Origin of the sequence: Rubellimicrobium rubrum (genome assembly GCF_006152115.1) — a bacterium.
Lineage (GTDB): Bacteria > Pseudomonadota > Alphaproteobacteria > Rhodobacterales > Rhodobacteraceae > Rubellimicrobium > Rubellimicrobium rubrum.
In genome coordinates this window covers 1-57,671 of record NZ_VDFU01000007.1, presented here as the reverse complement: position 1 = coordinate 57,671, position 57,671 = coordinate 1, and the positions used below count along the sequence as shown (strand labels likewise).

Genomic DNA, 57,671 nt, shown 5'->3' with positions numbered 1-57,671 from the left:
GTCGGGTGAACCCCTGCTCCGGGTCGGTGTTCTAGGCTGCGGCCCCATTGCACAAGCGGCGCATCTGGAGAGCGCAAACAAGGCCCGCAACGTGCGGCTTCACGCGATTTGCGATCTGGCTCCCGATCTGGTCGCCCGGATGGCTGCCATGCACACCCCTGACCGGACCTACCTGGACTACGATGCCATGCTGGCCGATCCCGAACTTGATGCGGTCGTCATAGCGACAGCCGACGCATTCCATGTGCCAGCCGCTGTGGCTGCCCTTCGCGCCGGCAAGCACGTCCTGTGCGAGAAACCGGTCGGCGTCGCCGTTGACGAAGTGGAAGAACTGGCCCAGGTCGTCCAAGTCAGCGGGCAGGTGCTTCAGATCGGTCACATGAAGCGGTTCGACGCCGGTCTTCAGAGCGCGCGGAACTTCATCCACGACGAGATGGGCGAACTGCTGGCGCTCAAGGCCTGGTACTGCGACTCGACGCACCGTTATGCCATGACCGATGCCGTCCAGCCGTTGATGGTGAGGAGCAGTGCGGCCAGGAAGCCAGCCCAAGACCCTAAGGCGGACCGCCGGCGCTACTACATGCTCGCGCATGGCTGCCACCTGTTGGACACGGCCCGCTTCTTCGGGGGTGAGATCGTCGAGGTCGAGGCCCGCTTGTCCGAGCGGTTCGGCGCATACTGCTGGTTCGTGGATGTCGCGTTCGCGAACGGGGCCCTGGGGCACCTAGATCTGACCGTGGCAGTTCGCATGGACTGGCACGAAGGTTTTCAGATCTACGGAGAGAATGGGTCCATCTTGGGAAAGACCTACAATCCCTGGTACTATAAGACCTCCGATGTCGACATCTTCCACGAGGCCACGGGGGCCACGACCCGGGTGCTCGGGGCCGACGGCCATTTCTACCGCCGCCAACTGGAGGCCTTTGCCGACACGATCCTCACCGGGGCAAACACGGGCGCCGCCACCATCAAGGACGGAGTCGCTTCGGTCCGTGGCATGGTAGCCATCGCCCGTTCGGCGGAAACAGGGCGGCCTGTTCGTCTGTCAGACGTCTCGGGTCCCGTCTGATGCGGGTCGGCATCTTCGCCAAGACCTTTCCGGGTGAGACGCCGCTCGCCGTTCTGTCGGCCGCGCAGGAGACAGGATACGACACGGTCCAGTATAACATGGCGTGTTCGGGCCTTGGCGCTCTTCCCTTGGTCGTCCCGCAGGCGGAACTGGAGGCGGTCCACCAGGCCGTGCTGGCCACCGGGGTCACGATCTCGGCAGTTTCCGCCACCTACAACATGATCCATCCCGATCAGGCGGTCCGGGCTGCGGGGCGCAACGCATTCTCCGCCATCGCCGGAGCTGCGCGTGCGATCGGCTGCCCGGTGATCACAGTATGCACCGGAAGTCGCGACCCGCTGGACCAGTGGCGGCACCACCCGGACAACGCCACGACCTCGGCATGGGACGACGCCATGGCGGAGATGAGTCTTCTGCTTCCGATCGCGGAGCGCCATGGTCTGACGATCGGGGTCGAGCCCGAAATGGCCAACGTCGTGAGTTCGGCCGCGCGGGCTCGCGAGATGCTGGATGTCCTGGATCACCCAGCCCTCGGGATCGTGCTCGATCCGGCGAACCTGTTCGAGACAGAAGCGGGCTTCCGTGGCGGAGCCGTCGTGGATGAAGCAATCGCCCTGTTGGCTGATCGCATCATCCTGGCCCACGCCAAGGATCGGCGCGCCGATGGCGGCTTTGCTGCGGTGGGCTCGGGGATCATCGACATGGCGCGCTTCGTCGCGCGGCTTCGCCAAGCGGGCTTCGTTGGCGCGCTGATCACGCACGGCCTGTCGGCTGACAAAGCCCCTCGCGTCGCCGCAACGCTTCGCGGCTATCTGGAGACTGCGGCCTGATGGCCGCGAGCTTCTTTCGCGACGGGCTGGACCTTGCCGTCCATGCTGTGGGCGGGGGGCGTCCGATGCTTTTCGAGCATGGCCTGTGCGGCGATGCCGATCAGACAGCTGCGGTGTTCCCGGACCGGTCTGGCTGGCAGGGTGTCACTGTGGAATGCCGGGGCCACGGCAGGTCTGGGCTGGGGCCGAGCGAAGCCGTTTCACTAGCCACCTTCGCCGATGATCTTGCAGGCTTCATCGAGGCCAGACTCCCCGCGCCGGTGGTAGTCGGCGGCATCTCCATGGGTGCTGCTCTGGCCCTGCGGCTAGCGATCAAGCGGCCCGAGCTTGTCAGCGGCCTAGTCCTTGCACGGCCCGCATGGCTTTACGACCCGGCCCCGCCCGACATGCAGCCCTACCGTCTCGTGGGCGGCCTGCTGGCCCGCCTCCCGCCAGACGAGGCGCTCGCGGAGTTCGAGGCCAGCGATACCGCTCGTCGTCTGGCGGCTGAAGCGCCCGACAATCTCGCATCGCTTCGCGGCTTCTTCCGACGCAAGCCCGCGGCCGCCACGGCGATTCTGCTCAACCGAATTGCTGCGGACGGGCCCGGAGTCACGGTGTCCGAGGTAGCGGCCGTGAGCGTGCCGACCCTGGTGATCGGCCATGGCCAGGATTCTGTCCATCCAATGTCGCACGCAGAGGCGCTGGCCGCGCAGATTCCCGGCGCGAGGCTCGGTGTGATCACTCCAAAAGCTACGAACCATGACCGCTACCGCGCTGAGTTCAGCGCCGCCCTTGACCACTTCCTGGAGGAGATCCCCGCATGAGCCGCGGCCGTGAACGTCTTCGAGCCATGCCTAGGGATCGTCTTCTGGCCGAGTTCTCCCTTTGGTCGGCCGACTTGGTCCATCTGGCGGACGAGATCGCCCGGGTGGACCAGTATGTCGACCTTTATCACATCGACGTTGCGGACGGGCATTTCTCGCCTGCGCTGCTCTACTTCCCCGATCTGGTCGCTGCAGTGCGGAAACGAACGGACAAGCCGCTTCATGTGCATCTGATGGTGGCCGACGCCATCCTGATGGAGCAGGTCGCTCAGTTTGCTGAAGCCGGCGCGGATCTCATCAGCGTCCACGCGGAGAATGCGAACGCAGTCGCCGCACTCGATCTTTTGGAGAACCGCGGGATGGCAACCGGGATCGTCCTGCAACTACATACCCCAGTAGAGGCGGCACGCGCCTTCGTGTCGCGCCTTGACGTCCTCACCCTGTTGGGCACTCGCATCGGCATCAAGGGGCAGGGACTCGACCCCGATGCCGAAAGCCGGCTGACCCACGGCCGCAGCCTGATCAGCGCTAGCGGCCATCCCGTGCTTCTGGCTGCAGATGGTGGCATCCGGGAGCATACGGTGCCCGGACTGCGCGCGGCGGGGGCGGACACGATCGTGATGGGCTCGCTGGCCTTCAACGACCCCGACCTGGCCGGACGCATCAGCTGGGTGCATGGTCTGGCTGCCCCAGCCACGCATGCCTGACCCGGTCGCCATCGGCATCGACCTGGGCGGCACTCAGGTGCGGGTCGCGCTTGTTCAGGGCGGGCGCGTGCTCGCCCGGGCAAGCGAGCCGACCGACGTGGCGGGTGGGCCGGAGGCCGTGTTGCGCCAGTTCGCGCGCCTCACGGAGAAGGTGACTGCCCGGGCCGATCCCCTGGACATCATCGGTGTCGGGGTCGCCTCCCCCGGTCCCCTAGACAGCGGGACTGGGACAATCATCGACATCCCGACCCTGCCGGGATGGAGCGGCTTTCCCCTGCGCGACATGCTGACGAAGCAGATGAGACTGCCCGTCGTCCTCGAGAACGATGGGATCGCTGCCGCCTTCGGTGAGTGGCGACATGGCGCAGGGCAGGGCCTCCGTCACCTGGTCTATGTCACCGTCAGCACCGGTATCGGGGGCGGGGTTATCATCGACGACCGAGTCCTCCGCGGCCGTCGCGGCATGGCTGGGCATGTGGGCCACATGCCTGTGGTGCTGGATGGACCTGTCTGCTCCTGTGGTGGCCAGGGATGCTTCGAGGCATTGGCTTCGGGCCGTGCATTGGGCCGCGCGGCCCGTGCGGGTGTTGCATCTTGCCCGGACAGCCGTCTGTCGGCAGAGCCACCAGACATCCTGTCTGCGCAACACGTGGTGGCTGCAGCCCGCCAGGGCGATGCGTTGGCTCTTCGCCTGCTCGATGACGAGGCGCGCTATCTCGGGCTCGGCTTCACGGGGCTGATCCACCTCTTCAGCCCCGAGGCCGTCATCATGGGCGGTGGTGTCTCGCAGGCCTTCGACCTCCTGTCGCCGGGCATTCATTCCGGCATTCAGGAGCGAGCCATGGCTGCATTCAGGAATGTCCGCGTCCTCAAGGCAGGGCTGGGCGAGAATTCGGGCCTGATCGGGGCGGCGGCCCTGGCCCTCGATATCGAAGGAGCGACCGCGTGACACAGTTTGCAGCAGCCGGGCCAAGTCCCATGACGACGGCGGAACGCCGAGGATACCAGCAGATCTGCGGGGACGACGGAGCAATGCTTGTGGTCGCCTGCGACCAGCGGGGCAGCATGCGCAAGCTGCTGGCCTCCACGCCCGAGGCCCAAAAGGCGATCTCTGACGAAGCGTTAGGCCGCGTGAAGATGGATGTGACCAGCCATCTTGCGCGCCAAGCCGGCTGCGTCCTTCTTGACCCGATCTGCGCCGTACCGGCCATCGTGGACCGTGGCGTGCTCCATCGCTCGACCGGCCTCTTGATCGGCCTCGATGCATCGGGATGGGACACCAGCCCTGAAGGCTATCGCATCTCGACCCTGGTGCCCGGAGTGACTGCCCGCCGTGTGCGTGAGTTGGGCGGCACGGGCGGAAAGATCATGATCTATCTCCGGGCCGATCAGCCCGAGGCCAATCGCGAGAACCTGCTGACCTTGCGGCGGGTCATCGCGGATTTCGCCTCCGAAGATCTGCTGCTCGTCGTCGAGTTCCTGACCTACGCCCTCCCGACAGAACGCCCCGAGGAGCATGTCGCGATGGTGCCGGCCCTGATCGAAGGAGGTACGCGTCTCTGTCTGGATGCCGGCGCCAAGGTTCTCAAGATACCCTATCCCGGCAATCGGGAGGCCTGTGCGGCCGTCACCGCGATGTCCGGCGATGTCCCTTGGGCGGTGCTGTCGGCCGGAGTGGATCACGCGACGTTCCTGGGCCAGGTCGAGGTCGCAATGGCGAACGGTGCTTCGGGGGTGATCGCAGGTCGATCCCTGTGGAAGGATTGCATCTCGCTCGACTCTGCCACTACCCGGCGCCGACTGACCGACGTGGCGGTGCCTCGGGTCAACGAGTTGCGGGCCGTGATCGCGCGGCATCGACCGGCTTGACCCGTGTCGGCTGATCCTGACCTCCCGGTCGCCATCGGGCTGGACATAGGTGGCACACATCTGCGCGCCGCTCGTGTCGACGCAGACGGCGTCATCCAGTCGGAGCTTTGGCGCCCTACGCGGCGCGGCTCGGAAGACGTGCTCGCGGACAGTCTTGAACTGATCGCTGAACTGCGGACAGCGCGAACGGCAGGGGTGGGGGTGGGCATACCCGGACAGGTCGATGCCCAGCGGCGCAACGTCTTATCGGGCGGGTATGTCGATCTTTCGGCTCTGCCGTTCGCCGGGCGAGTTCAGGAAGCGACCGGTCTGCCCGTGGCGATCGAGAACGACGCAGCCATGGCGCTGCTGGCAGAGAAGTCCATCGGTGCGGCCCAGACCTATGCCAATGTGGTGCTGCTGACGGTCGGAACTGGGATCGGCGGCGCGGTGCTCGAACAGGGCCAGCTGCTGCGGGGCAGGGGCACGGCCGGACAACTGGGGCACCTCGTGACCGACCCGGCTGGCCCTGTCTGTCTATGTGGTCGTCGCGGATGCCTCGAGACGTTCAGTTCGGGAAGCAGCCTCGCCCGGCATGTCGCCGAGGCCGGGCTTCCGCCGGGAACCCGCATCGAGGATCTGCTTGACCGCATGCCCGAGCCAGTCGCGACTGCTGTCGTGACGGCTTGGGCGGGTCCACTTCGGCAGGCCATCGACAGCCTTGTCGCCGCTCTCAATCCGGACCTCGTCCTCCTGGGCGGGGGCTTGGGACACCAAGCTGTGTCCGCGCTTCAGCGTTTGCCCGAGCCGGTTCGGTCCTGGTATGATGCCCCGATACGACCTGCCGCGCTGGGTCCCGAAGCCGGCGTAATCGGGGCGGGTCTGGCTGCGCTTCGTTTCACCCGCGCAGAACGCAAGATCGTCGTCCTGGTCAATGGAGTCCCCGCAAGCGGAAAGAGCACCGTGGCCCGTCAGCTTGGCGACGCCCTGGGCTGGCCGGTGCTGAGCCTCGACACGGTGAAGCAGCCGTTCCTCGATGCGCTGCCGCCGGGTGATCGATCGTTCAATCGTACCCTCGGCCGTGCGAGCTATCGGGCAATGTTCGACGTGATCCGGGACGCGCCGGCTGGATCGAGCTTCGTGCTGGACGCCTGGTTCGGGTTCCAGCCGGTCGAGCGCTTGGCCGAAGCCGTGAAAGCGGCAGGAGTGGACGGCTGCGCCGAGCTCTGGTGCGAGGCTCCGCCGGAGGAGATCGGACGCCGCTATGCCGAACGGGCAGAGCGTCGGGGCGCAGGGCATCCCGGGCTGGAGTACGTGCCCGAACTGATCGACCTCGCGCATCGTGCCGGTCCGACCGGGCTTCTCCCGATGCGGCGTCAGGACACCACGAAAGACTTGGACCTGCCGGCAGTTCTCTCCTGGGCGAGAGACGCGCTTCGAACACCGCTTCAGTTTTTTTCTTGATGTAACAAAACTTCTCGGCTGTCATCAAAGGGCCGCGAATCGGTAGCGCGCAGGGGCCGGCACAGAAACGGCAGGCGCGCTGAAACCTGGGAGGTTACTCGATGAAACGCCGTTCTCTACTGGGCGCTGCCGCCATGGCTGCGCTTGCCGCCGGAGTCTTGCCGCATGCCACGTTCGCGCAGGATCAGCCGCAATACACGATCGCCCTTGTTCCCGGCCTGACGACTGACGCCTTCTATATCACCATGCAGCGCGGCGCGCAGGCCGCGGCCGATGCCTTGGGCGTGGAACTGGTGTTCCAGGGCGCGGCGGATTTCAACCCGGTGACGCAGGTGCCGGTGCTGGACGCCGTGATCGCCCGGGGCCCCGACGCGATCCTGATAGCGCCGACGGACAAAACCCAACTCGTCGAGCCACTCCGCCGGGCCCATGACGCAGGCATCCCGGTCATCACCGTTGATACCTTCATCGGCACAGGCGTTTACCAGACCGGTTCGGGCGACGCCGACTTCCCGTTGTCCTACATCGCGTCGGACAACGTGCTGGGCGGACGCATGGCGGCGAGGGCCCTGGCCGAGGCCATCGGCGGCGAAGGCCAGGTTTACGTGTCGAACGTGAACCCCGGCATCTCCACGACGGACCAGCGCGAAGAAGGCTTTAAAGCCGAGATGGCCGAGAATTTTCCCAATGTCGAAGTGCTCGAGACCCAGTTCAACGAGAACGACGCCAACAACGCCGCTAGCCAGCTCCAGGCGGTCTTTGCCCGCAATCCGAATCTCAAGGGTGTCTTCGGGGCGAACCTCTTCTCGGCCCTCGGGGCGGCAAACGGCGTTCAGCAGGCGGGCCAGACGGGGAACGTCAGGGTGATTGCCTTCGACGCGCCTACCTCGATCGTGGATAACATCAACACCGGGCTGGTGGACGTGGCCATCGCCCAGCATCCGGCCGAGATCGGCTACTACGGCGTCGTTTCGGCCTACGCCCATCTCACAGGCCAGTCGATCCCGACCGCCATCGGTACTGGCTTCACAGTCATCAACAAGGACAACGTGAGCGACCCCGAGGTTGCTAAGTTCATCTATTCCGACTGAGCCCCACAGGGGTCCGTCCTTGAGGCGGGCCCCCCATCTGGCGGGATACGTCCATGACCTCAGACCCTTCGATCCAACGGACGACCCCGGTTCATGTCGCGCCCCCGGCCGACCACGCGGATGTCCGGCTCACTCTCCTGCAACGGATCGCCAACCTTCGCGCGTGGCTCTTCTTGGCCGGGCTGATCCTGGTGTTCGAGGCCTGGGCACGCATGTCCTACGGCGGCACCTTCATCATCAACGCCTACAACCTGCAGTCCATCGCGGTCTTCGCGGTGGCGCCGTTGCTTCTCGCGACAGGGCAGACGTTCGTCATCATCTCGGGCGGGATCGATCTGTCGATGGGCTTCATCATGGGGCTGGCAGCCGTGGTCTGCGCCCATGTGGTCGCCTGGGCCACCCCGCTCATGCCCCTTCCATTCGCGGTTCTTCTGGGATTCCTCGTGGGCATCCTGGTGGCCTGCGTCCCGGGCGCGGTGAACGGATTGCTGGTATCCCGCCTCAAGGTGCCGCCATTCATCGGGACCCTGGGCATGTTCGGCGTGGCGAGGGGCGTTGCGTTTCTTCTGGCGGGCGGGACAACCGTACCGGTCACCAATTCCTTTCTGACAGCCTTGGGCAACGGCCGGATTGCCGGCGTGCCATGGGTCGTGATCGTGACCGCCGTCTTCGTCATGGTGATGCATTATGTCTTAAGCCAGACTCGCTTTGGGCAGCACAATTACGCCGTGGGATCGAATCCGCAGGCTGCGCGTCGCGCCGGGATCGACATCAAGGGTCACTTGTTGCGCCTCTACATTCTGTCGGGGGCCTGCGCAGGCCTTGCAGGCGTGCTTTACACCGCACGATTCAGCGCTGGTGCCGCCCAGGCGGGCGAGCCCCTGCTGCTCGACTGCGTCGCGGCCGTCGTGATTGGCGGAGCGTCCCTGTTCGGCGGGTCGGGAACGATCCTCGGCACCGTCGCGGGCTCTTTCGTCATCGCGGTCATCCAGTACGGACTGGTCTTCGTCAACGTAAAGCCGTTCTGGCAGTTTATCTCGGTCGGTGTGGTGATCATCATCTCGGTTCTCATAGACCAGGCGCAGCGGTCCTTCGCAGGAGGGCGACAGAATGAATGACATGGCTCAGGCGCCTTCCGTCCCCTTGCTCGAGGTCCGGCATCTCTCCAAGAGCTTTGGTCCCGTCCAGGCGCTATCGGATCTGTCGATGGCCCTTCATCCCGGTGAGGTCGTGGCGCTGGCCGGCGACAATGGGGCGGGCAAGACGACTCTCATCAAGGCGATCTCGGGGGTCTACAAGCCAACCAGCGGCGACATCCTACTGGACGGGCAGCGGGTGACGTTCTCGTCCCCTCAGGAAGCCCGCGAGCGGGGAATCGAGACGATCTACCAGGATCTCGCGCTGGCCGACAATCTGTCCATCGGAGCCAACATCTTTCTTGGCCGCGAGCCGATGCGAAAGGCCATGGGCTTCCTCCCGGTGCTAGACCGCAGAAGGATGGCGGAGGCCGCGCGCGAGACGATGGCGCTTCTCGACTTCCACGTGAAGCGCATGGATGCACCGGTCTCGAACTTCTCGGGGGGGCAGCGACAGGCGGTTGCCATAGGCAGGGCCGTTTACTGGAACGCGCGCGTCCTCATCATGGATGAGCCGACGGCCGCCCTCGGCGTGCCCGAGCAGCGCAAGGTGATCTCCCTGATCCACCAACTCAAGGCTCAGGGTCGCGGCGTGGTCTTCATTTCACACAACCTGCAGGACATCTTCGCTGTGTCCGACCGGATCATCGTCCTGCGTCGTGGCGTGCGGGCCGGCGAGAGGCGGATCAGCGAAACCACGCATGAAGAGGTGGTGCGCCTGATGGTCGGCGGGTGACCCCAATAAATCCAGCTCCTTCGCCTGAATGAACGCAACCTGATCCGTGCCGATCACCCCAAGACCGATCGAAGGGACGGGATCGGACTTCGTCCGACGACCTCCAATCTACAAAGAATGCTAAACCACGCTTGATCTCGAAGGCGGTGTGCGCGGGTGTCATCAGCGAGGTGTGCTTCGCATCGACACGCTGCTGTTTGCCGTCCCTGGAACGTGGCTGCAACAAGGCGCCAGCCCTTCCGTCGACAAACTGTTTCCTCCTAAAACCCTGATTTCATTCAGCGCTGATTAGCGACTTTCCATCATCGTTGCTACTGAGCCGGCGAGCCCGCACAGCGCGACGTGCTTGGTTCTGGAGCGGGAACGCAATGAATCAGGACCATCCGATGTGCGAGCAGCCGCTAGTCCAATCGACCGGTGATGGAGGCGTGAGCGGCCGGAATCAGTGCCGATGTGCTGACTCCTTGCCAACCTGCTGCATGAAGACAGGCGTCGGGTCTGGTCGCGCTGGGTCCCTGCCACCCTGGCCGAGCGGAGTTAGGCATGCTCCGCAAAGGTCACCTCATTTCTCATAGGATTTCATGATGACTCGCTCCTCGGATCTCTTCGACGCGTCAGAGGACGTTTCGGAACGCTCACCGGCCGATACCCACTCATTCAAGCGAGAGACCGCGGTCAGATCGCGAACCGGCCTGTCGTCATGGAACGCGAACTGGTCGAACGATGCACTGCCGTTTCAGAACAGGGGTGAGTTCTCTGACTACGGAAGGAATGCTGGCTTCCCGGCCGGCTGGTGGCTGCTGCCGGGTCTCATCTTTGGCCTTTGCATTCTTGGCGGTGCCTTGCTCTGTCTGACCAAGGTCATCGGTTGGCTCCTGTCGTGAGGTTTTAGCCGTGGACGGTGGGCCGTGAACCATAAGTTCACCAGTGCATTGCCCAGCCGGAATGGCGTTCGCATCGCGCCTATCTCTCAGGGCGGCAATGCGCAGGAGCAGATCCCGATCACGGGACCGGTTTCCGCCTGCGGCAGCCCGTGCGGCACCGGCTGGTCCGTGAGCCAAGGCCAACTCTCTCGACCAAGGTTACTTGGTCGTCCAATCGACCACAGCATCATACTCGGGAACCAGCCGCTCCACTCTGCCGGCCGTGTCGTCTATGCTGAGGAGCCGGGCGATGCACGATCAGGAGGCGGTTGCTGGCTCTAGAGCCATCCCTTGCAGAAGGCTTTGGCCGGAATGGTCAGCAAGCCAGTTCTGCCAGCCAGCTTCGACCCACACTCGTGGTGATGAGATCCGAAGAGCAACGTTCTTCGGCTGTGACCAGTCGATTTTGGCTCGCTACCCCTCTTCTACGGCGCCCAATCGTACATAGCTGCTGGGTGTCGAACTGGGGGTTTACATGTTCAAAGGTATACTTCGGAGCATCGGCATCGGCGGCGCGAGCGTTGAGACCGTCCTGCACGCATCCGAAGCGGTCCCGGGCGGTGAGATCGCCGGAGAAATTCGCATCAGCGGCGGTGACCATAAACAGGACATCCGCGGTGTCGTCCTCGAGATCGTCACCCGCGCGCGTGTCGAGACACGAGGTGATGACAAGGTCTATGCCGAGATCAACTTGGGCGAGGCTAAACTCCAGCCTGGGCGCGTTGAGGCCGGGAGCAAGGTGAACCTGCCGTTCCGTATCCGCCTGCCCGCATCGTGCCCGATCACCATTGGTACCACGTCAACGGTCCTCAAGACACGCCTTGATGTGACCGGTGCCATCGATCCAAGGGACGCCGACGCGATCCGGGTCCTACCTACCCACGCCATGAACGCTGTCTTTGATGGGCTGGAGCGAGCCGGCTTTCACCTTGTGGAGACCGAGGTCGAGTACAATCCCCGCCGCTCCAACCCCTTCGTGCAGGAGTTCGACTTCCGGCCTGTGGGCAGAGGCGACTGGGACATCGAGGAGGTCGAGATCTCTTTCGATCCGGTGCCGGGTGGCATTGATGTCCTGCTCACCGTCGATAACCGGGGCGGCTTCTTCGTCCCTGGACACGAACGCACGGGACGGTTCCGTGTCCTTGACGCGCAAGCAGACCGCTTCGACCTTGCGACGGAGTTGCGCCAGACTATCAACTCGCTCCGGCGCGCGGGCAGGTTCTAGGCATCCGACATGAGGGTGCCCTGCGGTGATCAGGACGGGACCATTGGCAGCTTCATCTCTCGACGAGAGCGCTGACGTGGCGTCCCTGCCTGTTCGCCGAGATGAAATCGCATACCTCGAAAGCATCCAGTGGAGCACCGAAGTGAAAGCCTTGGCCTTCGTGGCAGCCCATGGTCTGAAGTCGGTCTGCCTGCCAAGGGGTCTCTATGCCCTCGGCCGTGATGGAGATTCCAAGATCCTGACCGAGCGTCGTGATAGCACGGAGGATGGGGGTGGTTCGGGCGTCGCCGTTCAGATCAGCCACGAAGCTTCGGTCGATCTTGATGTTGTCGATCTGAAACCGTCGAAGATAGCCAAGCGAAGAGTATCCGGTTCCGAAATCGTCTATGGAGATCCGCACTCCCATCTGGCGCAGGCTGGCGAGCATGGCACGGACGCTCTCGCTGTCCTGGAGGAGCGCTGCCTCCGTGATCTCAAGCCGAAGCCGGTCGGCAGGGAGATTGCTTTCGACCAAGGCGGTAGCCACAGCGTCAACAAGACCCTGCTCCTTGAACTGGCCAGCCGTAAGGTTGACCGAGATCGACAAGTCGCCTGGCCATTGGGCTGCAGTCGCACAGGCCTTCCGCAGAACCCAGCGATCGATGTCGATGATGGCTCCGGTCATCTCGGCAAGACCGATGAACTCTGCTGGCGAGGTCAGTCCCCTGCGGGGATGCTGCCACCGCAACAGGGCTTCGAACCCGGCAACAGCCGAAGTTTGTAGATTCATGATGGGCTGGAAGCGGAGGCGAAGCTCATCGCCGCTCAAGGCATTTCGCAGATCGGCTCTCAGTTCCTGGCTCTTGACCGCGTCGTCGTCCATTCCGGTCTCGAAGAAGCGGAAGCACCCGCGTCCCTCCGACTTAGCCCTGTAAAGGGCTATATCCGCCCGTTTCAGGAGGTCGTCTGCCTCGGCCTCGGCGCTGTTCGCCAAGGCGATGCCGACGCTGGCTCCGACGACGACATGCCGATCCTCGAATGGGTAGGGCTTGCTGAGAGCTTCAATGATGCGCTTCGCCAATGTGCCTATGTCGTCGGGATGTCTCGAACCGGAGTATACGACCGCGAACTCGTCGCCTCCAAAGCGCGCGATCACGTCGGTGTCCCGCAGGCATGTCCGCAGACGCGACGCTGCGAGGCGAAGCAGGTGATCTCCCGCTTGATGACCTAATGAGTCATTCACTGACTTGAACTCGTCGAGATCGAGGAACAGGAGCGCAGTCGGACACTCCGGCGACGTGGCAATGAGTGTTCGGTCCAGATGGCTTCTGAGAGCAGCTCGGTTGAGCAAGCCTGTCAGGCTGTCATGATGCGCCAAGTACTCGAGTTCGTGCAGGGACTGTCGTTTGCTGCTCACGTCTCGGAAGAACACCGACAAGCCGGCTGCAGAAGGATAGGCATGCACTTCGAGCCACGCGGCCAAGGGCTCACAGTATTCCTCAAAGCTCACCACCGTTCCGCCGCTTGCAGCCGTGCGCAGGCGATCCTCGAACACTGTGCCCACGAGCATGGGGGCAAGCTGCCACAGTCGCTGATCCAGGACTGGCCGGCCGGATAGCAGAAGGGCCCGCGCCCGCTCATTGATGAATCGGATCTCCCATTCGCGATCGAGGATCAGAACGCTATCCGTGGTGCTTTCCAGAACGTTGCGCAGCACTCTGGCGGTGGCTTCGGCATCCTCCTTTGCGCGCTCGAGCTCGACCTGGGCAACACGGCTGGCCGTGACATCGCGAGAGGTGCAGAGCAGGCGGGCCGGCTGACCATCGGGGCCAGGTATCGGCGAGAGGCAGACGTCCCACCAGCGCTGCACACCCTTGTGGGTCGGGCGAGAGCTTGTGAAGCGGACTGACCGCCCGCTCGCCGCCTGATCCACGGCCTCTCGGATCCGTGGCGCGTCGTTTAGTGGCCACAGGTCAGTCCAGTTTTGGTCGAGGAATGGTTCAACAGTGTCAATGTCCAGAAGCTTGCGACCTGGAGGGTTCATGTACTGAAAGAGACCGTCCAGACCGATGACTTCGACGCAGTCGGTGCTGCCGTGCAGAATACTGGCCGCGAAGGCTTCGCTGGCCCGGAGCGCGATGTCCGCCGTCTTTCGCTCGTGGATGTCCTCTAGCGTACCATACCAACAGAGGATTTCGCCTTCGTCGGTTCTTCGCGCCGAAGCCCGAGCCCTGAACCAACGATAGGTTCCATCGGCCAGCCGAAGGCGGTACTCGACATCATAGTCGTAGCCACGCCGCAAGGCCTCTTCCCAGAGGTGCACGGTCTGCTCGTAATCGTCGGGATGCAGGATGTGAACCCAGTTTGTTCCCTTGCTCTCTTCGACGGTCAGGCCGGTCAGCTCGACCCAGCGGGGGGAGATCTCAAGGCTGTTACCGTGGGCGTCCTCCATCCAGGGGATCTGTGGATTGAGATCGACGGCATGACGGTAATGATCTTCGCTCGCGCGGAGGGCGGCCTCCATCTCTCTCTGCTCGGTAATGTCCTGAATGGCCCCGAACGCCTTGGGGCTTTGATGCGGTCCGGACAACTTCTTGGCGCCGATCAACCGAAACGTTCTGATGCGTCCGTCGGATCTCTGCAGATCGAATTCGACTTGCCGACAAGAAATCCCGGCGGCCAACTCCTCGAATGTTACGGCAAGGGCCGGACGGTCCTTGGCAACAGCCATCTGGAGGAGTCCAGCGCAGGTGAGTTGTAGCGAGTGGCCCGCGTCGCCGAGCAACTCGTGCATGGTCTCCGAAAGTCGAAAGGTTCTGGTGTTTAGGCAGAGCTCCCAGTAGCCGACGTCGACGAACCGCTGCACTTGGGCCAGCAGAACCTCCCGTTCCGCAAGACGCTGCCGGTGCACCGTTACCGAGCGGATCACCTGCACGAGACCGAACCCGATCGGAGCCGCCACGAGTCCGGCCGTTACTGCGACAGCGAGGCCAACCTCGCGCAGGGTAAGGCCGACAAGCGCCGGAAAGGTCACATGGGCCAGCAGAACGGCTGCCACAATTGCCAAGGTGGTCACGGCCAGGGTCTGCAACAGGATGGCGCGGTCGAAGCGAATAGCTCGCAGCATGGTATCCACGCGGAGGGACGCGACCGCGAACGTGCGCGAACGAACTGACCGGGATGGCTGGACGGAAAACAATGACATGGAAGTGCTGACTGCTGTCCTGGCAAGGCCCGGTGTCGGTTCGACTGCGATGCTGCGCTAACGACCTTATGATCGATTTAACAGCCGCGGCGCCTAACAGAACCGTCGACAGCCCAGATGCCACAAAAGCTTGACGAATTTGGGGCAGGCCCATGGTATTGCCAGCAGATGTCGCCACAAAGACACCGACCAAGGCGGCTCGCTCCCTATGAGCTATCTCGACAAGAGGTGTTGAGGATCTGACCAGCCAAATGTTCGGTGTCAGGCTTTCTGACTGCTCGGCCAGGGCGCTGCCGCTCCGGCGTAGACATCCCAAGTCGACCTGCGACCCAGCGGAGGTCTCGACGGGGCAGCTGCCAAGTCCGTCGCAGGTGCAGCCATTTGCTCCCTTCTGAGCCATTCACAAGACGCGTGACCGGCTCAGGAGTGAGGCGAGAGTTCCAGGCGCTGCTGGCACCCTGAACGGCTGTGGGACCATCTGCCGACGTCCTTAGTGGCCTGCCACCGTCTTGCTAGGGGATGGCTTCCTCATCAGTAGCGCCGTGATGGCCAAACCGGCAAAGAGGACCGTTATGAGAAGGAAGATGTCGATGAACGACATCACTGCCGCTTGCCCTCTCAGTCGGCCCGCCATCTGCATCAGCGCGCCGGTCGTACCCTCGAGGCCGCGGCCCTCTAGATTGGCGGCCATGAGATCGAGCTGATGCACCGCTTCAGGGTTGGACCAATTCACCGCCTCGGAGAGCCTGGCATAATGAAGATCCTGACGGTCCGAGAGTACCGTGTTGATTACAGCCAGGCCAACCGCGCCCCCGAGATTTCGCATCAGGTTGTAAAGCCCAGAAGCCCCTTTGATCTTGGCGGGAGGCAAGGTGCCAAGAGCAAGATTGTTGATCGGCACCATGCAGATCATCAGCGACAAACCCCGGAGGATTTGAGGCCACAGCAGCTCGTGGAAGTCCCACTCGGCCGTGAGGCCGGTGAGCATCCACGTCGAGCTCGCAAAGCCCAGGAACCCAAGCAGAAGCATGATCCGAAGGTCCAGTCGCGTGGACAGAAATCCAGCGAGCGGCGCCGACACGGCCATGGCCAGACCCGACACGAACACCGTTTCGCCGATCATGAGGCTGTCATAGCCCCGGATGGTGGCCAGGAAGAGGGGGTAAAGGTAGGTCAGGCCGTATAGGCCGGCGCCCATGACAAAGCTGAAAAGCGACCCCACGGCGAAGTTGATGTTTCCGAATGCCGAAAGATCGACAAGGGGTTCATCCCGGTTGAAGGCCCGCCAGAAAGTTGCGACGCAACCGATCGCCATCACGACTGCCGTCATGGCCACGACATGGTCGGCGAACCAGTCGTTCGCTGGTCCTTCCTCGAGGACGTACTCCAGCCCACCCAGGAACGCAGCCAGCGCCAGAAGTCCCCACCAGTCAAATTTGCCCATCAAGGACCAGTTCGGCTTGTCGAAGTCGATCAAGGCAAGGGCCGCGATGGTGACAGCGATACCGAACGGGACGTTCACCAGAAACAGCCAGTGCCAGGAAAAAGTATGGCTCAAGTAGCCGCCCAATGTCGGTCCCACCGTTGGGGCGAGGGTGGCCACCAGCCCTACCATCGGCGACACCAGGCTGCGCTTCGATGGGGGGAAGATCGTGAAGGCAGCCGCGAACACCGAAGGGATCATTCCGCCCCCGAGGAAGCCCTGCAAGCCGCGCCAAATGATCATCTCCGTAATGGAAGACGAGGTGGCACAAAGGAAACTCGTAACGGTGAAGCCGGCCGCAGCCACGGAGAACAGAAGACGAGTGGACATGACCCGGGCCAGGAAACCCGACAGCGGGATCATGATCACTTCGGCTATGAGGTAGCTGGTCTGGACCCAGCTGATCTCTTCCGATGAAGCGCCGAGCCCCGCCTGGATGTCGGGGAGCGAGGCCGACACGATCTGGATGTCGAGGATCGCCATGAACATGCCGAACACCATGACCAGAAAGGCCAAGACGCGGCGCGGTGTCAGTTCAGGTTCAGGCTGCGGGACCGAGGTCGCCATGGCATCACTCCGACGTGCTTCTAGCCGTCAAAACTCCATCCGGCGCCGTACGGCGGTCCACTGCCACGATGGCCGATAGCCCCGCGCGAAGTTGTCCTGTCGCCAGCGCCTCGGCAGGCAAGTCGATGCGAACAGGAACGCGCTGGACCACCTTGGTGAAGTTGCCGGTGGCGTTGTCGGCCGGGAGCAAGGAGAAGACTGATCCTGTCGCCGGCGAGGTTGAGGCCACGATTCCCTCGAACTCCTGATCCGGAAGGGCGTCGAACGTGACGTGGACCGTTTCGCCCGGCACGATTCCCGGCATCTGCGTTTCTTTGTAATTTGCCTCGATGTAGAGGCCATCGTCGGGAACGAGCGCCGCGAGCCGAGAGCCGGATGTGACCAGATCGCCGACTTCCAGCGTCAGGTTCGCGACCGTGCCTGCGGCCGGCGCGCGCAGCACCGTCAGATCGAGATTGCGCTGAGCCTGCTCGACCGCGAGCTGCAACTCACGACGGGCCCCTTCGGCTTCGGCGCGCTGTGCCACGAGAACGTCCACCTGAGCTTCGGCGCTGGTGACGGCGGCTCGTGCCTGAGCCACGCCCGCCGTGGCGGTATCCAGGACTTCGCTGGCCTCGTCGAGTTGCGCTTGGGGTGCTACCCCTTGATCGGCCAAACGGCGAATGCGCTCTGAATTCGTTGTTGCGGTCCTCAGTTGAGCTTCGGCCGCGTCGCGTACCGCCTCGGCCTGCACGACAGCCGCGCGCGCGGCCTCAATCTGGGCATCGATGCGGACGAGTGTGTCGCCCCCCGTGGCGACACGGCTGCGAGCCGTCTCGAGCGCGATCCGGTAGTCGCCATCGTCCAATCGCACGAGCACGTCGCCCGCATTCACACGCTCATTCGCATTGACGAGGACTTGGGCAACGTACCCTTGGACTCGGCTGCTCACCAGCGTGATGTCGGCTTGGACATAGGCGTCCTCGGTCTCGATCAGGAACCGACCCTCCGTCCAGTAATCGTGGCCCTTCCATCCCGCGCCAGCTAGAACCGCCAGACCGACAAGGCCGAAGGCGAGCGCCTTGCGCCCCGGCGCCCGGGCGTCTGCTGATACTTGCGACTGTGGAATGTCTGGCACCGGACCCTCGCCCGTTGCTGACGCCGCGTCCGATGCGACGTTGGTGGCCAGCTTCACTGCTTGGCCAATGCGCTCATGGCGGGACATGGTGAAACCCTCGGTTGACAATGGACCAATGGAAGCTGAGTACGTCACACATGTGACCGAACCGTTCAGTTCGATGGGATTTAGCGCTCTCCGTAACCGCGTTCAAGGGCTTTATCGAACCGATTGGTTCGATTATAGTCGAGCCAAAGGAAAGGGGGGCCGGATGACCTCGCCAAGTGAGCTGACACGGGACGCCAGCAACGAACTCGCTCTGGAGGGTCCTGATGTCGGGGATGGTGGACAACCCCGCCGCCGGCATGCGGCCGGCGAGGATCCGGCCAAGCGCGATCAGATCCTTGCGGGCGCGCGGCAGGTGTTCCTTGAGCGTGGCTATGACGCCGCCAGCATCAACGACATCTGCCGTGCCGCCGGGGTGTCCAAAGGCACTATCTACGTCTATTTCGTCGGCAAGGAGGACCTCTTTGTCGCGTTGATCGAGCAGCAGCGCGATGAGCTGTTTGCCGAAGGCGACGTACTGCTGGAAAGCGACCTCCGGTTGGAAGACAAGCTTCGGACCTACGCCCGGCGACTGGCGTCGGCCATCTGCTCGGATGAGGTCATCCGGGCGCAGCGCATCATCATAGGGACTGCGGAGCGCATGCCCGACCTTGGCGCGCGGTTCTATGACAGCGGTGCCCGCCGCGTCCAGGACGGCATCACGCGATTGCTGGAGCGCGAGGTGGCAGCAGGCCATCTGTCGATTGCCGACGCGTCCTTGGCTGCCTCGCAGTTCATGGAGCTTGCCTCGGCTGGCCTCTGGCGACAGCGCCTGTTCGCCAAGCTCAAGCATCCGCCGACGCCTGAGGTGACCGACGCTAAAGCCGATGCGGCGGTGAGCATGTTCATGGCTGCTTACGCGGTGAAAGAGCGATAGAAAGAGCTACCGGTTCCGCAGAAAGCTGTCGGCAGGGCAAGGGTTCGTCGCCAGCTCGGATTTCAGTCCTTCTCCGGATTGAGCAGGTTACTCTCTGCACTCGGCCTGGATTATGCATTGTCCGCGGCGCTATTGGCGACTTTGCCTAGACCACGGCTCGGGAGGGACCCTCGGCATGAGGTGGTTCGGGTCCAGGGTCGCCAAAGGCTGCTGCTGACAAGCCGAAGCATCAACCGCGCCATCTCGCCAAGCCGCAGGTTCCATACAATCCGTAGCCGGCGCCGCCGGACCAGGATGTAACGCCGTGGACCCTACGCCTCCGAGAAGCGAACACCGCTCAGTGGTTGGCTGGTCACCACGCGCCAGACCGTCTCTTGCATCAGTTGGGCCGCGGCTGAACTGGCTGCCACGGCCGGTGTCCCGTCCGCTCGAACGAGCTGGGTCGGGAGCCCGACCGGGCTACGTTGATATAGGACCGCATAGTGGGTCAGTGCGACGAGGTAGTTCCCCAGATCGCCCATGTGGATCGTGTCGAGCTTGCCCTCGGGCGTTCTTGCGAACAGATCCTCGCGGGAGCGAAGTTCATCGAATCCGCCTTGGCCTTCCAAGTCGCGAACGAAGGCGCCGAGAACCTGTCCGGCTGGAATGAGGTAGATCGGCCTTATAGCGCGGTCGGCGGTGAGGGCCGGGCGAAGGATCTTCCGATCCCAGTAACGGCTCAAGTCGAGTTCAAGCCTGTTGAGCCACCCCTCGGGATCAGTTAGGTCATGCCAGGTTTCATATAGATAAAGTCCGATGTCAGGATTAGAGTGACGAGCCAATTCGGCCCAGTTCCGCAGGTGTTTCGCGCTCTGGTGGTAGCGGATCGCGTCCTTGATCTCCACCATCTCTGTCATAACGAAGGCCGTGTAGGCTCCGCTGGCCAGCGCTTCGCGGGCATCGCGGTACCTGGGATGGGCGTTCTCTGCCTCGAACCCGCCGATTGGTACCCGGTCCGGGTCCCAATGGGATCGGAGCGGCGTACCCCAGCCAAGCTGGCTTTCGTAGCGATGCTCGACGGGGGCCAGTTGGGCCAGCATGGCCGGCATGTCGCGGCCAACAAGGCTGTGGCCCAAGTGGAAGACGTGATGGCTCTGGACCGCTGCAGGCGAACCTGCCGCATATAGATCAACCATCTCGGCATCCGACAGCGGTCTTCGCCACGTTGCTGCGCCGAGTGCGGCGGCACCTGCAGCAAAGACACCCGTAGCAAGTGCGGCAAGCGCCTTCCGACGCGTCAAGCGGGACCGCATGGACCGATGTCGAGTCTGACAGCGAGGGTCATTCATTCTCCTTGGCCCCGGCATATCCTGAGTTCGTTGGGAGCGCATGAAAAGTCTACATAACTCCCGGAAAGCGATCAACGCGGTACCCCGCCAAGTCTGATCAAAGCTCAGGTCGGGACGGGCTCCGCAATAGGTCCGTCGCCACTGCCTTCGAATCGACCCACTCGGGGTCGTAGCTGGGCCGCCGAACTGAACGTGCAGCCATGGGCGCTTCCCGTTTTCCTGGGTCGTTGCTTGGCACAGGAAAGACTTTCTGGTACTCGGTCTCAGGCGGGTCGGCGATGGTGCAGGGGCATGAACTACCGACGCGAAATAGATGGTCTGCGCGCAGTTGCTGTCGTGCCGGTCATTCTTTTTCATGCCGGCTTTCAGGTGTTCCAGGGCGGCTTCGTCGGGGTGGACATCTTTTTCGTGATCAGCGGATATCTGATCACCAACATCCTGATCTCGGAACTGGAACGAGGGCAGTTCTCTATCGCCTCGTTCTACGAGCGCCGGGCGCGACGCATCCTGCCAGCCCTGTTCGTCGTCATGATCTGCTGCATCCCGTTCGCCTGGCTGTGGATGCTCCCCCCACAGTTCAAGGAGTTCTCTCAAAGTCTGGTTGCGGTTGTCTTTTTCGTGTCGAACATCCTGTTCTGGCAACAGGACGGCTACTTCGCCGAGTCAGCCGAGCTTCGCCCGATGCTCCACACCTGGAGCCTGGCCGTGGAAGAGCAGTACTATGTACTGTTTCCTCTCTTGCTCATGTTCCTTTGGCGCCTTGGTCGCAAACGGGTATTCTGGATTGTAGGGCTCGTCGCCCTTTTGAGCCTCCTGCTGAGCGAATGGGCTTCGACCCGCTATGCCAGTGCCAATTTTTATCTCGCACCCACCCGAGCTTGGGAGCTCTTGGCAGGCTCATTATGTGCATTCGTCACCGTGGGGCGCGACATTCGGGCGAATAATTGGGCCAGTCTGATCGGACTGGGACTCATTCTGTTTGCGATCCTTGGGTTCGATGGGAGCATGCCGTACCCTGGCTTTCACGCTCTCGTCCCCGTTGTCGGGACCATGCTGATCGTGTTGTTTGCTGCACAGGGAACTTGGGTAGCTTGGCTTTTGTCCCTGCGCCCGTTCGTTGGCATCGGATTGATCAGCTACAGCGCCTATTTGTGGCATCAGCCTCTTTTTGCCTTCGCCCGTTTGCGCAGCATCGGAGAGCCACCTCAAAGTCTGATGCTCCTGCTCGCCGTCGCCTCGGTCGTCCTTGCCTTTCTGAGTTGGAGATATGTTGAGCGTCCTTTCCGCGCTGGGGCGTCATCCTGGCTGCCACAACGTCGGTCCGTTTTTGCGGCAAGCGCACTGGTCGGTGCGGCCTTCGTCGGCTTCGGAGCCTTGGGCCATGTCAGGAACGGCTTTGAAAGGACGTGGCTCGACAGGCAGCCTGCGTCGGTGCGGCAGATCTATGGCGTTCAGGAACAGGCGGAGTCGGCCAACATCGACCTGTATTTCGACCGCGCGGCTTTCGACGATGGCTCCTGTCGCTTCAACGTGCAAAACCTTGACCCTGAGGTCGAGCGCAGGATCCTTTCCTGCCAAAGCCAGTTCGGCCCGGGCTTGGCGGTGCTTGGTGACAGCCACGCCATCGATCTGTTCGGCATCGTGGAGCGGAGCAGTCGAGCCGAGTTCCTAATCGGGGTCACGAAGATCGCCTGCCACCTTCCGACCCAGGACACATCCTGTCATTACGACGAGTTCAGGTCATTCGTGATCAGTCATCCCGACGCGTTTCGTCGAATCCTGTTCGAAAAGGCGGGATATCTGATGCTTCGACAGCCCGACGGGGTGAGCGTTAAGGAGTATCTTGACACCTTGCCGGTTGTAGAGCCGGTCACCGATATCTCGCCCGACATGCAGGTGATCGACGGAGTGGCGGCCTATCTGGCCGAGTTGGCTCGTTTCACGCCAGTTCTATGGGTAGGTCCGCGTATCGAACCACATATGCCGACCAAGTACCTGCTTCGTCACGGATGTGACTTTGCATACGAACTTCGTCCGGGGCAGGAGGACATGTTCCGTGACCTGGACCGGCTTCTGCAGGACTTCGCTCAGGACATCCCAGGCGTGGATTACATTTCGCAGAACCAAGCTTTCGACATTCGTTTTCCACGAGACCTTCTCAGCTGCGACAAGATACTCTGGGCCGACGGGAATCACCTCAGCCGTGACGGCGAGATCGAGATGGCTCTCCGGTTCGACTTGGTCGACTACATCGACGCCACGCTGGGCGGTGGGGTTGGAGCTGGGGAGCGTGTTCGCCTTCATGGAATGTGACAGCCGCGTCCGATGGCTTAGCCCGGGGGCGGGACACCCATGACCACTCACGTGGTCCCTTGTCGACTCTGGTCACGCGTCCGAGTTGGCAGTACCGTTGGATCGTAGATCGGCGACCCCGCCGGGTCAGGTGTGTTGATCAGTGGGATATCCCAATACCTTAGCTTTCCTGGTCTTGCTGCTGTGGCCAATCGTGGCCGTGGCCGCCTTCCGTGTCCTGGGTCCAGCCCGGGGTCTGGTTGTCACCCTTGTGGCCGCGCATCTTCTCCTGCCAACCGGCCTTGCGCGATTCGAACTGCCCGTCCTACCATCGATGGACAAGTACACGATCCCAAGTTTTGCGGCGTTGGGGATCGCGATCCTATTCTATCGGCCGCTGCTGCGGCTATGGCCTCAGAGCTGGTTCGCCCGGCTGTTCATCATTCTGTACGTGATAGGTCCGCTTTTCACCACGCTCGGCAACCTTGATCCGATCACCTGGGGTCCTCTCTGGCTGCCCGGCATGCAGCTGAAGGAAGTTCCGGCCCTCATGCTGCGGCAGATCGCCACTCTGGCGCCGTTCATTCTGGGACGTTCGCTCCTCGCAGGCGAGGACGGCCTGCGGCTCCTGACTTGGACCCTCGTGCTCAGCGCACTGGCCTATTCGTTGCCGATGCTGCTCGAGGTCAGGCTCAGTCCGCAACTCAACACCTGGATCTACGGCTACTTCCAGCACGACTTCATCCAGATGATGCGAGGCGATGGTTTTCGTCCGATCGTATTCCTCGATCACGGGCTTTGGGCGGCCCTGCTGGTGTCCACGGCCATCATGGCAGTCTGCATCCTGCTCCGCTCCGGTGGGGCCGAGGCCCCTGTTCTCAGGATAGCTCTGATGCTTTTCTGGCTTCTGGCCGTGCTGATTGCCTGCAAGTCGTTGGCCTCGATCATCTACGTGCTGCTGATCTGTCCGATCATCCTGTTTGCGTCCTTCCGCATGCAGGTCCGTATCGCGGCTCTGCTCGGGATCATGGCCTTCTCATATCCCCTCGCACGCGGGCTGGGTTTCGTCCCAACCACGACGATGGTGAGACTGGCCGAAGACATCTCCAATCCAACGCGCGCTCAATCTCTCGAGTATCGATTCAACAACGAGGAAGTCCTCGTGGAGCGTGCGTCTGAACGTCCGCTCTTCGGTTGGGGCATTTGGGGCCGCAACCACGTGCACGATCCAGTCAGCGGTCGAATCATGACCGTCACCGATGGTCGCTGGATCGTGACAATGGGCGGCTTTGGGTGGGTGGGCTTCATCGCCGAGTTTGGATTGATGCTGATCCCACTTCTGAATCTCTGGTCTAGGAGGTCAGCACAGACCTCGCTGGCAGCTGGCCAGGCTCTCATCCTCGCGGTCATCATGGTGGACCAGATCCCCAACGCGTCCTTCACGCCCATCACGTTCCTTTATGCCGGAGCGCTCCTTGGCTGGGCCGAGCGACCTGAGGCGAAAACAGCGAAGAACCGTACGGTGAACCGAACTCCGACAATTCCCGTCCTACTCGGCGGCCACGGAGGCCCTGCCAGACCGCCGTCAATCATCTGAGTGTCACCTGGATCGGGCAATCGATCCGGGGAACAGCCTTGGTACGAACCGCCCTAAGGCCCGGTGCGGCAGGCCCCATCATCGCGACACCCGCGAGGGGGCGAGTAGAACAGGCCGAGATGATTTATTGCATGCGTTGGTGGGGAAACTCGCTTATTTCAATCTGGCACAACGGGGGACGGTTCAACGTGTTCACCATCGGCAAGTCGCAACGACCCAGAGCCATCGCATGGATTGCAGGTGCATGGATCCTGGTCTGGGCCCCGCTGGCCGCCTATGCGATTCCCTCGTTTCCTGGGCATCTGGGCACCGGGCAGGTCGACATCCGTGGCGAGCCAAGGACGGCCCACGGTTTTCAGCCGTCTTCCTTTTCACGACCTTCTTGGCTTCAACGGGAAACCCTGGTCAATGTCGCGGCCGACGCTGCTCCGGACGGTACCGTTCAAGATCCCTCCCTGGGCGTCAACCTGGGCGATGTCACGGACTGGTCCACCGAGCTGCCCTTCCTCGACTTAATGAGAAGTTCCCGCCCCTGGGTGGCGCATGAGGAGGGGGTCTGGGGTGCCTGGAGCAACGAAAGGCTCGCGACGGAGGGATATCTGTCGCCCGAAGGTTGGCCGCAGCGTCTTCCAGATGGCTCGACCGGATTTCAAACGGCCGTCTTGACGGAGCAGCCGGAGGAGGCGCGCAGTATCGCGGGCACCTACCTCCTGCGCTGGGAAGGCAGCGCGACGGTCACCTTGGACGGCCTTGTCGAGAACATTCGACCAGAAGACGGCGCCATTCGTTTCACCTTCGCCCCCGACAAGGCTGGAGCCGTGCTCATTGGTGTCACGAACTTGGATGCAGCCGATCCGTTCCGTAACATGACCCTCGTTCGCGAAGATCGGGCAGCCCTCCTCGAAGGAGGAGCCGTCTTCAATCCGGACTTTCTGGCGCGGATCCAAGACTTTAGGGCTCTGCGCTTCATGGACTGGATGAAGACCAACAACTCGACCCAACGAGCCTGGGAGGATCGACCGCAGGTGACGGACGCCAGTTGGATGCAGCGCGGCGTACCGGTCGAGATCATGGTGCAACTGGCGAACGAGGTTGGCGCGGACCCTTGGTTCACCCTTCCGCATCAGGCCGACGACGACTACGTAGCCCGGTTCTCCAGCTATGTACGGGATCACCTCGATCCAGGCCTGAAAGTTTATGCGGAGTGGTCCAACGAAGTCTGGAACTTCGCCTTCGAGCAAACCCATTGGGCCGCTGCGCAGGCCACCGAGCGATGGGGTGTGGCACCTGGAGGAGATGGGTTCATCCAGTTTGCTGGGGTCCGTGCATCCGAAGTGGCCGATATCTGGCAGACGGCATTCGGGCCTGAGGCCGAGTCACGCCTGATCCGGGTCATCGGGACCCAGACGGGCTGGAAGGGCTTGGAGGTCCCCTTGCTCGACGCCCCGCTCGGCGTAGCGGAAGGCCGACGACCTCCTGCCGAGTCGTTCGATGCCTACGCTGTGACAGGGTACTTCGGTCATGGCATCGGATCCGAGGACATGGCGCCTCAACTGTTGGAATGGCTGGACCGCGGCACGGCAGTCGCCGAGGTCACCGAGTTGGCTCGGTCCGACCTTCAGCAGTTGGTGGAGGATTTCTGGCCTTACCACCAGCAGATTGCGCGCGATCGGAATCTTACGCTCGTGGCGTACGAGGGGGGAACACACATCGTCGGCCACGGCCCTGTAATGGAGGACGCGGACATAACTCAGTTCTTCACAAGCTATTCGTATACGCCCGAGATGGGAGCGCTTTACGGTGTTCTCCTGACCGAGTGGGCGCAACTCGGGGCTGGGCTCTTCACGGCCTATTCCGGCATATCGTCGCCTTCGCGGTACGGCTCTTGGGGCGCCCTGAGGCATCTTGACGACAGCAACCCCCGCTGGGATGCGCTGGTCGCTGCGAATGCAATTGCGGCTGGTTGGGAGGATCGAGACCCATCCGTTTTCCGAAATGGTGTCATCCGTCTGGGGTCCGACCATGGCGAGACACTGACGGGAACGCCTGAGGAGGACGACTTGATTGCACTGGATGGCGACGACATCCTCATTCCCCTTGGCGGCGGGGATCGTCTCCACGGCGGCCCTGGAGAGGACATCGTCAGATTGCCCGGAGCATTGAGCGATTGGACCAAGGCGTCGGATGGATTGGCTACGGTCCTGCAGCAAGGCACGGAAATCGTGCGCCTGACTGCAGTCGAGGTTGTTGAGTTTCAGGGCTCGGGCGACCGGATGATCATCACAGGACCGGATTGAGCGCGGCTGGTTTTGCACCCGGCGTATCTCAGCAGTCTACACAGCGCGACTGACATTTGGGTAACGGCTAGACCAGTGCTATGCACTGATGTCCGCTTTGCCGTCAGGCGCCGCCCTTCACTCAGGCCATGTGGCCCTTGGCCTCGAGATACCGTGCCAAGGAGTCATGCCAGGAAGGGACCGCACCAAGAAGATCCGAGGCCTTTGCGTTGTCGAGGACGCTATAACGCGGTCGAGCAGCAGGTGTCGGGTACTCGGCGCTGCTGCACGGGGTTACTACCGCGTCGACCTCGGCAAGCCGAATGATCTCGCAGGCGAACTCGTACCAGCTTGCCGCACCGCTGTTGACCAGATGGTATATCCCTGGCGCGCATCGGGCCGACAGCATCCTGACCAGTCCTTGCGCTACGTCAGCCGTAGCCGTCGGTGACATCACCTGATCCTCAACGACCCTAAGCGCCCCTTTTTCCCGACCTGCCCGGATCATCGTCTCGACGAAGTTGCCGCCCTTGCCGCTTGCGCCAGCCACGCCGAAAAGGGAGGCCACGCGAAGGACTACCACATCGTCATGCGCATGAAGGGCCAGAGTCTCGCCCAGCGCTTTCGACGCCCCGTAGACATTGATGGGCGACGTGGGATGGGTCTCCTTGAGCGGCCGGTCACGCCCAAGGTCGCCGCCGAACACGTAGTCCGTGCTGACATGGACAAAGCGGGCTTTCTTGAGCGAGCAGGCTTGCGCCAAGGCCTTCACCGCATGGGCATTGATCGCAACAGCCCGCGCGGCGTTGTGCTCGACTTCATCGGTCTTGTGGTAGCTCGTGCAATTGACCAGCACGTTGAATTCGAGGTCGGCCAAGGTTTGACCGATGGCGTCAACGCTTGCCACATCCAGACGGTCGCGCCTTACGGAAATTAGTTCGAAGGGCTCGCCCGCCATCGCATGGGCGTGCTGAATGTCGTGGCCAAGTTGCCCATTCGGCCCAAGCAGGAGCACCCTCATATTTCGATGATGCCCCCGTACAACTCCACCTCCCGGATGATACCATGCCACCGGGCAAGCTCCTTGTACCATTCCAGCGTGATCGTCTGAACAGTTTTGTCGATCGTGTTGGCCTCGAGGGCGTCGCAGATTTCCGCGACCCCATCTTTCGCCGTCTTCTCAGTCCGATAGCCGAGCGCTTCGATCTTGTCGAACGCAACCCTGTAGCTCCGCCGATCGGCGTCCCCATACCACTCGATCTCGACGGGACGCGGCATGTAGCTGGCTACCAGATCCGCCAATGGGCCGATCTGGTAGGTGTTCGAGGCAGAGCCGACGTTGAAAATCTGCCCGTTGATCCGGGATGCGTCAGCGTCCAGCATGAACATTTGAGCCCGGGCCGTGTCGCGCACGTGAACCATGGGACGCCACTGGCTGCCGTCGCGCATCAAAGGCAGCTTGCCGGTCTTCCAGGCACCATAGACCATGCCATTGATGGCGAGGTCGAACCGCATTCGTGGCGAAAGACCGTATACGGTTGCTTGGCGCAGAACGGTCACGCAGAAATCGTCGTCGGCCAAGGGAAGAGCCCCTTGCTCGGCCATCTCGTTGGCGCGCGCATAGGTCGTGAGGGGATTGGTGGCGCTATCCTCGTTGGCGATGATGCCGTCTTCCTGAAAGCCATAGATGCTGCAGGACGAAGGCAGGATGTAGCGCTTCACGCCCGCGTCCTTGGCCATCTCAGCTGCACGAACCCGTGCGTCCCTGTTGATCTGCAGCGTAGCGTTCTGGAAGAGCTCACCCGACGGATCATTAGAGATCGCGGCCAAGTCGATGACGGCGTCGATATCCGTGAAATGTGCGGCCGCAAGCCGGCGCGTGTCCTCCACGAGCACTTCGAGCCGAGCATGCGCGGGCAGGAGGTCACGTCCGAAGAAGAAGCGGTCGATGGCGCGGACATCGTATCCGTTCTGCAGGAGCAAGGGGACCAATGTCGTCCCGATGTAGCCTCCGGCACCCGTCACCAATACTCGTGTCAAAGCTTTCCCCTTGATGAGCTAGTTAATCCAGCAGTTCCATTGAAGATAACGATTGAAACGGCACGCTGATCAGTTCGATCGAAGCGTCGCGACATTCCGACTTTCAAAATGGCGAAACGATCTGCGAGAACTGCAGCTGCCGCCGATCCTTGTCCGACAACACGGCATGACGCTCTTCGATTGGCCATGAAATTCCCAGATCAGGATCGTTCCAAGATATCCCCTTGTCATGCTCGGGCGCGTAATAGTTACTGACCTTGTAGATGACCTCCGTGTTCGGCTCAAGTGTCATGAAACCATGGGCGAAACCGACCGGGACGAGGATCTGATTCCACTCATCCGCCGATAGCACTGCAGTGACATGCTTGCCGTAAGTGGTTGAGCTCCGGCGCAGGTCCACGGCCACATCGATGATGGACCCGCGAATTACACGCACCAGTTTGTCTTGGGCGAATGGCGGCGTTTGGTAATGCAGGCCGCGGACCACGCCCCTTTCCGAGGAAAGAGAATGGTTATCCTGAACGAAATCGATGTCGATCCCAGCGTCTCCGAGAGCGTGACGATTGTAGACCTCGGAAAAGAAACCGCGTGAGTCACCATGCTTCTTCGGTCTCAGAATCTTCACACCAGAAATGGCTAGTTCTTCGACCTGCATCATGCCTCCCAGGCTGTTGTGGTTGACGGCTCGGGACATCTCTCGTCCGTCATCAGAATATCCCGACGTTTCATGCGCAACGCGCCTCTGCGGTCGGGCCAAGAACACGGTCCGCAATGTGCCGTGCGATCGGAAGCGCAGCCGTGGCCGCCGGGGACGGCGCATTGCAGACGTGCAAGCTGTGGCGTGTTTCGACGAACAGGAAATCGTCGACGAGTCGGCCATCCCGTCGTACCGCCTGGGCCCTGATCCCTGGCCGGTAGGGCACAAGGTCATCCAGCCGAATCTGCGGGCAGTAGCGCTGCACTTTGGCCAGATACGCCCGGCGAAGAACCGAGCCGGCAAGTTCGTCCACTGCGGACCGCGCGTTCCGCACAACCAGGCGCCAGAACCCAGGATAAGCGAGGCTCTCTCCGATGTCGCGAAGACTGAACTGCCCCGAGTAGCCTTCCCGAGCCGCGGCGAGAACCGCGTTCGGTCCGACCGTGAACCCGCCGTCGAGCTTGCGCGTCAGGTGAACGCCGAGAAAGGGTCGGGCCGGATCCGGAACCGGGTAGATCAACCGTCGGACCAGATCGCTCGGCTGGTTCTGGATGCGATAGTACTCACCCCGGAAGGGGATGATCCGGAAATCAGTCTCGGCGCCAAAGGCCCGGGCCAGACGATCGGCCCACAACCCAGCACAGACGACCGCTTTCGCCCCCTGCAGCTCACCATCAGACGTGGTCAACCGGACCCCGGCCGTGTCTTCCTTGGCCCGGTCGACGCGGATGCCCAGGCGGATCTCACCGCCTCTTTCGGTGAAACGCTGGGCCAGTCTGCGGGCCACGACACTGTAGTCGACGATGGCCGTCGTCGGTGACCACAGCGCCGCTTCTGCGCGGATCGCGGGTTCCAAGATGCGCGCCTCCGGGCCCGTCACCGGTTCGACCTCTATGCCGTTCTGCACGGCACGGGCCTGGAGGTCCGCCAGCCTGACGCACTCGGCTTCGTCGACGGCCACGATGAGCTTGCCACATCGCTCGAACGGGATATTCTCCTTTCGGCAGAATTCAAGCATCTCGGCCTTACCCTCTCGGCAAAAGCGAGCCTTGGCGCTGTTCGGCGTATAGTAGACACCGGCATGGATGACCCCGGAGTTGCGGCCTGTCTGGTGCAACGCCGGGCTTTGCTCCTTCTCCAGCAGGACGATCCTCGCACCGGGCTGACGCGACTGCAGTTCACAGGCCGTAGCGATGCCGACTATACCGGCACCTATGACAATCAGATCGGCTGTCGCGACCACCTGCGTCCCCTGTCATGGATATCGGTTCTGCCCACGATACCCATCTTCCACGTCAGTGGCGTTGCATCAAGCACCATGCTATGCCCCTAACTCGCGGGGCCATCGTCACGCGATAGTCGGCGATCAGCAAGGTGCCTCGTTTCTTCCTTTAGCACCATGTCATTTCCCAGTTGGCCAGGGGGCAAGATTGCCGTCAAGCTAAAACGGTCTCTATAGTTCGCCAGCAACATTGTTGCTCCAACGCGTATTGTGATGGTCTGAATCGCCGTTGGTTCTCTGAACGGAGAGTTATGTTAAGAACTAAGTTGTCAGTACTTTCGTTTGCTTCCTGCTGGAGTGGTCTGAAAAGATCAGGGTGATGCAGTCGTTCGGCTGACCTTTCCCAAGGCATTCACTGTAGCGACTGTGGTTTTCTATACTGAAGACAGGGACTTCGCGCGCCATGAGTGCTGATCGAATGGAAGCCGCGCCTATGCTCCTGTTGAAGCAGCCACAACGAGCGCCAGCCGCATGACATGAATGAGTGACCAGACAGAAAACAGAGCGAAAACTTCCATATTACAACCGGCTGGAAGAGTTGACCGAAGGTGCCTTAGTCGGGGCGGACCCTGCGGCCGTCTGCCGCGGTCACGTTCCGCTTGTCGAGCACGAAAGGCGTGTTAACAGGATGCGGCAATTGGCCGTCTTTTCAGTTCGGAGTTCGTTGGGGCGATGGCGTTGCTTGATCTGGCTGGATCGTCCTGTGATAAGGACAGGCGCACCGAACCCGGTTCTCTGTTGAGGGCGTCATGATCGGGGCCGGGCGGCTGATCAGCATTATCATCCCTGCCTCGAACGAAGAGAGTTATCTGCCGAGCTGTCTGCAATCCCTACTTGATTCCGAGCCTCCGGATTTCGATTTGGAGGTCGTCGTCGTGTCGAACGGCTCCCGTGACCGGACCGCCGGGGTGGCGCGGGGCTTCGGACCTTTGTTTGCGGCCCAGGGCTGGAGCCTGAGTGTTCTGGAGTTGGAGGAGGGTGGGAAGATCAACGCCCTGAATGCAGGCGATCAGGCGGCAAAGGGCGAGTTGCGCGTGTACATGGATGCGGACACGATCGCTTCGCCCCGACTGCTCGCCGGACTGACGCGCGCGCTTGACCGGCAGGACGCGGCCTATGCAAGTGGCCGTCCGGTGCCGCCTCCGGCCAGGAACTTGGCGCTCCGCGCCTATGTTCGTTTTTGGACGCGTCTGCCGTTCATGACGGAAGGTGTGCCCGGCTGCGGCCTGCTGGCCGTCAATGCAGCAGGGCGGGCCCGGTGGGGAGAATGGCCGGCGATCATCGCGGACGATCATTTCGCGAAGCTTAGCTTTGCACCCCATGAACGGCACCTCGTGCCGGAGACTTACATCTTTCCCATGGCTACAAGCTTCCCCGGACTTGTTCGGGCCCGTAGGCGGCAGGACCGCGGCGTCTCGGAGATTGCGACCATCTTTCCGAACATTGTGGTCAATGAAGGCAAGGTTCCGATGGGCATCAAGCGTATCGCAGCGCTGTTCCTGCGCGACCCGCTCGGCTTCCTCGTGTACGCAGGCGTGACCTTGGCGGTGCGATCTGGACGCTGGGACGGCACGTGGAGCCGCTCACGATGACAGCCGTGGCCTCACTGGGCCGCCGGGTTCTTCGCTCCTCGGCCATCACCTTGTCCGGCTATGTGGCGGGTCAGGCGCTTCGCCTGGCGGCCAACCTGATCCTGACGCGGCTGCTCTTCCCCGAGGCGTTCGGGATGATGGCGCTCATCAACGTGTTCCTGATGGGGCTGGTCATGCTGTCGGACATCGGCGTCGGCCCGTCCATCATGCAGTCGAAAAGAGGCGACGATCCTGCCTTCCTCGATACGGTCTGGACCATCCAGATCCTTCGCGGAGGTTTCCTGTGGCTCCTCGCGATGGCTGCCACGCCCCTTGTCGCTTGGTTTTATAAAGAGCCCGACCTCTTGTCCTACCTTCCGGTAGCGACGATCTCGCTCTTGGTCGTGGCCTTCAATCCCACGAGGCAACAGACAGCCAACCGCCACCTCCGGGCGGGTCTCGTTACGCTCATCGACTTTGGTGCCCAGTTGTGCGGCGTCCTCATCACGATCCTGCTGGCCTGGATGATGCGCTCGACATGGGCGCTCGTGATCGGAGGATTGGCAGCTCCCCTGGTACAGCTTGCGCTTCTTCAGTTCCTCCCCGGGGATCGCAATCGGTTCCGTTGGGAGAAGGCGGCTGCCGCCGAGGTGATACACTTCGGGAAGTGGATCTTCCTTGCTACGATCTGCGGCTTCGTGATCGCGCAGGCAGACAAGGTCATCCTGGGTCACTTCCTCGATCTAGGCCACTTCGGCCTGTACAACATCGCCTACTTCCTGGCGACAGTGCCGCTCATGGTTGGGGGTGTGGTGACAGGTCGGGTTCTTATCCCCGTCTACCGCGACTCTCCACCCGCCCAGTCCCCAGCGAACGAACAGCGTGTGCGCCGATTCCGGTCTGGCGCCTTGGCGGCGCTGCTCCTCATCTCGGCGTTGTTCGCTTTCGGCGGCGCGGAGCTGGTGCGGTTGATGTACGACGAACGCTATCATCAAGCTGCCGGCATTGTCGTGCTCGTCACGGTGGCGCAGCTGCCTTCGCTGATCTTTCTCACCTGCGACCAAGCAGCCCTCGCCATGGGCGACTCGCGGCGGTTCTTCGTGCTGACGCTGGCTCGCGGCGCCTTGGTCACTCTGGGCCTGATGATCGGGTTCAACGTGGCCGGTTTGGCGGGCGCCATTGTCGGGCAGGGACTTGGCAGCCTTGCGGCTTATCCCGTGCTTGCCTGGCTACTCAAGCCACATGGCGCCTGGAACCCCGATCTCGATGCGCAGTTCCTGGCCGCGGCGGTCGTCCTTGGGGCGACTGCGCTCTGGCTGAATCGAGCAAGCCTTAACGCAATCCCCTTATGAACATGACGAAAGAGACTCTGGCGCCCAAGGTTGATCGACTGCCATACTGCAGTGGCGTCGTGCGTTTGAGGCTCTGGTTCGGGGTACAGGGAGACCGGCATGCAATCGGCCGAGAATAGATTCGTTGACGTCGTGGACACCGACATCGCGATCGTCGGACTAGGTCTGCACCTACCCGGAGCTGCATCGCCCGACGAGTTCTGGTCGAACCTGAAGCACGGCCGACGGTCTATCCGCCGCCTCTCGCGCGACGAGCTGCTTCAGTCGGGCGAAGCCGCGCATCTGATCGACCGGCCCGACTACGTGCCCTTTGCCGCCGATCTGCCCGGCTTTGCGCGGTTCGACGCAGAGTTCTGGGGCCTCTCACCCAAGGATGCGGGGATCATGGACCCGCAGCACCGCCAGTTCCTCGAGGCGGCTTGGGAGGCCCTGGAGAACGCCGGACATATGCCCGAGACCTTCAAGGGTCGCATCGGGGTCTTCGCGGGCTGCGGTCAGGGCGCGTACTATCATCAGAACATATTAACGAACCGAGACCTCGTGGATGGTACCGGCCTGTTCCTTTTGCGGCATACGGGAAACGACAAAGACTTCTTGGCCACACGGCTCAGCCATACCCTTGATCTCCGCGGCCCCAGCGTGAACCTCCAGACGGCGTGCTCGACCTCTTTGGTGGCGACCCACTACGCCTGCCAGGCGCTATTGGCCGGGGAATGCGACATGGCCCTGGCCGGGGGCGTCACGATCGAGCTTCCTCATGCCCGCGGCTATCTTTTCCGCGAAGGAGAGATCCTGTCGCCTGACGGGGAATGCCACGCCTTCGATCATCGCGCGGCCGGGACTGTGTTCGGCTCGGGCGCGGGTGTCGCGGTCCTGCGGCGCCTGTCGGATGCTGTGGCCGATGGCGACGAGATCTGGGCGGTCATCAAAGGCAGCGCCGTCAACAATGACGGGGCCTCCAAGGCCGGATACCTCGCACCTTCAGTGGACGGTCAGGCAGCGGCCGTGAGCGAGGCTCTCTTGGTCGCGCAGGTCAGGGCCGAGAGCATCGGTTACATAGAGTGCCATGGCACTGGAACCTACCTGGGGGACCCGATCGAAGTCGCGGCGCTGACAGACGCGTTCCGCAAGACGACGGACAAGGTCGGCTTCTGTCGGTTGGGATCGGTCAAGACAAATATCGGGCATCTCGACACTGCCGCCGGGGTGGCAAGCCTTGCCAAGGTGGCCTTGGCGTTGAAGCACGGAGAGATCCCGCCCTCGTTGGGCTTCGAGGCTCCGAACCCGGCCATTCCGTTCGATGGCAGCCCTTTCCGGGTCGCCGACCGGCTGCAGCCTTGGCCAGTCGAAGGAACCCGGCGCGCCGCGGTGAACTCGCTGGGCGTCGGCGGAACCAATGCGCACGCCATTCTGGAGGAGCCTCCACGTCGTGCTCCGTCCGAAGAGGCCGCCTTTCCCTTCCAGGTCCTGACCCTTTCCGCCCGCAACAAAGCCGCATTGGATGAGGCATCCCTTCGCCTTGCTTCGCATCTGCGGGCGCATCCCGAACAACCTCTCGCCGATGTGGCCTGGACCCTCCAGGTCGGTCGGCGCGCCTTCGATCGCCGGCGCGTCCTTGTGGCTTCGTCCCACGAAGAAGCGGCAGCCATCCTGGAGGCCGGTGACCCGCGTCGGGTCTTTACGCATCAGGTTGTCGGAAGCAGTCCGGACGTCGTTTTCATGTTCCCCGGCGGCGGCGCGCAGTACGCTGGAATGGCTCACGACCTCTATGAAACCGAGCCGGTGTTCCAGGACTGGATGGACCGGGGGCTCGAGGTTCTTGCGCCCAAGCTGGACTACGACCCGCGTGAGATCTGGCTGCCCGCGCCGGGACAGGAAGCCTGGGCCAACCAACGTCTGCTGACGCCATCGGTGCAACTGCCGCTCATCATGATCGTGGAGTATGCGCTGGCGCAACTCTGGATCAGTTGGGGGGTCAAGCCGGCTGTCCTCATCGGGCATTCCATGGGCGAGAATACCGCAGCCTGCCTGGCTGGGGTCTTGTCCTTCGAAGATTGCATCGGCCTCGTTCACCTTCGCGGGACGCTGTTCGACAGCGTCCCTGCAGGAGGCATGCTGTCCGTAGGCCTGCCGGCCAGTGACCTCCGGCCCTACCTCCAGGAATTCGGTCTGGATCTCGCAGCCGAGAACGCCCCACGGCTGTCGGTCGCGTCCGGTCCGGCAGACGCGCTCGATGCCCTTGCCCGGCGGCTGGACGAACAAGGGATCGACGCGCAGCGGATCCCGATCGCCATTGCCGCTCACAGCCGGATGCTCGACGGCATCCTGACCGCGTTCGGTGATTACCTGCGTTCCGTCCCGTTGCAGGCGCCGAAGATCCCGATGATCTCGAACCGGACCGGGACGCTGCTCACGCCCGAGCAGGCGGTGGACCCCGAGTACTGGGTCGGGCATCTGCGCAACAGCGTGCTGTTCGCGGAGGGCCTTTCGACCTTGGCCGCGCAGCGATCCGCCCGGATCTATGTCGAGGTCGGTCCTGGCAAGGCGCTTGCGTCGCTTGCCGGCCAGCACGGAAAGGTGACGGCCAACCAGGTCCTCGGAACGCTCCGGCATCAGAGCGATACGGTGGCGGACGATGCCTATCTTCAGGCGATGCTCGCACGGGTCTGGGCGGCGGGCGGCAACTTCGACTGGGAGCAGATCTGGGCCGGCGCAAAGCGGCAACGCGTCAGGCTGCCAACCTATCCGTTCCAACGGTCGGAGTACTTCATCGCCCCTGGTGTAGGTGCCCAGCCCGAGGTTTCGGGGCCGCCTCAGCGCGTCGCAGACCTGGCCGATTGGGGTTGGGCTGCGCGCTGGATTCCGCGATATGCCGCATGCGACGTCGACGTCACCGGTGATCTGTCGGAGACCGCACAGGAAGGCTGGCTGATCTTCGTGGACGAGGCCGGGCTCGGTGCCGACGTTGCGGCTCGCCTCAAGAAGGCTGGACAGGCTGTCACGATGGTACGGCCTGGGGATCGTTTCGCGAAGCTACCCTCGGGCGACTACCTCCTTCCTCCCGAGCAGGGCCGTGAGGGTTATGATCGCCTCCTGCAGGATCTGTCCCGAGACGGACGGCTACCAAGCCGTGTGCTCCACCTCTGGCTCGTGACCCAAGGCGAAGGGTTCCGACCGGGATCCAGCTTCTTCCACCGCACCCAGGAGCAGGGCTTCTGGTCGTTGCTGTTCCTGGCGCAATCCTGGGGCGAGGAAGCCGCCGCTGAACCGCTCCATCTGATCACAGTCACGTCGGGCACCATGCAGGTCCGCTCCGAGCCACTGTTGCACCCTTCGAAGGCAACGGTTCTCGGCCCCGTGCAGGTGATCCCGCGCGAGTTCGGGGGCGCCACCTCGTCGCTTCTGGATATCGATCCCGGCATGGAACGCGAGGCGCTGGTGCTGGCGCTGATCGAAGAAGCCTTGGCCGTCCCATCGAACACCATCGCTGCCCTCCGCGCGGGCCGCCGTCTGGAGCGAAGCCACCGTCCGGCCCCCCTGGCTTCAGCGCAGCCGGATCTGAAGGCAGGTCGGCCGGTCCTCATCACCGGCGGCTTCGGTGGGATCGGACTGACACTGGCGCAAGAACTGGTCCGCAAAGCTGGGTCGCCCATCGTGCTCGTGTCCCGCACGCCCCTGCCGCCGCGGGCCGAATGGGATGCCATCCTGCGGCGGGAAGGCGGCACAACCCCTGCCCGGATCCGCTCCGTGCGCTCCATCGAGGCTCTGGGCGGCCGTGTGCTGACCTTGGCCGCCGATGTCGCCAACATCGAGGAGATGCGAGCGGCAGTGGACGAGGCGCAGTCGATCCTCGGCCCACTCAGCGGCATTGTCCATGCTGCCGGGGTGGTGGACGATGCGCCGATCCTCGGCAAGTCGGCCCAGGCGATCGAGGATGTCTTTGCTCCAAAGGTCCACGGCACGCAGGTATTGGACGAGTTGTTCCCGGATGGGAGCCTAGACTGGATGCTGCTCTGCTCGTCGACCTCGACGGTCACGGCGCCGGCGGGCCAAGTCGATTACGTTGCCGCCAATGCCTACCTCAACGCTTTTGCCAGAGCCCGGTCCGGCGGGCGTACCCGCGTGACCGCGCTCGATTGGGGCGTTTGGCATGGGGTCGGGATGGCCGCGGAAGCCATGGCAGCCCGCACGGGGCGCGCGGAGCCAGAGCCCGAACCGGTGGACCTACCTTTGCTCGATCGCATGGGCTTCGACGTCGAAGGGAGCCGTCTGTTCACCGCCAAGTGGATCCCGCGGACGACCTGGGTTCTCAACGAACATCGAACCCGTGCGGGAGACGCCGTGCTGCCGGGCACCGGGGTGCTCGAACTCGTCGCCGAAGCCATGCAGGGGCAGGGAGAAGAAGGCCCCTATGAGATCCGCGACCTGACCTTCTTGCGTCCACTCCGTGCTCCGGAGGCCGGGATAGACGTCCGGCTCACGTTGCGGCGGACCCCGTCCGGGTATGACATGCGCGTGGAAAGCGCTGCCGGTCGTGGAGACAGGGAACTCAATGCAGAAGGGCGCATCGAGCTTCTTGGGCTGTCGGCGCCAGGCATGCTCGATCCAACAGCCATCCGGACACGGCTGGACGAGCGGGACACTATGTTGGTGCCGGCCGCCGCCGGCTCGCTCGCCTCCCCGCAGGAAAGGCACTTGGCCTTTGGATCCCGCTGGCGCGTTCTGCGCGAAGGACAGCTCGGACGAGGCGAGGGCCTGGCACGGCTGACCCTTCCCCCTGCCGGTGCCGAGGGCATGATCATGCACCCCGGTCTTCTTGATCTTGCGACCGGTTGGGCCATGGCCTTGATCCCCGACTACGAGCCGGCCAATCTCTGGGTTCCTCTCTCCTACGGGTCAGTCCGCGTCTTTGGGCCCCTCCCGTCCGAACTGCTGAGTCATGTTCGACTGACATCGGGCGGCCCTGAGATCGCGCAGTTCGACGTGACCCTTGCCGGTCCGGACGGAACGGTCTGCGTCGAGGTCGAAGGCTTCACGATGCGGAGGCTCGATGCCGAGCTTGCCTTCGGGGTCGCGGCTGCCGTCCCTTCCAAGGACGGGCCGCGACCGCTGTCGCCAGCGGAAGAGCGCTTGGCCCATGCCATTCGCCAGGGAATCCGACCCGAGGAGGGCGCAGAGGCTTTCCTCCGGGTTCTGGCACTCGGGCCTTCCGAGATCGTCGTTTCCTCAATGCCGCTTCCGGACCTCATCGCGCAGGCAAGCGCCGTAGACGAGGCTTCGACATCCCGAGGGTTCGAGCGTCCCGCCAGCGCGGGCGATTTCGTCGCGCCCGAGGGGGAGGTGGAGACGCGCCTCGCCGCGTTCTGGACAGACCTCCTCGGCGTGTCGCAAGTCGGGGCGGGAGACTCGTTCTTCGACCTGGGTGGCCATTCGCTGATTGCCGTCCGGCTCTTTGCGCAGATCAAGAAGACCTTCGGAGTCGAGTTCCCGATTTCGGTACTCTTCGAGGCGCCCACCATCCGGGCCTGCGCCCGTCTGATCGAAGAGCGGGGCGGGATCGTAGCCCAGCCATCCGGCCCCACCTCGTCCGAGGCGGCTCCGGCGCGGCCGGTGCGGCGGTTCACTCACTTGGTGCCGATGCATCAGGGCGAGGGCGGGGCTAAGACGCCGTTCTTCCTGGTTGCAGGGATGTTCGGAAACGTCCTCAACCTTCGCCACCTCGCCCAGTTGATCGGCCAGGATCGGCCGTTCTACGGCCTGCAGGCCCGCGGCCTGACGGGCGAGGAGCCGCCTCACACCTCGTTGGTGGAGGCGGCGACGAGTTGCATCGCCGAGATGCGCCAAGTCCAGCGGCAGGGCCCTTGGATGGTGGGCGGCTTCTCGGGTGGCGGCATCACCGCGTTCGAGATCGCGCGGCAACTCCGCGATGCCGGCGAGGAGGTCGCTTCGGTCATCCTGCTGGACACGCCTTTGCCCCAGCGTCGTCCCATCACGCGGCGCGACAGGGCGATGATCCAATGGCTGGAGCTTCGGTCCCGCGGTCTATCTTACCCGTTGGAATGGGCAAAGCGGCGGTTGGCCTGGGAACTCGCCAAGCGGAAAGGCAGAGACGTGGACCATCCGGCCGAGCCTGCATTCCACGATGCAGCGATCGAGGCGGCCTTCTACCAGGGCATCGCGGATTACCGTATGGAGGTCTGGGATGGGCCGCTCACGCTGTTCCGTCCGCCGATGCGGGGCAAATGGCAGGTCGCGCCAGACCGCCTGGTGTCACACGATCGCGACTATGTCATCCATGACAATGACTGGGGCCCATGGGCGACCCGCTTGCAGGTGATCGAGGTTCCGGGCAACCACGACTCCATGGTTCTCGAACCGAACGTGCGAGTGCTCGCTGCCCGCATGCGCCGGGTCATCGAGGCGGCCGAACGCGCGCCGGTTCGGCAGAAGCAATGGTCTTACAAGGAGGCGGCCGAATGAAGGTCCTCACTGTCATCCTCAACTGGCGCACGCCGGAGATGACGCTCCAGTCCGCCGAGGCGGCTCTCCGGGAGATGGACGGGATCGAGGGCGCCATCACCATCGTCGACAACGACTCGGGCGATGGTTCCGAGGAGGCCATGCGCAACGGGGTCGCGGCGCGCGGCTGGCCGGAGACGCGGGTGAGGGTGCTTCAATCCGGGCGGAACGGGGGCTATGGCGCGGGCAACAACTTTGGGGTCCGTGCCGGCCTTCCTGGGGGTGAACGGCCGGACCTGGTCTACATCCTCAACTCGGACGCTTTCCCGGATCCCGGTAGCGTTCGCGCCCTTGTGGACTACCTGGCTCGTACTCCCGAGGCTGCATTCGCGGGCAGCTACATCCACGGACCGGACGGCGAGCCTCATACATCGATCTTCCGATTCCCATCGGTCGCCAGCGAGTTCGAGGGATCGGCGCGACTGGGCCCTGTCACCCGCCTTCTGTCCCATAAAACGGTGCCCGTGCTGACGGCTGTCGACTCCGGGCCGGTGGACTGGCTGATGGGTTCCAGCTTGATGATGCGCCAGGACGTTATCGATCAGATCGGTTTGTTCGACGAAGGCTTCTTCCTTTACTTCGAAGAGACGGATCTCTGTCTTCGGGCGGCGCGGGCGGGGTTCCAGACCCACTTCGTCCGGGAAAGCTCGGTGACGCATATCGGGTCAGCGTCCACGGGCATGAAGGATTGGAAGCGTGTTCCCGACTATTGGTACGACTCGCGGCTGAGGTACTTTGCGAAGAACCATGGCGCGGCAGCGGCAGCGGCGGCCACGGCGGCTCATCTGACGGGCGGGCTGATCCACCGACTGCGCTTCCGACTGACTGGACGCCCCCCCGAGGACCCGCCCGGGTTCCTGTCGCGCATGGTCGTTCATCATGTGAAATCTGCTGTAGGGCCGTCCTCGCGGCCGCAGTGACCCGACAGTGCTGATTAGTGGGGAATAGAGTTCATGAGTATTTCAGCCGTCCTGATTGGCCACGATACGTTGACCCTGCACTGCGGAAGGACCTTGCTGGAAGGCGGCCACCGTTTGGCAGCCGTGGTGACCCGTCACCCGGGCGTGCGGTCCTGGGCCGAAGACGCGCGGGTCCCGGTCCATGCGCCCGGAGACGACTTGGCTTCGGATCTGCGTGACCTGAACTTCGACTGGCTTCTCTCTGTCGCCAATCTCGACATCATACCGTCCACCGTGCTTGCCCTGGCCCGGCGAGGGGCTGTGAACTTCCATGACGGTCCGCTGCCCGAACGGGCAGGACTCAATGCGCCGGTCTGGGCGCTTCTGGACGGGGCGGCCGAGCACGGCGTGACATGGCACCTGATCGACGGCGGGGTGGATGAGGGGCCAGTCCTTGCCTCCCGCCGCTTCCCCATCGCCGAGGGCGAGACGGCCCTGTCACTAAACACGCGCTGTTTCGCTGCCGGACTCGAGTCGTTCCCGGAGGTGCTCGCGCAGTTGGATGGTGCCCTCCATCCTGCCGCCCAGGACCTTGGTCAGCGGCGGCACCTCCACAAAGGCAAGGACAGACCACGCGCGGGCGGCGTCCTGGACCTCGCTCGGCCAGCGGCCGAGCTTGCCGCCCTGGTGCGGGCGCTCGATCACGGCGACTATCCCAATCCGATCGCCTGTCCCAAGCTCGACCTCGGAGGCTCCGTCCTGCTTGTAGGTGGGGCGGAGGTCGTGGGCGGATCCGGCGAAGCCGGACAGGTCCTGGAAAGCCGTTCCGATGAGGTCACCGTAGCTACGGGCCAAGGAGCCTTGCGGTTGAGTGGCCTCCGTCCCCTGTCGTCGGTCATGCCAAAGATTCAGGCTGGCCAGCCGCTGCCGTTGCTTACGGCCGAGCGGATAAGCCAGATCGATGCTGCCGTTGCCTTGGCTGCCAGACACGAACGTCACTGGCGCTCAAGACTACTGGACCTGCATCCCGCTGCCCTGCCCATGTTGGGTGGAACACGTCATCAGGCTCCCCTTAGGCGCGCAATCCACGGATCCCATGCGGACGTCGCACTGACACTCCTCGCTTGTCCTTCGGACACCTCTGAACTGGATTTCGCCTTGGGGCAGCCCAACGCTCTGGTCGGGTTCGTAGCGCCCTGGGTGCCTTTCCGCGTCTCCGGGAGCACCCTGGGCGCAATCCGGACTGCCCTGTCGGCAAAGGATAGGGTCCCCGGTCCCATGGCCGCTGATCTAATCGTGCGTCTGGGTGGGCATCCACCAGAGCCGCCCCAGATCGGGATATCGGAAGAAGACCACGTGCCCGGCACGGTGCTGACCCTCGTTGCAAACTCATCCGGCACGATCTTGACCGGTGATCCTGCGCGCCTCTCGCCAGAGGGGTTCGATCTCTTGGCCGACCGGCTTGAGCATCTGATGGCCAATCTGGCTGGTCGGGACGATGCATCCTCGATTGCCAACCTTCTGATGATCCCAGCTTCGGAATGGTCACGGATCGACAACTGGAACGGCACCGATGCGCCGTTCGACGATCGCCCGATCAACGTCCTGATCAGCGAGCAGGCATCCCTCACGCCGGATGCGCCGGCCTTGGCCTATCGCGCTTCAACCATCACCTTTGCAGAGATGGAGACGCGCGCGGAGCGTCTGGCCGGATCGCTTCGGGCCCTGGGCGTCAGGCCGGGCATACGCGTAGGCCTGCACCTGGGCCGCTCAATGGAGTTGGTGATCGGGGCGCTGGCGATCCTCAAGGCCGGCGGCGCCTACGTGCCTCTGGACCCGGCCTATCCGGCCGATCGGATCGCGCTGTACCTGGAGGACTCCGAGGCCGCCGTGGTCCTGACGGACTCGACCTTGGCCGGTTCGCTGCCGGCTCACATGGCTCGGACCTTGCGCATTGATGGACCGATGCCCGAAGGCGTTGCCGGCGAGGGTCCGTCGTCCGAGGATCTCGCTTATCTCATTTATACCTCCGGATCGACTGGCCGGCCCAAGGGCGTGATGGTCAGCCATCGGAACGTAGCCAACTTCTTTGCCGGCATGGACGCCCGGATAGGGGTGAAAAACCCCGGTACCTGGCTCGCCGTGACGTCGCTGTCCTTCGACATTTCCGTGCTGGAGTTATTCTGGACCCTGGCGCGCGGCTTCAAGGTCGTCGTGATGGGCGATGAGGAGCGGGCTCTCGCGGCTGGTGATGCGCCTTCGCACGGATCCGGGATGGACTTCTCCCTTTTCTACTGGGGGAACGACGATGGGGTCGGGCGAGACAAGTACCGCCTGCTGCTGGACGGCGCCAAGATCGCCGACGAGAACGGCTTTTGTGCCGTCTGGACGCCCGAGCGTCACTTCCACGCCTTCGGCGGTCCTTACCCGAACCCATCCGTCACCGGAGCGGCGGTGGCTGCGATCACGCGAAACATCGCCGTGCGCGCGGGAAGCGTCGTCACGCCACTTCACCACCCGGCCCGCATCGCTGAGGAATGGGCCGTCATCGACAACCTGACAAACGGTCGCACCGGCCTCGCCGTGGCTTCGGGCTGGATGCCCGAGGACTTTGTCCTCCGTCCAGAGAACGCAGTGCCAAGGAACAAGGCCGCGATGATCGAGAGCATCCACCAGCTTCGGAAGCTCTGGACTGGTGAGGCAGTGGAGTTCCAGGGCCCGAACGGCCCCCAAGCCGTCAGGACACAACCCCGGCCGGTGTCGAAGTCGCTGCCACTCTGGGTCACGACCGCCGGCAATCCGGAGACTTGGCGCGAGGCAGGTGCCCTTGGGGCCAACGTGTTGACCCACCTGCTCGGACAGTCGATCGCGGAGGTCGAGCAGAAGATCGCCATCTACCATGCAGCGTTGCGCGACGCCGGCCACGACCCGCGACACTTCACGGTCACGCTGATGTTGCACACCTATCTGGCCGATACCCGGGAGGCCGCCGAGGAAACGGCGCGCGGCCCGATGAAGGCGTATCTCCGGTCGGCAGCAGCCCTGATCAAGCAGTATGCCTGGGCCTTCCCGGCCTTCAAGAAGCCGCAGGGCGCCGCCCAGCCTCTGGATATCGACCTGCGCTCTCTCAGCGAGGAAGAACTGGACGCCATCCTCGAATTCGCCTTCTTACGTTACTTCGAGGATTCGGGGCTCTTTGGCACCGTTGATGATGCCCTCGCTCGAATCGAGCAGGTGAAGGCCATCGGAGTAGGCGAGGTGGCCTGCCTGATCGATTACGGCATACCCGTTCAGAAGGTGCTGGACGGGCTCGTACCGCTATCCCGCGTCGTGGCGCAGCATCGAGGCCACGGGCCAGCGTCGGATGATTTCTCGATATCCGCTCAGGTCGTGCGGCATGGGGTCACTCACTTGCAGTGCACCCCCTCGATGGCACGCATGCTCGTCACCAACCCGGATTCGTCCAAGGCTCTTGGCCAACTCTCCCATGTCTTGGTCGGGGGCGAGGCACTGCCCGGCTCGCTGGCGAGCGAGCTGCGGGCGACCGGTGCGCGCGTCACGAACATGTACGGACCCACCGAAACGACCATCTGGTCCTCCACCGCCGAGGCGATGGGCGGGCTAGGGACGGTGGGCCTGGGCCCTCCGATCGCCAACACGCAATTCCATGTGCTCGACGAAGCGATGAAGCCGCTGCCCGTCGGCGCGGAGGGGGAGCTCTGGATCGGTGGCAGCGGCGTCGCCAAGGGGTACTGGAAGAGGCCTGACCTGACGAGTGACAGATTCGTTGCGGACCCGTTTCGAAACGGTGGGCGCCTCTACCGGACAGGGGACCTGGTTCGGCGCACTGCCGATGGCGGCCTCGATTTTCTGGGACGCGCAGACCACCAAGTGAAGTTGCGGGGCTTCAGGATCGAGTTGGGTGAGATCGAGGCGGTCCTGGACGCCGAGGCCGGCATCATCCAAAGCGTGGTCGTCGCCCGAGAGGACGTACCCGGCAACGTGCAGCTCGTGGCCTATGTCACATCCGCCGAGCCTGTGGACGAGCGGGCTCTTCGAGACAGGCTGGCACGCATGCTGCCGGTCCATATGGTGCCTGCCCGGATCGTGCGCCTTGATGCCTTTCCGCTCACACCAAATCGAAAGGTGGATAGAAAGGCGCTTCCGATCCCTGGTGCCCGAGAGACACCCCGGACCACGCCGACGGCTCATGTCCGCGTGCCAAGCGCTGGTGCGCCCATCGTGGTTCCGACACCGGTCACCTCGCAAGGCTCCAGCCTGCCGCAGATCTCTGCCATCTGGTCCAGTATCCTGGGCGTCGATGGGCTTGGGCCCAAGGACAACTTCTTTGATCTGGGTGGCCATTCCCTGCTGGCCGTGCAGGCGCACCGGGATATACGAACGGCCCTGGGGGTCGAGACACTGTCGATCACTGACATATTCCGATTCCCAACACTCGGAGCTTTGGTCCAAAGGGTGGATTCGTTGTCCGGTGCAGACGTGGTAGTTGCCGATGCTCCTCCGGTCTTGGCCGAAGATCAGCGGATGGATGCAATGGCACGTCGACGCGAATTGCGTGCGCGGCGTCTCACCCCCACATGAACATCGGACGGGTTTCCTCGGCAGCAGCGGACCACCCCTTGGTAACGGCGGCCCGGCAACTGCTCGGGTTCGATATAGCTGTTGCAGGTGGTTTGATCGAAGCGTGGCCGGGCCCACTATGGCAGGATGAGGAGCCGGCCATCGCCCGCGCAGGGCCGCAGCGCCGGCAGGAGTTTGCAGCCGGGCGGAGCACCGCGCGACGAGCCTTGTCCCAATTGGGAGCGGCCGCCTGCGCCCTGCCACGCAGGTCCGATGGTCCGCCGGTCTGGCCAATTGGCATCACCGGCAGCATCACGCATGGGGACGGGTTTGTCCTTGCCGCTGCTGGCCACATGGGCCCCGGACTGTCATCCTTGGGACTGGACCTGGAACGTGGGGCCGAGCTGTCCGAAGACTATGCATCGGAGATCTGCCGCCCAGACGAGGATGTCACCATAGCGGTCCAGGTTTTTAGTGCCAAGGAAGCAACTTATAAGGCGCAGTTCATGTTGTCAGGTCAGGCTCTCGAGTTCGCGGACCTGCGTGTCCGGTTTCACGGGTCCGACGACTTCTCGGCAGAGTTCATGGTGCCGGCTGGGCCTTTCCGACCTGGTGACCGCGTGGTCGGATCCCAGCGACGAATAGGCTCGTCCATTCTCTCGGCAGTCCGAGTGAACTGATCGGTCATATCATCGCTCTTGTGATTCCGCAGGCCCACGCTGCGCCTGTAAGGCTTGCTTAACGCTCGGCACTCAAGCCTTGGACACCGTCCGACACGCAACGTAGTATTCACCCATGATACCATTCACGTCCTTGTCCGAACTCTGGTCTGCGCTCTGGCGACAGGCTTGGCTGATGCTGTCTGTCCTGATTATTGGATTGCCGGTGGCTTATTGGTTCGCTGACTCCCGCCCCGAGGTGTTCGAGACGATCGGCGTGATCGGGCTCCAGGGGCCCCAAGGCACGCTGACGGTCAGCAGCCAGTCGCCGATCGACCCCGGGGTAAGCCAGAGGCTCGACGAGATCGAGCAGTCCCTAATGGCGCGCGAGAACTTGGTCCGGATCATCAATGACTTGAACCTGTTTCCCGAGGTCACCGACGAGCTCGAGCGGGTCGGGTACACTCGTGACAGCATCACGATGACGCGTCTCGTCGATCCTGGCCAGGCATGGCGTCCCGACGTGCAGCCCCTGGGGTTGTCCATTACCGTGCAACTCGACAATGCCGAGAAGGCGGCCGAGTTGGCCAACGCCCTAATGAACTCGATCGTTTCGGAGGACGCCCGACGGGCCCAGATCCGGCTGGAATCCGCGACCGAACGGGCAACCGCCATGGTCGATTTCCTGACTGGAGAAGAAGCTCGCGTCGGGCGCGAAATAGCCGAGGTGGAGACGCAGATAGCCCAGTTCCGCACAGAATACGCCAACTCCTTGCCCGAGAACCTTCCACTTCGACGCGAACGCGTCGAAGAACTGAAGGCGGAGATGGAGGCGATCTCTCGGGAGATTGCTGACTTCCAACGAGTTCAGGATCAGTTCCAATCCTCAGCTGCGGAAGCCCGTCTGACCTTGCTGGAAGACCAGCGCCAGGTACTGCAGGCCGACTTGGAGAGAGCAGAGGTGGAGATCGCCAACGCGCCAGAGGTGGAACGTGATCTTGGATCCTTGGTTCGTCGTCTGCAGAACCTTGAGGCAGAGCAGGAGGCGGTAGCCACGCAGCGGACGCAGGCTGGGCTCGACCAGAGCCTTATCGATTATAACCAGGCCCCCCGCTTTGCCGTGCTAGACCCCGCGCTGCCGCCTGCTTTTCCGATCTCGGCCGACAAGCGCAAGCTTGCATTGGCCGGGGCTGCAGCAGTGGGTTTGCTCGCGCTGGGGCTGGCGCTCGGTCGTGAGATGCTGAATCCTGTCATTCGAACGCCTGCCCAGATGATCCGCTTCATGGACATCGAGCCGGTTGTTGCGATTCCCTACATCGCCGCACCGGGGGCCGCACGCCGCCGTGTTGGACTCAGGACCCTGTTTCTTGGGCTACTCATCTTAGTGGTGCTAGCCGGGACCGCGGCAAATGTGTGACCGCAGCAGATCGCAGCGGGGCCACATCGCCGCTAGTATGTGTAGTCCATGATAACGTTACCCTCAGCCTTGTTCAGCACGACGCCCAGTAAGGGAAGGTCGTCACCCAGGCGGCGGCTGGCAGCCTGCAGATCACGCGTCGTCGTGATTCCGCCGCCGGCCACCATCAGAATGCAGTCGAGATGCGGCTTGAGCGAGAGCACGTCGTCCTGCGCGAGCGCCGGCGGCAGGTCAAAGAGCACCATCTGCGGTGCAAGCATCGCCTCCATGCGCTTCAGGGCTTCGGCAGTTTTGGAGTCGTAGAACAGTTCTGCGGCGAAAGGCTCGGGGCGCCCATTCAACCCAATGGCCAGGGAGGGCCCGATCCGTAGAGGGTTTGGGCCCACCCGGTAGAAGAAGTCATTGGCCGCAACCTGACCAGTCAGAAAATCCGCCATGAGGCCGGGATTCGGGATGCCTAGCTTGTGGGCCAGCGATGACAACCTGAGATCCATGTCGAGGAGCACGGTCCTGTAGCTGTCATAGCGCGACAGCGTGACAGCCAAGTTCACCGCCACGAACGATTTTCCGCATCCCTTTGTAGGAGAGGTGATGCCCAGTCGCCGCCAGCCTCGTTCGGCCATGGCCTGTACCAGCTTGGTCCGCAGCACGTCAAAGGCGCCATGCGCAGGGTTTCGACGCCCTGCGGTGATGACCAGATTACGTTCCAGCACCGCGGGAGCGACGGGAAGAAGCCGCAGGCTGTCCCAGGTATCGGCAACGGTATCGATGGCGTGCTGAGGCTGGGGGATCGGGGCAGTCGGCCCGACCTGAGGCTTTAGTGGTTGCTTCGGTTTCCTGACGATGTCAGCCTCCATGTCCCGGATCTGGCTACCCTAATCGGGCATTTATGAACATCTTCAAGACTGCGCTGCTCCCTTTTGCCAGTCGTGTCTTTCGTGCCCGGCCGCGACCGGACCAACGCTCACAGGCCTGTGCCAAGTCCTTTGCCAACGTCACAGCACATCCAATTGAACCGTCCCAATATAGCCGGGACGAGCAAGCGAATGCGTCGGAAACGAAGTCGCACTCAGGTTTATGCATCAGATAGTTATCTTTTTCGACGCATTAACGGTCACGACGGCTGCTTGGAAGAAGGTGACGCCACTGACCAAGGATGCAGGTCAGGTACAGCATCGCCGCCACAGGAGCGACTCACTGACCACCAACGCTGACTAGTTCTCAAGTCTGGTCCTTGCCAGTTATGCGGCGATCCCGGACCTGACGTCGCGGTTGCAAGTAAACTCAATCACTCTCACTTGTACTCGATGAGCCGGAAGCCTGCACCCTGGATCCGTCGCGCATGGAAGGTGACCATCCCGACGAGTTGAGCGAACTTGGACAGGAGAATATAGCCCCCGTGCTGCAGCGCTGACCGGGCCCCAAGCCCGGCTTGTTTCAAACCCCAGGCCGTTCTGAGCCAGTTCATGAGGTAGAACAGGCCTACCAAGCCGATGATCCACAAATGCCCAACAGACAGGGCGGTGATTGCGATTATCGGCAAAGCTAAGGCATAGAACCAGGCCCGCTGCCGTTCCCGCCGGAAATGAAGGGGATAGATTCCCCCAACCTCGGCGAAGCCATGCCCGGCACGGACGTGCCGCAGCCACCACTCCTTGAACCGGGACATCCGTATGTCATGGTGGGTCATGATCTGCGGAAGCCTGTGGACGCGTTTGCCCGTTCGCTCGGTTAGTCGGAGACAGAACTCCTCATCCTCTGAGGCGATGATCCGTGGATTGAAGCCGCCAACCATTCGGAAGGCGTCAACCCGGACCATCATGTCACCTCCGCAAGCGGCAATAGGTCCGGGCGGTCTGTGCCACTCGACTTCGCACATGGCATGAAAGACGTTCCGGTGCGGCTCCAGTTCTGTTCGCCAGCCAGTCACCACTCCGATCGATGGGTCCTCGTCCAAGACTGACTGCGCTTTCGCGATCCATCCAGGTTCCACCCCGCAATCGCCATCGACGAACTGAACGTAGTCTACGGCATTGTTCGCCGTCAGGGCGGCGAAGCCGGAGTTTCGGCCGCGCGCAGCAGTGAAGGGAGAGGCGTCGTCAAGAACGATGGTTTCGACGCCCATGCGTTGGGCCATCATAACGCTGTCGTCCTGAGATCCGGAATCCACGTAGACGACCCGCGCCCCTTGATCACGGAGGCTGAGCAGGCAACGCTTCAGGCGCTCTCCCTCGTTCCGTCCGATGACGACTACGGCCACTGTGCTCATGAGGATAGCGCGTCCGGTCGGCGCGACGGACGCTCGCCACCGGCCCGAGCCCAAGCGACCAACGTCCCGAGTCGTGCGGCCTCCTGTCCGAGATCAAATTCGGCCAGGACCTTCGATCGACCCGCTTGGCCCATCAGCTTAATCCTGTCTGCATCCTCAGTGATTTCGATCATGGCGTTGGCCAAAGCCTGCTCATCGCTTGGCGGAACGAGGCGACCTGCCACGCCATCCTCGACAAGCTCGGGAACGCCGTTGATTCGCGTTGCCACGACCGGAAGACCCGTTGCCATGGCCTCCATCAGCACTACAGGCACACCTTCAGCGAAGCTGGGCAGCACAAGCGCCGTCGACTCAGACAGGAGTTGCGCGACCTCATCCTGGTTCTTGTAGCCTACGAAACGCACAGCCTCATGCAATCCAAGGCTCTCAGCCTGCTTCTCCAATTCGGGTCTATCCCGCCCATCCCCGACGATGGTGAGCGAGATGCTCGGACGTTCTGCACGGGCGCGCGCCAGTGCCTCCAGGAGGATCGGCAACCCCTTCTGGGCGACGAGGCGGCCTACAAAAAGCAGATGGTCGGGCTTGGACGTCCGCTCACGTCCATAGCGGGCGGGTTCGACTCCGCAGTGGACGATATGGAGCTTGTTCCATTGATCAGGCGGTACGTGCAGCATGACTTGAGAGCGCGCATAGGAACTGATGCAGACGACGAAGCTGGCCTCCCTCACCTTGTCGTCCAGTCGCCAGTGGATCGGGGCCGCCAGATCATCGGGGCCGTGGACCGTAAAGCTCCAGGTGATGCCCGCCAGGGGCGCGGCAAGTCTGGCGACAGCACAGGACGCTGTTGCATAATGGTTATGGAGGTGGACGACCCCCTGTCGCCGGAGTTCGGCCGCCAGCACGACAGCCTCGTGAAAATAGATCAATCCGTAGGTCCGACCTCGAAGGCCGGCGGGGGCTGTTGCCCATGCAGTGTACAGCATTCGAAGCCAAGTCGTGGGGCGTCCCACCAACGCGGTTGCATGGGCCTTGACCGCCACTGCCGGACGTTTCGCTGCGTCGAGGATATAGAACGTTCGGGCTGCTTCGGCCTCTAGTTCAGGTCCGACTAGTTCACGCGAGCCAGTCCGTCGGACGGAGAACGTCCGGACGTCGAAGCCAAGATTCCGCAGCGCAGCCACTTCCCGCTGGATGAATGTATGCGATACCCTGATGTACTCTCCGGTCAACCAGACAACCGGTCCAGTCGGAAGTAACCCTTTCAGCATGTCGGTTCGCACAAGTCGGATGTCGCATGCCGAATAGCGCTCGCGTGACGAGCCCTGACATGGCACGGAAACAGCCGAGGCTTTGACAGGCTGGTGTTCATCGAAAAATTGCGCAACCATCGTGACTTGGGGAGAAAACTCTCATATGGGGGCCATTTGCCAACAATAGCTTCTAGGCCATTGCAGCTGAAGAATTGCAGCATCGAAACCCTAAAATCCGCCAAAGATAGGGAGAAAACACTCGCCCGATAAGGGCATTAGACATGAAGTGGACCGGAATGCTCTCTTCACGCGGAGTGTTGCACCATTCCCGCCTATGCCGCAACCTATGACATGCCTTTGAGGGTGCATTATGGAGTTCGTGGTCGGTAGCAGTACTGTGCGTGTCACAGTGCCGGAAGCTGCCGCTCTTCTAGCCGAGGTCGAGAATCGGCTTTCGTCAGGGCAGGGGTTCGCGATCGCGACTCTGAACTTGGATCACCTGGTGAAACTTGCTTCGGACAAGGCCTTCCGGGACGCCTACGCGAAACATGATCTAGTGACAGCTGACGGCAATCCGATCGTGTGGCTGGCGCGTGCAGCCGACTGCCCGGTACAGCTCATTCCAGGTGCAGACCTGATTAGACCTGTACTGACGACGGTCGCAGATTTTGGCCTGCCTGTCGGCTTCGTCGGAAGCACCAGCGAAACCTTGGTTGCGGCTCAGGAGGCTCTTATGCGTGACGTGCAGGGCCTTGATGTCCGGGGTCGTTGGGCCCCGCCGATGGGGTTTGACCCCGTCGGTGCGGAAGCCGAGAAGATCCTCGACGAGATCGCCGAATGCGGCGTCCGACTTGTTCTGGTGGCCCTTGGGGCTCCCAAGCAGGAACAGTTTGCCGCCCTTGGGCGTCTCAGGCATCCTAAACTCGGGTTTCTATCCATCGGCGCGGGCCTCGACTTCTTTGCAGGCACGCAACGGCGCGCGCCGATCTGGGTCCGCCGAATGGCGCTTGAATGGCTGTGGCGCATGTTCCTGAGCCCGCGTCGCCTGGCGCTCCGCTATCTCGACTGCGCTCTTGTGCTTCCGGCGCATTTGATGCGTGCCCTCGCATTGAGAGCCGGAGCCGCTTCTCGGACCGCCTCAGCGCTGAACCGTTTGGCGGAGGTACTTGAGGGGGAAGACAGTTTCCTGCGCTGGCCCTTTGGACCTAAACCATTCCCTGGATAGACGCCGCCGTGTCCTGAGCCAACTGAAACGAAGGCAGGCGCCGGATGTGGGGAGTTTGCCACAGAACCCTATCAGCGACCCGCCGCACGAAGGATCGCGCAGGCGGAAGCTCCCGATCGAGTTCCCAGATGGTGCCGTTCAAGTTGGGATCGCGCATGAGGGCCAGGGACGCTCCCCAGTGGGCAAGTGTCTCGATGCCAATCGGTCTGGACCCTCTCGGACCCTCGCGGACTGGCTCCGGCATCCAGTGGGAGATCACGATTCTCGGGAACCGATCAGCTAGGTCAGCGACGAGAGCTCTGGAAAAGATCTGCGTAGCGCCCCTGGACACCGTGTAGGCAATAGAACCGGGCATGGATCCTGGGGCGACAGGCCCGCCCACATCGACGATCCGGCCCTGACCGCGTCGAACCATATCGTTCAGCGCCTCACGCGTACAGTTTACCGTGCCGCCCAAGTTTATCGCGATCGTGTCCATGAACGAATGAGCAGACTCATCCATGATGTCGCGTCGCGGGTGAAGGGACGTGTTGTTGATCAGGATATCGATGGGCCCCAGCGCCGCTCTTATGCGCTCAAAGGCCGTCGAGACGGCCAGAGGATCAGCCACGTTGCAGATCTGTGTCCGGAACCGGCCCGTTTGCAGATCGGGCATCGTCGTGCTGTTGCTGTGCTTGCGGACTAGGCCCACGACCGCGTGCCCGCGGAGGCTCAACTCCCTGCATAACGCTTGCCCAAGCCGACTTTCGGCGTTCGTGACGACAATGGCGCCATCGTTCATGAGGTTCGCTCGCGGGTGATAACGGATGCCACCCTGAGCGCGTTGGCGGCGATGGTGAGGCTAGGGTTCACCCCAAAGGATGACGAGAACACGCTGGCGTCCGCGATCCAGAGATTCCCGATGCCGTGGACACGGCAGTTCCGATCCACCACCGAGCTCGCCGGCGTCAGGCCCATCCGCGCCGTCCCGCAGGGGTGTCCCCAGTTGGGTTGGGCATCTCTATTCAGGAACACGGGTCTCATACCTTTGAACGCGCGTTTGATGGCACCCCTGAACAGCTGACGTCGAATCTGCAGCTCATGCGGCACATGGTACTCGGCCACTATGCTGGACGGTCGGGCTGGATCCACGATGACCCGATTCGACGGATCGGGAAAATCCTCGAGGAGGCCAACGAACAGTTTGGCTGTTCCAAGCACGGCGCTCGTGATCTTGGCGGGAACCCTGGCCCCCTCACGGATGATACTCGAACGTCCAAGTCTTCCAGCGCCCAGGCGTTCGCGGATGGCCATGAGGATCTCTGACTGTCGCGCGTCGACACCCAGGGCTTGGACCATCCCGAGACGTTGGCCATCCACAATCATCAGGTCACGAAGTCCCACGGCCTTGGCGGGGGCGGATGGTGATCCCGACCAACTTCTGCCCGGCCAGACGGCAAATACCTCGTTCAGATGAAGCATGAGGTTGCGTCCGACATGTCCACCTGTGTTTCCGCAACCATCTGGCCAAATGTCTGAGGCCGAGTTCAGCAACAGCCGAGGCGTGGACAAGGCTCCGGCTGCGATGACGACCCTTGATGATCGAAGAACCAGCGTCTCGCCGCCGATAATGGCCTCGACTCCGGTCACCTGACCCTGCGTGCCCAGGACTCGGCGCACCTCGCAGTTCTCGAGGAGCGTGGCATTTCCTGTTGCAAGAGCAGGCTCCACTCCGGCGGAACGTGCATCCATCTTGCAAGGGCGGGGACACTTACGGCCCAGGCAGACCGCGCAGTCGGGCAGATACTTCAGAGCGGCATGAAGGCGATAGGGATGCATCCCATTGGTTCTAAGGCGGGCCAGAACCAGCTCATCGACCGAGTTGAAGGGCAGGGGGGGAAGCAGCGCCGGAGTGGGCACGACCGACAAGGGATCTGTTTCCCCACGAACAAAGAACATCGCCTCTGACTGATCATACCAGGGCTTCATCTCGTTGTAAGAGATCGGCCAGTGATGGTCGAAGTCACGGGGCTCAGGGCGTTCCAGGACAGCCGCGTAGAATACGGACGACCCGCCAACGCCGCTCCCCAGTGCTGCAAAGAAGGTCTTCTGTACGCCATCCTGTGTGACTTGGATCGGTTCAGGCCAAGCGCCGCGCAGGCTGCGCGCAAAGGGATCCGTTACATTCGCGTCAAGTCGGTTCTCTTCGGTGCGCCAACCAGACCGCCCTTTCTCAAGGAAGAGGACGGACATCCCATGCTCGGCCAAGGCACGTCCCACCATTCCGCCACCCATTCCAGTTCCGACAATGATAACGTCCCAAGATCGTTCAACCAAATCGGCGTGCATGGGGGGAGGTCCTGTGGGATACGCAACGGCGTGACATTGGAAATGGTAAGGAAGCAGAGTGCCCGACTCCGAGATCGGAGGGCAAGTCCAAACTGCCCTACCGTACCCTATCACGGTGGATTGCAGAACGGATTGGGCAGGCAAGTGGTTTGCCTCGTCGGTCAGGCCGCCGCAAAGGTTTGATTGCACCTTCTGTGATGGGTTCAAACACCGTTCAATTAAGAAGGAGTTTGAGAGACAGTGAAACTCTTTAAGACGAGTAATATCCAGTAAGATACTCGTGGAGCGTGTCTGCTTCATAACGCGGTAGTCAGGACCTCGTATGGTCGGCCATCCTTTCTACCAATGGCCATGCATGTCCGCCTGAGTAGATTCTCCTGGTTCTGTATGATCATGCGGCATCTTACGTGATGCACATTACCCGCGCGTGAACAGGACTCACCGGACTAGAGGACGACTCTACCAAGCTGCTCTGGGATCGCGGCGACAGAGCCTTCTCAAGCCCACGAACGAATTGACCCTAAGCCGACTGGCAAGGAGGGCCGCGCAGCTTCAAAGGTTTGTGCCGAACGCACCAACCTGACCTGATCGACTCTTACCAGACACTCATCTTCGACCCGGCGCTTGAAATCGCGCCACTACCGAGTAAGGGCAATCATAACACGCGCAGATCACCAGGTCAGCGGAGCAAATCTAGCAAAGGTATGTTCAGCTCCTCTCCCCGAGAGAAGAGCGAACAATAATTGCCCGGACGGGCGAGTGGCATGTGTAGGCAGATCTTCAAGCTTTGATGCGGTCGGGACGTCTGTTCGCGCCCATCGTGCCGTGGCCCAAGCGATCTTGGCTGCCGCAGACTCGCCAGATTAGTGATGACCGGACGCTTGTTTCGGTTGAGTCGATTTGCTCCCACGTTGTCCACGATCTTGGGCTGGGTGCGAGGATGTCAGACCCATCCTGGACAGACTTGTCCGCTGTAGCCTAGGTGCCTCAAGGGGTCGATGGCCCGGACGTGGAACGTTAGTGCCTTCACGGATCCGGGCCTCGCACCCGGAGGCCACTCAGGTCTCAGAGCCCGCTTCGACGCAACTAGGGATCAGCAATGTTCGCTCTTTGATCCGCTTGGGACTGACATGTCGCTCGTGGAACGGGATGAATTTCCTTGTAAAGGAGATCATCTCTATCCCAGAGGTTGAAAAGTAGGCCAAGGCTCTGGTGCTGCTGAAAATCAGGTTACCTTCTTAGATGATTGTGGTAAGAAGAAGGCGGGAGTATCATGAGCTTTGGACATACGTGCTGTAGTTGAGCCGAGCCGCCCTGTGTGGGTTGCGCAGGATGATAGGGGCGAAGCCCCTGAACCGAAGTGCTTCCTCCACTTTCGAAGGCAGCTGTGTCCTTCAGCGATTTTGAAGACGTCGATGCACGTTAGGGTTATGCAATTTGCTTAGTTCGGTTTCGTAATCAGGACTGCGAACGCTGTAGTGGTGCCGGGGGGCTTGTGATAATGAGTCATGCTGTAGATATCATCCCGAAATCTGAGTCTCGGCGCGTAGAACGAAAACTGTACCAGAGCTACGTCAAACGCATCCTCGATATATTTTTGGTTCTCATCGCCTTGCCGGCAGTGCTTCCGATGACTTTGATCATCGCTCTGGCGATCAAGAGGGATGGCGGTCCCGCATTCTACTCGCAAGCACGGGTCGGTCGCAATGGCGAGATCTTCCGCATGTGGAAGCTTCGGTCGATGGTCGTGGACGCGGAGAGGAAGCTTGATGAGTTGCTTGATCACGATATCGCAGCGCGTTTAGAATGGATCGAGACACAGAAGCTGAAGCGGGATCCTAGGATCACGCCTCTGGGTCAACTGATCCGAAAGACGTCTTTGGACGAGTTGCCGCAGTTGTGGAACGTGCTTATCGGAGACATGAGCCTTGTCGGACCCAGGCCTTTCATGCCTGAGCAGATGGAACTCTATCCGGGCGACGACTATTACAGACTGCGACCCGGACTTACGGGATTGTGGCAGGTTCATGACCGAAATGGCACGTCGTTTGCCGCGCGCGCGATCTTCGACGCCCGCTATAACGCTGAGGTCTCGTTCTGGACCGACATGCGTGTTATGTTTGCCACGGTGGCTGTTGTTGCTCGGAAGACGGGTTATTAGTCATTGGAATGCTGACCATAGATCAGGGCGTTTGCGCGGCAAAGGCTCCTACTGTTTCCGCGGTCTGTATCTGCCCTTTCTGAGGAGACTTATAGCGACGATTGATTGACATCTGTTGACGCATGCACCTGTCCTTGGAAACTGCTTATTGTGAAGGGCCTATAGTAGCTTAGACGGCTACGTTCGTTTCCGCTTGGGCGAGCGTGTGCGTAAGCTTTGATCGTTAGGGAACTATACGTTCTAGAGGGCGATGCCGACATCGCCTGTTGGCGCGCGTCCGCACAAAAGTGAGGATGGCAATGTCTCTGGTCCCGATCACCTGAGAACAATGCCAATCGATTCTCAACAGCCTGCCTGCACTCCTCGCCGCCATCCGGGCGCTGCCGCCCGTCCAGTTCTCCGAAGTCGAGGCGGCGTTGCGTGACGCGCGGCATCGAGCCGAGCATATGGTCGAGTTGGATGAGGCCGGGATGGAGCGGGGCTCTCCCAAGTCCGGCGGATCAGAACGGCAGCGCGGGCAGCGCACTCGGACAGACGTCCAGCGCTATTTCTGCGAGGGATGTGGTCGCACCTAGTCCGGCCTGACCTGCACGGCCGTCGAGCGAGTCTGGTCCTGACCCGGAAACCTGGTCCGGTCTGATGGCCGTTCTTCGGGCCCTCTGAATTCTGAGGAGGAGTGCCATGATGCGGAAGCGCACCAGTGACGAGCAGATCGCCTTTGCCCTGCGGGCCAAGCGGAGAGCGGGACGGCGGTGGACGAGATCTGCCACAAGCTGGGGAT

At 62.4% G+C, this 57,671-nt stretch carries 38 protein-coding genes (1 of these 38 running past the window's edge); 25 read left to right on the top strand and 13 right to left on the bottom strand.

What is annotated here, in order from left to right:
• The 12 genes from FHG66_RS07975 to FHG66_RS07920 all read left to right on the top strand — a co-directional run.
• Nucleotides 1–1,069 carry the 3' portion of a Gfo/Idh/MocA family protein gene (locus tag FHG66_RS07975; RefSeq protein WP_139076225.1) on the top strand. The gene continues 8 nt to the left of window position 1, outside the view, so the window shows 1,069 of its 1,077 coding nt (coding positions 9–1,077); the start codon falls outside the window, past its left edge; it ends in the stop codon at nucleotides 1,067–1,069.
• Nucleotides 1,069–1,899 (top strand): sugar phosphate isomerase/epimerase family protein, encoded by an 831-nt coding sequence (locus FHG66_RS07970; protein WP_139076224.1) that lies wholly within the window; start codon nucleotides 1,069–1,071, stop codon nucleotides 1,897–1,899. Before FHG66_RS07975 ends, FHG66_RS07970 begins: the two co-directional genes overlap by 1 nt.
• Nucleotides 1,899–2,705 (top strand): alpha/beta fold hydrolase, encoded by an 807-nt coding sequence (locus tag FHG66_RS07965; RefSeq protein ID WP_139076223.1) that lies wholly within the window; start codon nucleotides 1,899–1,901, stop codon nucleotides 2,703–2,705. Before FHG66_RS07970 ends, FHG66_RS07965 begins: the two co-directional genes overlap by 1 nt.
• A complete protein-coding gene (locus FHG66_RS07960; RefSeq protein WP_139076222.1) occupies nucleotides 2,702–3,412 on the top strand; it encodes a ribulose-phosphate 3-epimerase in 711 nt (236 codons plus the stop codon). The genes FHG66_RS07965 and FHG66_RS07960 overlap by 4 nt, the downstream gene beginning before the upstream one ends.
• Nucleotides 3,405–4,361, top strand: a complete 957-nt coding sequence (locus tag FHG66_RS07955) for an ROK family protein (RefSeq protein ID WP_139076221.1) — start codon at nucleotides 3,405–3,407, stop codon at nucleotides 4,359–4,361. Before FHG66_RS07960 ends, FHG66_RS07955 begins: the two co-directional genes overlap by 8 nt.
• Nucleotides 4,358–5,281: a tagatose-bisphosphate aldolase gene (locus FHG66_RS07950; RefSeq protein WP_246082511.1), complete on the top strand. Its 924-nt coding sequence runs from the start codon at nucleotides 4,358–4,360 to the stop codon at nucleotides 5,279–5,281. The genes FHG66_RS07955 and FHG66_RS07950 overlap by 4 nt, the downstream gene beginning before the upstream one ends.
• 3 nt (nucleotides 5,282–5,284) lie before the next feature.
• Nucleotides 5,285–6,724 (top strand): ROK family protein, encoded by a 1,440-nt coding sequence (locus FHG66_RS07945; protein ID WP_139076220.1) that lies wholly within the window; start codon nucleotides 5,285–5,287, stop codon nucleotides 6,722–6,724.
• Nucleotides 6,725–6,825: 101 nt separating this feature from the next.
• Nucleotides 6,826–7,815, top strand: a complete 990-nt coding sequence (locus tag FHG66_RS07940) for an ABC transporter substrate-binding protein (protein ID WP_139076219.1) — start codon at nucleotides 6,826–6,828, stop codon at nucleotides 7,813–7,815.
• Nucleotides 7,816–7,868: 53 nt separating this feature from the next.
• Nucleotides 7,869–8,933 carry an ABC transporter permease subunit gene (locus tag FHG66_RS07935; RefSeq protein ID WP_139076218.1) on the top strand — a complete coding sequence of 355 codons (1,065 nt, stop codon included), beginning with the start codon at nucleotides 7,869–7,871 and terminating at the stop codon, nucleotides 8,931–8,933.
• Nucleotides 8,926–9,687 carry an ATP-binding cassette domain-containing protein gene (locus tag FHG66_RS07930; RefSeq protein WP_139076217.1) on the top strand — a complete coding sequence of 254 codons (762 nt, stop codon included), beginning with the start codon at nucleotides 8,926–8,928 and terminating at the stop codon, nucleotides 9,685–9,687. Before FHG66_RS07935 ends, FHG66_RS07930 begins: the two co-directional genes overlap by 8 nt.
• Nucleotides 9,688–10,268: 581 nt before the next feature.
• Nucleotides 10,269–10,571, top strand: a complete 303-nt coding sequence (locus FHG66_RS07925; protein WP_139076216.1) for a hypothetical protein — start codon at nucleotides 10,269–10,271, stop codon at nucleotides 10,569–10,571.
• A gap of 514 nt (nucleotides 10,572–11,085) precedes the next feature.
• Nucleotides 11,086–11,835, top strand: a complete 750-nt coding sequence (locus FHG66_RS07920; RefSeq protein WP_139076215.1) for a sporulation protein — start codon at nucleotides 11,086–11,088, stop codon at nucleotides 11,833–11,835.
• Between the two features lie 52 nt (nucleotides 11,836–11,887).
• Here FHG66_RS07920 and FHG66_RS07915 read toward each other — a convergent pair whose 3' ends face one another.
• From FHG66_RS07915 to FHG66_RS07905, 3 genes are all read right to left on the bottom strand, one after another.
• Nucleotides 11,888–14,941, bottom strand: a complete 3,054-nt coding sequence (locus FHG66_RS07915) for a sensor domain-containing protein (RefSeq protein ID WP_176556166.1) — start codon at nucleotides 14,939–14,941, stop codon at nucleotides 11,888–11,890.
• A gap of 568 nt (nucleotides 14,942–15,509) precedes the next feature.
• Nucleotides 15,510–17,069, bottom strand: a complete 1,560-nt coding sequence (locus tag FHG66_RS07910; protein ID WP_139076213.1) for a DHA2 family efflux MFS transporter permease subunit — start codon at nucleotides 17,067–17,069, stop codon at nucleotides 15,510–15,512.
• A gap of 4 nt (nucleotides 17,070–17,073) precedes the next feature.
• The gene (locus FHG66_RS07905; protein ID WP_139076212.1) at nucleotides 17,074–18,273 is read right to left on the bottom strand and encodes an HlyD family secretion protein; all 1,200 of its coding nucleotides are present in this window, start codon (nucleotides 18,271–18,273) and stop codon (nucleotides 17,074–17,076) included.
• A 163-nt stretch (nucleotides 18,274–18,436) separates the two neighbouring features.
• On the opposite strand from FHG66_RS07905, the gene FHG66_RS07900 reads away from it, so the two are divergent.
• Nucleotides 18,437–19,147 carry a TetR/AcrR family transcriptional regulator gene (locus FHG66_RS07900; protein ID WP_139076211.1) on the top strand — a complete coding sequence of 237 codons (711 nt, stop codon included), beginning with the start codon at nucleotides 18,437–18,439 and terminating at the stop codon, nucleotides 19,145–19,147.
• A gap of 311 nt (nucleotides 19,148–19,458) precedes the next feature.
• On the opposite strand, the gene FHG66_RS07895 is transcribed toward FHG66_RS07900, so the two are convergent.
• Nucleotides 19,459–20,322 (bottom strand): hypothetical protein, encoded by an 864-nt coding sequence (locus FHG66_RS07895; protein ID WP_246082510.1) that lies wholly within the window; start codon nucleotides 20,320–20,322, stop codon nucleotides 19,459–19,461.
• 444 nt (nucleotides 20,323–20,766) lie between these two features.
• Between FHG66_RS07895 and FHG66_RS07890 the strand changes: the two genes are divergently transcribed.
• The 3 genes from FHG66_RS07890 (at nucleotide 20,767) to FHG66_RS07880 (ending at nucleotide 26,661) form a co-directional block, all read left to right on the top strand.
• Nucleotides 20,767–22,788 (top strand): acyltransferase family protein, encoded by a 2,022-nt coding sequence (locus FHG66_RS07890; protein ID WP_139076209.1) that lies wholly within the window; start codon nucleotides 20,767–20,769, stop codon nucleotides 22,786–22,788.
• A gap of 193 nt (nucleotides 22,789–22,981) precedes the next feature.
• Nucleotides 22,982–24,364 (top strand): hypothetical protein, encoded by a 1,383-nt coding sequence (locus tag FHG66_RS07885; protein ID WP_176556165.1) that lies wholly within the window; start codon nucleotides 22,982–22,984, stop codon nucleotides 24,362–24,364.
• A 131-nt stretch (nucleotides 24,365–24,495) separates the two neighbouring features.
• Nucleotides 24,496–26,661: a hypothetical protein gene (locus tag FHG66_RS07880; protein ID WP_139076207.1), complete on the top strand. Its 2,166-nt coding sequence runs from the start codon at nucleotides 24,496–24,498 to the stop codon at nucleotides 26,659–26,661.
• Between the two features lie 121 nt (nucleotides 26,662–26,782).
• On the opposite strand, the gene rfbD is transcribed toward FHG66_RS07880, so the two are convergent.
• From rfbD to lhgO, 4 genes are all read right to left on the bottom strand, one after another.
• Entirely contained in the window at nucleotides 26,783–27,661 is an 879-nt protein-coding gene (gene rfbD, locus FHG66_RS07875) for a dTDP-4-dehydrorhamnose reductase (protein ID WP_139076206.1), read from the bottom strand.
• Nucleotides 27,658–28,680, bottom strand: a complete 1,023-nt coding sequence (locus FHG66_RS07870; protein WP_139076205.1) for an NAD-dependent epimerase/dehydratase family protein — start codon at nucleotides 28,678–28,680, stop codon at nucleotides 27,658–27,660. Before FHG66_RS07870 ends, rfbD begins: the two co-directional genes overlap by 4 nt.
• 103 nt (nucleotides 28,681–28,783) lie before the next feature.
• On the bottom strand, nucleotides 28,784–29,374 hold the full coding sequence (gene rfbC / locus FHG66_RS07865; protein WP_342777483.1) for a dTDP-4-dehydrorhamnose 3,5-epimerase: 591 nt from the start codon (nucleotides 29,372–29,374) through the stop codon (nucleotides 28,784–28,786).
• Nucleotides 29,375–29,405: 31 nt separating this feature from the next.
• Nucleotides 29,406–30,620, bottom strand: a complete 1,215-nt coding sequence (lhgO, locus tag FHG66_RS07860) for an L-2-hydroxyglutarate oxidase (RefSeq protein ID WP_139076204.1) — start codon at nucleotides 30,618–30,620, stop codon at nucleotides 29,406–29,408.
• 788 nt (nucleotides 30,621–31,408) lie between these two features.
• Between lhgO and FHG66_RS07855 the strand changes: the two genes are divergently transcribed.
• From FHG66_RS07855 to FHG66_RS07830, 7 genes are all read left to right on the top strand, one after another.
• Complete coding sequence (locus FHG66_RS07855) at nucleotides 31,409–32,251, top strand: glycosyltransferase family 2 protein (RefSeq protein ID WP_139076203.1); 843 nt, start codon at nucleotides 31,409–31,411, stop codon at nucleotides 32,249–32,251.
• Nucleotides 32,248–33,582 (top strand): oligosaccharide flippase family protein, encoded by a 1,335-nt coding sequence (locus FHG66_RS07850; RefSeq protein ID WP_139076202.1) that lies wholly within the window; start codon nucleotides 32,248–32,250, stop codon nucleotides 33,580–33,582. The genes FHG66_RS07855 and FHG66_RS07850 overlap by 4 nt, the downstream gene beginning before the upstream one ends.
• 99 nt (nucleotides 33,583–33,681) lie before the next feature.
• The gene (locus FHG66_RS07845; RefSeq protein ID WP_139076201.1) at nucleotides 33,682–40,062 is read left to right on the top strand and encodes a type I polyketide synthase; all 6,381 of its coding nucleotides are present in this window, start codon (nucleotides 33,682–33,684) and stop codon (nucleotides 40,060–40,062) included.
• Nucleotides 40,059–41,021 carry a glycosyltransferase family 2 protein gene (locus FHG66_RS07840; RefSeq protein WP_139076200.1) on the top strand — a complete coding sequence of 321 codons (963 nt, stop codon included), beginning with the start codon at nucleotides 40,059–40,061 and terminating at the stop codon, nucleotides 41,019–41,021. The genes FHG66_RS07845 and FHG66_RS07840 overlap by 4 nt, the downstream gene beginning before the upstream one ends.
• A 33-nt stretch (nucleotides 41,022–41,054) precedes the next feature.
• Entirely contained in the window at nucleotides 41,055–45,602 is a 4,548-nt protein-coding gene (locus FHG66_RS07835; RefSeq protein ID WP_139076199.1) for a MupA/Atu3671 family FMN-dependent luciferase-like monooxygenase, read from the top strand.
• The gene (locus FHG66_RS22865) at nucleotides 45,599–46,261 is read left to right on the top strand and encodes a 4'-phosphopantetheinyl transferase family protein (RefSeq protein WP_176556164.1); all 663 of its coding nucleotides are present in this window, start codon (nucleotides 45,599–45,601) and stop codon (nucleotides 46,259–46,261) included. The genes FHG66_RS07835 and FHG66_RS22865 overlap by 4 nt, the downstream gene beginning before the upstream one ends.
• Nucleotides 46,262–46,436: 175 nt before the next feature.
• Nucleotides 46,437–47,657 (top strand): GumC domain-containing protein, encoded by a 1,221-nt coding sequence (locus FHG66_RS07830; RefSeq protein WP_176556163.1) that lies wholly within the window; start codon nucleotides 46,437–46,439, stop codon nucleotides 47,655–47,657.
• A 32-nt stretch (nucleotides 47,658–47,689) separates the two neighbouring features.
• Here FHG66_RS07830 and FHG66_RS07825 read toward each other — a convergent pair whose 3' ends face one another.
• The 3 genes from FHG66_RS07825 to FHG66_RS07815 all read right to left on the bottom strand — a co-directional run bounded on the left by FHG66_RS07825 (nucleotide 47,690) and on the right by FHG66_RS07815 (nucleotide 51,194).
• Nucleotides 47,690–48,514, bottom strand: coding sequence for a CpsD/CapB family tyrosine-protein kinase (locus FHG66_RS07825; protein ID WP_139076197.1), 825 nt, complete (start codon nucleotides 48,512–48,514; stop codon nucleotides 47,690–47,692).
• A 437-nt stretch (nucleotides 48,515–48,951) separates the two neighbouring features.
• Nucleotides 48,952–49,926: a glycosyltransferase family 2 protein gene (locus FHG66_RS07820; RefSeq protein WP_139076196.1), complete on the bottom strand. Its 975-nt coding sequence runs from the start codon at nucleotides 49,924–49,926 to the stop codon at nucleotides 48,952–48,954.
• Entirely contained in the window at nucleotides 49,923–51,194 is a 1,272-nt protein-coding gene (locus tag FHG66_RS07815; RefSeq protein WP_139076348.1) for a glycosyltransferase family 4 protein, read from the bottom strand. The genes FHG66_RS07820 and FHG66_RS07815 overlap by 4 nt, the downstream gene beginning before the upstream one ends.
• Before the next feature lie 352 nt (nucleotides 51,195–51,546).
• Between FHG66_RS07815 and FHG66_RS07810 the strand changes: the two genes are divergently transcribed.
• Nucleotides 51,547–52,401, top strand: coding sequence for a WecB/TagA/CpsF family glycosyltransferase (locus tag FHG66_RS07810; protein WP_139076195.1), 855 nt, complete (start codon nucleotides 51,547–51,549; stop codon nucleotides 52,399–52,401).
• On the opposite strand, the gene FHG66_RS07805 is transcribed toward FHG66_RS07810, so the two are convergent.
• Together FHG66_RS07805 and FHG66_RS07800 are read right to left on the bottom strand one after the other, a co-directional pair.
• Nucleotides 52,382–53,182: an SDR family oxidoreductase gene (locus FHG66_RS07805; RefSeq protein ID WP_139076194.1), complete on the bottom strand. Its 801-nt coding sequence runs from the start codon at nucleotides 53,180–53,182 to the stop codon at nucleotides 52,382–52,384. The two genes, FHG66_RS07810 and FHG66_RS07805, sit on opposite strands and share 20 nt — an antisense overlap.
• The gene (locus FHG66_RS07800; protein ID WP_342777482.1) at nucleotides 53,179–54,648 is read right to left on the bottom strand and encodes a GMC oxidoreductase; all 1,470 of its coding nucleotides are present in this window, start codon (nucleotides 54,646–54,648) and stop codon (nucleotides 53,179–53,181) included. Before FHG66_RS07800 ends, FHG66_RS07805 begins: the two co-directional genes overlap by 4 nt.
• 1,582 nt (nucleotides 54,649–56,230) lie before the next feature.
• On the opposite strand from FHG66_RS07800, the gene FHG66_RS07795 reads away from it, so the two are divergent.
• On the top strand, nucleotides 56,231–56,890 hold the full coding sequence (locus tag FHG66_RS07795) for a sugar transferase (RefSeq protein WP_139076193.1): 660 nt from the start codon (nucleotides 56,231–56,233) through the stop codon (nucleotides 56,888–56,890).
• Nucleotides 56,891–57,671: the final 781 nt, after the last annotated feature.

Excerpts from the sequence above, each read along its gene's own strand:
- FHG66_RS07920 (WP_139076215.1), top strand. The coding sequence starts at position 11,086 with ATGTTCAAAGGTATACTTCGGAGCATCGGCATCGGCGGCGCGAGCGTT.
- rfbD (WP_139076206.1), bottom strand. The coding sequence starts at position 27,661 with ATGAGGGTGCTCCTGCTTGGGCCGAATGGGCAACTTGGCCACGACATT.
- FHG66_RS07910 (WP_139076213.1), bottom strand. The coding sequence starts at position 17,069 with ATGGCGACCTCGGTCCCGCAGCCTGAACCTGAACTGACACCGCGCCGC.
- FHG66_RS07960 (WP_139076222.1), top strand. The coding sequence starts at position 2,702 with ATGAGCCGCGGCCGTGAACGTCTTCGAGCCATGCCTAGGGATCGTCTT.
- FHG66_RS07930 (WP_139076217.1), top strand. The coding sequence starts at position 8,926 with ATGAATGACATGGCTCAGGCGCCTTCCGTCCCCTTGCTCGAGGTCCGG.
- FHG66_RS07835 (WP_139076199.1), top strand. The coding sequence starts at position 41,055 with ATGAGTATTTCAGCCGTCCTGATTGGCCACGATACGTTGACCCTGCAC.
- FHG66_RS07845 (WP_139076201.1), top strand. The coding sequence starts at position 33,682 with ATGCAATCGGCCGAGAATAGATTCGTTGACGTCGTGGACACCGACATC.
- FHG66_RS07830 (WP_176556163.1), top strand. The coding sequence starts at position 46,437 with ATGCTGTCTGTCCTGATTATTGGATTGCCGGTGGCTTATTGGTTCGCT.
- FHG66_RS07815 (WP_139076348.1), bottom strand. The coding sequence starts at position 51,194 with ATGCTGAAAGGGTTACTTCCGACTGGACCGGTTGTCTGGTTGACCGGA.
- FHG66_RS07840 (WP_139076200.1), top strand. The coding sequence starts at position 40,059 with ATGAAGGTCCTCACTGTCATCCTCAACTGGCGCACGCCGGAGATGACG.
- FHG66_RS07805 (WP_139076194.1), bottom strand. The coding sequence starts at position 53,182 with ATGAACGATGGCGCCATTGTCGTCACGAACGCCGAAAGTCGGCTTGGG.
- FHG66_RS07925 (WP_139076216.1), top strand. The coding sequence starts at position 10,269 with ATGATGACTCGCTCCTCGGATCTCTTCGACGCGTCAGAGGACGTTTCG.
- FHG66_RS07965 (WP_139076223.1), top strand. The coding sequence starts at position 1,899 with ATGGCCGCGAGCTTCTTTCGCGACGGGCTGGACCTTGCCGTCCATGCT.
- FHG66_RS07795 (WP_139076193.1), top strand. The coding sequence starts at position 56,231 with ATGAGTCATGCTGTAGATATCATCCCGAAATCTGAGTCTCGGCGCGTA.
- FHG66_RS07955 (WP_139076221.1), top strand. The coding sequence starts at position 3,405 with ATGCCTGACCCGGTCGCCATCGGCATCGACCTGGGCGGCACTCAGGTG.
- FHG66_RS07915 (WP_176556166.1), bottom strand. The coding sequence starts at position 14,941 with ATGCTGCGAGCTATTCGCTTCGACCGCGCCATCCTGTTGCAGACCCTG.
- FHG66_RS07820 (WP_139076196.1), bottom strand. The coding sequence starts at position 49,926 with ATGAGCACAGTGGCCGTAGTCGTCATCGGACGGAACGAGGGAGAGCGC.
- FHG66_RS07905 (WP_139076212.1), bottom strand. The coding sequence starts at position 18,273 with ATGTCCCGCCATGAGCGCATTGGCCAAGCAGTGAAGCTGGCCACCAAC.
- FHG66_RS07855 (WP_139076203.1), top strand. The coding sequence starts at position 31,409 with ATGATCGGGGCCGGGCGGCTGATCAGCATTATCATCCCTGCCTCGAAC.
- FHG66_RS07890 (WP_139076209.1), top strand. The coding sequence starts at position 20,767 with ATGAACTACCGACGCGAAATAGATGGTCTGCGCGCAGTTGCTGTCGTG.
- FHG66_RS07850 (WP_139076202.1), top strand. The coding sequence starts at position 32,248 with ATGACAGCCGTGGCCTCACTGGGCCGCCGGGTTCTTCGCTCCTCGGCC.
- FHG66_RS07935 (WP_139076218.1), top strand. The coding sequence starts at position 7,869 with ATGACCTCAGACCCTTCGATCCAACGGACGACCCCGGTTCATGTCGCG.
- FHG66_RS07810 (WP_139076195.1), top strand. The coding sequence starts at position 51,547 with ATGGAGTTCGTGGTCGGTAGCAGTACTGTGCGTGTCACAGTGCCGGAA.
- FHG66_RS07970 (WP_139076224.1), top strand. The coding sequence starts at position 1,069 with ATGCGGGTCGGCATCTTCGCCAAGACCTTTCCGGGTGAGACGCCGCTC.
- FHG66_RS07895 (WP_246082510.1), bottom strand. The coding sequence starts at position 20,322 with ATGGTTGATCTATATGCGGCAGGTTCGCCTGCAGCGGTCCAGAGCCAT.
- FHG66_RS07940 (WP_139076219.1), top strand. The coding sequence starts at position 6,826 with ATGAAACGCCGTTCTCTACTGGGCGCTGCCGCCATGGCTGCGCTTGCC.
- FHG66_RS22865 (WP_176556164.1), top strand. The coding sequence starts at position 45,599 with ATGAACATCGGACGGGTTTCCTCGGCAGCAGCGGACCACCCCTTGGTA.
- FHG66_RS07900 (WP_139076211.1), top strand. The coding sequence starts at position 18,437 with ATGACCTCGCCAAGTGAGCTGACACGGGACGCCAGCAACGAACTCGCT.
- FHG66_RS07880 (WP_139076207.1), top strand. The coding sequence starts at position 24,496 with ATGCGTTGGTGGGGAAACTCGCTTATTTCAATCTGGCACAACGGGGGA.
- FHG66_RS07825 (WP_139076197.1), bottom strand. The coding sequence starts at position 48,514 with ATGGAGGCTGACATCGTCAGGAAACCGAAGCAACCACTAAAGCCTCAG.
- rfbC (WP_342777483.1), bottom strand. The coding sequence starts at position 29,374 with ATGTCCCGAGCCGTCAACCACAACAGCCTGGGAGGCATGATGCAGGTC.